Annotated in this window: 53 protein-coding genes, 2 tRNA genes and 1 other RNA gene (1 of these 56 running past the window's edge); 29 read left to right on the forward strand and 27 right to left on the reverse strand. The window is 56.1% G+C overall.

Annotated features, from left to right (window positions below; all coding sequences use genetic code 11):
• From FHC48_RS10450 to rnt, 4 genes are all read left to right on the forward strand, one after another.
• On the forward strand, positions 1-42 hold the 3' end of the coding sequence (locus FHC48_RS10450; RefSeq protein ID WP_021241130.1) for a TetR/AcrR family transcriptional regulator. 558 nt of this gene lie to the left of the window's left edge; the window shows 42 of its 600 coding nt (coding positions 559-600); its start codon lies off the left edge, out of view; its stop codon occupies positions 40-42.
• A gap of 54 nt (positions 43-96) precedes the next feature.
• Complete coding sequence (locus tag FHC48_RS10455; RefSeq protein WP_008500590.1) at positions 97-1,194, forward strand: alkene reductase; 1,098 nt, start codon at positions 97-99, stop codon at positions 1,192-1,194.
• A gap of 100 nt (positions 1,195-1,294) precedes the next feature.
• Positions 1,295-1,702, forward strand: coding sequence for a lactoylglutathione lyase (gene gloA, locus FHC48_RS10460; protein ID WP_008500591.1), 408 nt, complete (start codon positions 1,295-1,297; stop codon positions 1,700-1,702).
• Positions 1,703-1,797: 95 nt separating this feature from the next.
• Positions 1,798-2,457 (forward strand): ribonuclease T, encoded by a 660-nt coding sequence (rnt, locus tag FHC48_RS10465; RefSeq protein WP_008500592.1) that lies wholly within the window; start codon positions 1,798-1,800, stop codon positions 2,455-2,457.
• Between the two features lie 75 nt (positions 2,458-2,532).
• Here the strand turns inward: rnt and grxD are convergent, their stop codons facing one another.
• Positions 2,533-2,880, reverse strand: a complete 348-nt coding sequence (gene grxD / locus FHC48_RS10470; protein ID WP_003832760.1) for a monothiol glutaredoxin 4 — start codon at positions 2,878-2,880, stop codon at positions 2,533-2,535.
• A gap of 338 nt (positions 2,881-3,218) precedes the next feature.
• Between grxD and FHC48_RS10475 the strand changes: the two genes are divergently transcribed.
• Both FHC48_RS10475 and sodB read left to right on the forward strand, forming a co-directional pair.
• Entirely contained in the window at positions 3,219-3,992 is a 774-nt protein-coding gene (locus tag FHC48_RS10475; protein WP_023343969.1) for a C40 family peptidase, read from the forward strand.
• Between the two features lie 122 nt (positions 3,993-4,114).
• Complete coding sequence (gene sodB / locus FHC48_RS10480) at positions 4,115-4,696, forward strand: superoxide dismutase [Fe] (protein ID WP_023292633.1); 582 nt, start codon at positions 4,115-4,117, stop codon at positions 4,694-4,696.
• A 38-nt stretch (positions 4,697-4,734) separates the two neighbouring features.
• On the opposite strand, the gene FHC48_RS10485 is transcribed toward sodB, so the two are convergent.
• Together FHC48_RS10485 and FHC48_RS10490 are read right to left on the reverse strand one after the other, a co-directional pair.
• Positions 4,735-5,901 (reverse strand): MFS transporter, encoded by a 1,167-nt coding sequence (locus FHC48_RS10485; protein WP_021241126.1) that lies wholly within the window; start codon positions 5,899-5,901, stop codon positions 4,735-4,737.
• A 163-nt stretch (positions 5,902-6,064) separates the two neighbouring features.
• Positions 6,065-6,154, reverse strand: coding sequence for a YnhF family membrane protein (locus FHC48_RS10490; protein WP_008500596.1), 90 nt, complete (start codon positions 6,152-6,154; stop codon positions 6,065-6,067).
• A gap of 297 nt (positions 6,155-6,451) precedes the next feature.
• Between FHC48_RS10490 and purR the strand changes: the two genes are divergently transcribed.
• Positions 6,452-7,477: an HTH-type transcriptional repressor PurR gene (gene purR, locus FHC48_RS10495; protein WP_014883552.1), complete on the forward strand. Its 1,026-nt coding sequence runs from the start codon at positions 6,452-6,454 to the stop codon at positions 7,475-7,477.
• A 17-nt stretch (positions 7,478-7,494) separates the two neighbouring features.
• Here purR and punR read toward each other — a convergent pair whose 3' ends face one another.
• Positions 7,495-8,406, reverse strand: coding sequence for a DNA-binding transcriptional activator PunR (gene punR / locus FHC48_RS10500; protein ID WP_008500598.1), 912 nt, complete (start codon positions 8,404-8,406; stop codon positions 7,495-7,497).
• Positions 8,407-8,520: 114 nt separating this feature from the next.
• Between punR and punC the strand changes: the two genes are divergently transcribed.
• Complete coding sequence (punC, locus tag FHC48_RS10505; RefSeq protein ID WP_059365201.1) at positions 8,521-9,720, forward strand: purine nucleoside transporter PunC; 1,200 nt, start codon at positions 8,521-8,523, stop codon at positions 9,718-9,720.
• A 298-nt stretch (positions 9,721-10,018) separates the two neighbouring features.
• A complete protein-coding gene (gene cfa, locus FHC48_RS10510; RefSeq protein ID WP_008500601.1) occupies positions 10,019-11,167 on the forward strand; it encodes a cyclopropane fatty acyl phospholipid synthase in 1,149 nt (382 codons plus the stop codon).
• A 31-nt stretch (positions 11,168-11,198) separates the two neighbouring features.
• On the opposite strand, the gene FHC48_RS10515 is transcribed toward cfa, so the two are convergent.
• The gene (locus tag FHC48_RS10515) at positions 11,199-11,840 is read right to left on the reverse strand and encodes a riboflavin synthase (RefSeq protein WP_059365202.1); all 642 of its coding nucleotides are present in this window, start codon (positions 11,838-11,840) and stop codon (positions 11,199-11,201) included.
• Between the two features lie 225 nt (positions 11,841-12,065).
• Here FHC48_RS10515 and mdtK point away from each other — a divergent pair, with 225 nt between their 5' ends.
• The 4 genes from mdtK (at position 12,066) to FHC48_RS10535 (ending at position 15,465) form a co-directional block, all read left to right on the forward strand.
• Positions 12,066-13,439 carry an MdtK family multidrug efflux MATE transporter gene (gene mdtK / locus FHC48_RS10520; protein ID WP_021241123.1) on the forward strand — a complete coding sequence of 458 codons (1,374 nt, stop codon included), beginning with the start codon at positions 12,066-12,068 and terminating at the stop codon, positions 13,437-13,439.
• Between the two features lie 153 nt (positions 13,440-13,592).
• Positions 13,593-13,669 (forward strand) — tRNA-Val (locus FHC48_RS10525).
• A 4-nt stretch (positions 13,670-13,673) separates the two neighbouring features.
• A tRNA-Val gene (locus FHC48_RS10530) sits at positions 13,674-13,750 on the forward strand.
• A gap of 119 nt (positions 13,751-13,869) precedes the next feature.
• Complete coding sequence (locus FHC48_RS10535; protein ID WP_045353766.1) at positions 13,870-15,465, forward strand: FAD-NAD(P)-binding protein; 1,596 nt, start codon at positions 13,870-13,872, stop codon at positions 15,463-15,465.
• A 28-nt stretch (positions 15,466-15,493) separates the two neighbouring features.
• Here the strand turns inward: FHC48_RS10535 and FHC48_RS10540 are convergent, their stop codons facing one another.
• Together FHC48_RS10540 and FHC48_RS10545 are read right to left on the reverse strand one after the other, a co-directional pair.
• Entirely contained in the window at positions 15,494-16,129 is a 636-nt protein-coding gene (locus FHC48_RS10540) for a carbonic anhydrase (protein WP_023292639.1), read from the reverse strand.
• 72 nt (positions 16,130-16,201) lie between these two features.
• A complete protein-coding gene (locus FHC48_RS10545) occupies positions 16,202-16,984 on the reverse strand; it encodes an MBL fold metallo-hydrolase (protein ID WP_032674620.1) in 783 nt (260 codons plus the stop codon).
• 125 nt (positions 16,985-17,109) lie between these two features.
• Between FHC48_RS10545 and FHC48_RS10550 the strand changes: the two genes are divergently transcribed.
• Positions 17,110-17,250, forward strand: a complete 141-nt coding sequence (locus FHC48_RS10550) for a hypothetical protein (protein ID WP_008500607.1) — start codon at positions 17,110-17,112, stop codon at positions 17,248-17,250.
• A gap of 45 nt (positions 17,251-17,295) precedes the next feature.
• On the opposite strand, the gene FHC48_RS10555 is transcribed toward FHC48_RS10550, so the two are convergent.
• Both FHC48_RS10555 and FHC48_RS10560 read right to left on the reverse strand, forming a co-directional pair.
• Entirely contained in the window at positions 17,296-18,702 is a 1,407-nt protein-coding gene (locus FHC48_RS10555; RefSeq protein WP_059365203.1) for a DUF1996 domain-containing protein, read from the reverse strand.
• Between the two features lie 144 nt (positions 18,703-18,846).
• Complete coding sequence (locus FHC48_RS10560; RefSeq protein WP_008500610.1) at positions 18,847-19,014, reverse strand: hypothetical protein; 168 nt, start codon at positions 19,012-19,014, stop codon at positions 18,847-18,849.
• 245 nt (positions 19,015-19,259) lie between these two features.
• On the opposite strand from FHC48_RS10560, the gene FHC48_RS10565 reads away from it, so the two are divergent.
• From FHC48_RS10565 to FHC48_RS10580, 4 genes are read left to right on the forward strand one after another with little or no spacing between them, the layout of a single operon-like run.
• Positions 19,260-20,090, forward strand: a complete 831-nt coding sequence (locus tag FHC48_RS10565; protein ID WP_072253951.1) for an ABC transporter substrate-binding protein — start codon at positions 19,260-19,262, stop codon at positions 20,088-20,090.
• Position 20,091: 1 nt separating this feature from the next.
• Positions 20,092-20,907, forward strand: coding sequence for an amino acid ABC transporter ATP-binding protein (locus FHC48_RS10570; protein ID WP_021241118.1), 816 nt, complete (start codon positions 20,092-20,094; stop codon positions 20,905-20,907).
• Complete coding sequence (locus FHC48_RS10575; RefSeq protein ID WP_059365204.1) at positions 20,907-21,683, forward strand: amino acid ABC transporter permease; 777 nt, start codon at positions 20,907-20,909, stop codon at positions 21,681-21,683. Before FHC48_RS10570 ends, FHC48_RS10575 begins: the two co-directional genes overlap by 1 nt.
• A complete protein-coding gene (locus tag FHC48_RS10580; protein ID WP_025911612.1) occupies positions 21,667-22,353 on the forward strand; it encodes an amino acid ABC transporter permease in 687 nt (228 codons plus the stop codon). Before FHC48_RS10575 ends, FHC48_RS10580 begins: the two co-directional genes overlap by 17 nt.
• Here FHC48_RS10580 and fumD read toward each other — a convergent pair.
• From fumD to FHC48_RS10600, 4 genes are all read right to left on the reverse strand, one after another.
• A complete protein-coding gene (fumD, locus tag FHC48_RS10585; RefSeq protein WP_023343959.1) occupies positions 22,334-22,543 on the reverse strand; it encodes a fumarate hydratase FumD in 210 nt (69 codons plus the stop codon). The genes FHC48_RS10580 and fumD overlap by 20 nt on opposite strands.
• Before the next feature lie 110 nt (positions 22,544-22,653).
• Positions 22,654-23,466, reverse strand: a complete 813-nt coding sequence (locus FHC48_RS10590) for a MetQ/NlpA family ABC transporter substrate-binding protein (RefSeq protein ID WP_008500616.1) — start codon at positions 23,464-23,466, stop codon at positions 22,654-22,656.
• A 148-nt stretch (positions 23,467-23,614) separates the two neighbouring features.
• Positions 23,615-24,283: a methionine ABC transporter permease gene (locus FHC48_RS10595; protein WP_008500617.1), complete on the reverse strand. Its 669-nt coding sequence runs from the start codon at positions 24,281-24,283 to the stop codon at positions 23,615-23,617.
• Positions 24,276-25,298, reverse strand: coding sequence for a methionine ABC transporter ATP-binding protein (locus FHC48_RS10600; RefSeq protein WP_008500618.1), 1,023 nt, complete (start codon positions 25,296-25,298; stop codon positions 24,276-24,278). Before FHC48_RS10600 ends, FHC48_RS10595 begins: the two co-directional genes overlap by 8 nt.
• Before the next feature lie 400 nt (positions 25,299-25,698).
• On the opposite strand from FHC48_RS10600, the gene FHC48_RS10605 reads away from it, so the two are divergent.
• The 4 genes from FHC48_RS10605 (at position 25,699) to lpp (ending at position 30,562) form a co-directional block, all read left to right on the forward strand.
• Positions 25,699-27,069: a cystathionine beta-synthase gene (locus tag FHC48_RS10605; RefSeq protein WP_059364973.1), complete on the forward strand. Its 1,371-nt coding sequence runs from the start codon at positions 25,699-25,701 to the stop codon at positions 27,067-27,069.
• 11 nt (positions 27,070-27,080) lie between these two features.
• The gene (locus FHC48_RS10610) at positions 27,081-28,226 is read left to right on the forward strand and encodes a PLP-dependent aspartate aminotransferase family protein (protein ID WP_021241113.1); all 1,146 of its coding nucleotides are present in this window, start codon (positions 27,081-27,083) and stop codon (positions 28,224-28,226) included.
• A 377-nt stretch (positions 28,227-28,603) separates the two neighbouring features.
• A complete protein-coding gene (pykF, locus tag FHC48_RS10615; protein WP_045284943.1) occupies positions 28,604-30,016 on the forward strand; it encodes a pyruvate kinase PykF in 1,413 nt (470 codons plus the stop codon).
• A gap of 309 nt (positions 30,017-30,325) precedes the next feature.
• On the forward strand, positions 30,326-30,562 hold the full coding sequence (gene lpp / locus FHC48_RS10620) for a murein lipoprotein Lpp (RefSeq protein ID WP_001082307.1): 237 nt from the start codon (positions 30,326-30,328) through the stop codon (positions 30,560-30,562).
• Positions 30,563-30,622: 60 nt separating this feature from the next.
• Here the strand turns inward: lpp and FHC48_RS10625 are convergent, their stop codons facing one another.
• The 9 genes from FHC48_RS10625 to FHC48_RS10665 all read right to left on the reverse strand — a co-directional run bounded on the left by FHC48_RS10625 (position 30,623) and on the right by FHC48_RS10665 (position 39,702).
• A complete protein-coding gene (locus tag FHC48_RS10625; RefSeq protein WP_045336088.1) occupies positions 30,623-31,636 on the reverse strand; it encodes a L,D-transpeptidase family protein in 1,014 nt (337 codons plus the stop codon).
• A 97-nt stretch (positions 31,637-31,733) separates the two neighbouring features.
• A complete protein-coding gene (sufE, locus tag FHC48_RS10630; RefSeq protein ID WP_008500626.1) occupies positions 31,734-32,150 on the reverse strand; it encodes a cysteine desulfuration protein SufE in 417 nt (138 codons plus the stop codon).
• A gap of 14 nt (positions 32,151-32,164) precedes the next feature.
• The gene (gene sufS, locus FHC48_RS10635; RefSeq protein ID WP_059364975.1) at positions 32,165-33,385 is read right to left on the reverse strand and encodes a cysteine desulfurase SufS; all 1,221 of its coding nucleotides are present in this window, start codon (positions 33,383-33,385) and stop codon (positions 32,165-32,167) included.
• On the reverse strand, positions 33,382-34,653 hold the full coding sequence (gene sufD, locus FHC48_RS10640; RefSeq protein WP_220418904.1) for a Fe-S cluster assembly protein SufD: 1,272 nt from the start codon (positions 34,651-34,653) through the stop codon (positions 33,382-33,384). The genes sufS and sufD overlap by 4 nt, the downstream gene beginning before the upstream one ends.
• Positions 34,628-35,374: a Fe-S cluster assembly ATPase SufC gene (gene sufC, locus FHC48_RS10645; RefSeq protein ID WP_008500629.1), complete on the reverse strand. Its 747-nt coding sequence runs from the start codon at positions 35,372-35,374 to the stop codon at positions 34,628-34,630. The genes sufD and sufC overlap by 26 nt, the downstream gene beginning before the upstream one ends.
• 9 nt (positions 35,375-35,383) lie before the next feature.
• Positions 35,384-36,874, reverse strand: a complete 1,491-nt coding sequence (gene sufB / locus FHC48_RS10650) for a Fe-S cluster assembly protein SufB (protein WP_021241107.1) — start codon at positions 36,872-36,874, stop codon at positions 35,384-35,386.
• An 8-nt stretch (positions 36,875-36,882) separates the two neighbouring features.
• A complete protein-coding gene (gene sufA, locus FHC48_RS10655; RefSeq protein WP_008500631.1) occupies positions 36,883-37,251 on the reverse strand; it encodes a Fe-S cluster assembly scaffold SufA in 369 nt (122 codons plus the stop codon).
• 313 nt (positions 37,252-37,564) lie between these two features.
• Positions 37,565-38,293 carry a MerR family transcriptional regulator gene (locus FHC48_RS10660; RefSeq protein WP_008500632.1) on the reverse strand — a complete coding sequence of 243 codons (729 nt, stop codon included), beginning with the start codon at positions 38,291-38,293 and terminating at the stop codon, positions 37,565-37,567.
• A gap of 188 nt (positions 38,294-38,481) precedes the next feature.
• Positions 38,482-39,702 carry a diguanylate phosphodiesterase gene (locus tag FHC48_RS10665; RefSeq protein WP_023327186.1) on the reverse strand — a complete coding sequence of 407 codons (1,221 nt, stop codon included), beginning with the start codon at positions 39,700-39,702 and terminating at the stop codon, positions 38,482-38,484.
• Between the two features lie 340 nt (positions 39,703-40,042).
• On the opposite strand from FHC48_RS10665, the gene ycgZ reads away from it, so the two are divergent.
• The 5 genes from ycgZ (at position 40,043) to FHC48_RS10690 (ending at position 44,016) form a co-directional block, all read left to right on the forward strand.
• A complete protein-coding gene (ycgZ, locus tag FHC48_RS10670) occupies positions 40,043-40,282 on the forward strand; it encodes a regulatory protein YcgZ (RefSeq protein ID WP_008500634.1) in 240 nt (79 codons plus the stop codon).
• Positions 40,283-40,286: 4 nt separating this feature from the next.
• Positions 40,287-40,607, forward strand: coding sequence for a hypothetical protein (locus tag FHC48_RS10675; RefSeq protein WP_045372917.1), 321 nt, complete (start codon positions 40,287-40,289; stop codon positions 40,605-40,607).
• Between the two features lie 29 nt (positions 40,608-40,636).
• A complete protein-coding gene (locus tag FHC48_RS10680; RefSeq protein WP_008500635.1) occupies positions 40,637-40,915 on the forward strand; it encodes a biofilm/acid-resistance regulator YmgB/AriR in 279 nt (92 codons plus the stop codon).
• Between the two features lie 189 nt (positions 40,916-41,104).
• On the forward strand, positions 41,105-43,255 hold the full coding sequence (gene fdhF, locus FHC48_RS10685) for a formate dehydrogenase subunit alpha (protein WP_059364980.1): 2,151 nt from the start codon (positions 41,105-41,107) through the stop codon (positions 43,253-43,255).
• Positions 43,256-43,386: 131 nt separating this feature from the next.
• Positions 43,387-44,016 carry a helix-turn-helix domain-containing protein gene (locus FHC48_RS10690; RefSeq protein ID WP_059364982.1) on the forward strand — a complete coding sequence of 210 codons (630 nt, stop codon included), beginning with the start codon at positions 43,387-43,389 and terminating at the stop codon, positions 44,014-44,016.
• A 50-nt stretch (positions 44,017-44,066) separates the two neighbouring features.
• Here FHC48_RS10690 and FHC48_RS10695 read toward each other — a convergent pair whose 3' ends face one another.
• From FHC48_RS10695 to FHC48_RS10705, 3 genes are all read right to left on the reverse strand, one after another.
• Positions 44,067-44,261 carry a YdiH family protein gene (locus FHC48_RS10695; protein WP_003857766.1) on the reverse strand — a complete coding sequence of 65 codons (195 nt, stop codon included), beginning with the start codon at positions 44,259-44,261 and terminating at the stop codon, positions 44,067-44,069.
• Positions 44,262-44,346: 85 nt separating this feature from the next.
• Entirely contained in the window at positions 44,347-44,757 is a 411-nt protein-coding gene (gene menI / locus FHC48_RS10700; RefSeq protein WP_039023835.1) for a 1,4-dihydroxy-2-naphthoyl-CoA hydrolase, read from the reverse strand.
• The gene (locus tag FHC48_RS10705; protein WP_039266175.1) at positions 44,754-47,810 is read right to left on the reverse strand and encodes an FAD-binding and (Fe-S)-binding domain-containing protein; all 3,057 of its coding nucleotides are present in this window, start codon (positions 47,808-47,810) and stop codon (positions 44,754-44,756) included. Before FHC48_RS10705 ends, menI begins: the two co-directional genes overlap by 4 nt.
• A gap of 200 nt (positions 47,811-48,010) precedes the next feature.
• Here FHC48_RS10705 and ydiK point away from each other — a divergent pair, with 200 nt between their 5' ends.
• Complete coding sequence (ydiK, locus tag FHC48_RS10710; RefSeq protein WP_021241100.1) at positions 48,011-49,126, forward strand: AI-2E family transporter YdiK; 1,116 nt, start codon at positions 48,011-48,013, stop codon at positions 49,124-49,126.
• Positions 49,127-49,333: 207 nt separating this feature from the next.
• Positions 49,334-49,441: antisense sRNA RprA (gene rprA / locus FHC48_RS10715), an RNA gene on the forward strand.
• Positions 49,442-49,617: 176 nt separating this feature from the next.
• On the opposite strand, the gene FHC48_RS10720 is transcribed toward rprA, so the two are convergent.
• Entirely contained in the window at positions 49,618-49,950 is a 333-nt protein-coding gene (locus tag FHC48_RS10720) for a hypothetical protein (RefSeq protein ID WP_059364984.1), read from the reverse strand.
• 35 nt (positions 49,951-49,985) lie between these two features.
• On the reverse strand, positions 49,986-50,085 hold a 100-nt coding region (locus FHC48_RS10725; protein ID WP_000641146.1), incomplete at its 5' end, for an IS1 family transposase.

Here is a 50,085-nt window from a genome sequence, read left to right on the forward strand (position 1 = left end):
CTGGCACATGTGAAAAACAGCATTACTGCGCCTGGCGTATAACGGGCGCTTTTTATTTACTTTATTACTAGTCGACTGGTCTACTCAGGAGTCTTTATGTCAGCTGAAAAACTGTTTACCCCATTGAAAGTGGGTGCCGTCACGGCGCCAAACCGCGTGTTCATGGCTCCGCTGACCCGTCTGCGCAGCATTGAGCCGGGTGACATCCCAACTCCGCTGATGGGCGAATACTACCGTCAACGCGCAAGCTCTGGCCTGATCATCACGGAAGCCACGCAGATCTCTGCTCAGGCGAAGGGTTACGCCGGTGCGCCGGGCCTCCATAGCCCGGAGCAGATCGCGGCATGGCAGAAAATCACCGCGGGCGTTCACGCTGAAGAGGGCCGCATTGCGGTTCAGCTGTGGCACACCGGTCGTATCTCTCACAGCAGCATCCAGCCTGGCGGTCAGGCACCGGTCTCCGCGTCGGCCCTGAGCGCCAATACCCGTACGTCCCTGCGCGATGAAAACGGTAACGCGATCCGCGTGGATACCTCTATGCCGCGCGCGCTGGAGCTGGACGAAATCCCGGGGATTGTTAACGACTTCCGACAGGCCGTGGCCAACGCCCGTGAAGCCGGCTTTGACCTGATTGAGCTGCACTCCGCGCATGGCTATCTGCTGCACCAGTTCCTGTCACCGTCGTCAAACCATCGCACCGATCAGTACGGCGGCAGCGTCGAAAACCGCGCCCGTCTGGTGCTGGAAGTGGTGGATGCGGTATGCAAGGAGTGGAGCCCGGACCGTATCGGGATCCGCGTCTCCCCAATTGGGTCTTTCCAGAACGTCGACAACGGCCCGAACGAGGAAGCGGACGCGCTTTATCTGATTGAAGAGCTGGCCAAGCGCGGTATTGCCTATCTGCACATGTCCGAGCCTGACTGGGCTGGCGGTAAGCCTTACACTGAAGCCTTCCGCCAGAAAGTGCGCGAGCGCTTCCACGGCGTGATCATCGGTGCAGGCGCCTATACCCCAGAGAAAGCCGAAGACCTGATCGGCAAAGGGCTGATTGATGCCGTCGCGTTTGGCCGCGACTACATCGCCAACCCGGATCTGGTTGCCCGTCTGCAGAAAAAAGCGGCGCTGAACCCGCAGCGTCCGGAAAGCTTCTACGGCGGCGGCGCGGAAGGCTACACCGACTACCCTTCTCTGTAATCTCGCCATTGTTCATTGATAGCGGCGACACTTCGCCGCTATACTAAAACATCGTTTCTGTTCAAAAAGCTTTTTTATTCCATTGGTTAATGAGGAAATTATGCGCCTACTTCACACCATGCTGCGCGTTGGCGACCTGCAACGTTCAATCGATTTCTACACTAACGTCCTGGGCATGAAGCTGCTGCGCACCAGCGAAAACCCGGAATACAAATACTCGCTGGCGTTCGTGGGTTACGGCCCGGAAACGGATGAAGCGGTGATCGAGCTGACCTACAACTGGGGCGTTGACAGCTATGAGCTGGGCACGGCCTACGGCCATATCGCGCTGGAAGTAGACAACGCGGCCGACGCGTGCGAACGCATTCGCAAAAATGGCGGTAACGTTACGCGCGAAGCGGGCCCGGTAAAAGGCGGCACCACCGTAATTGCGTTTGTGGAAGATCCGGACGGTTACAAAATCGAGCTGATTGAAGCCAAAGACGCCGGTCGCGGTCTGGGCAACTGATCCCTCAGGGCGCAACGTGCGCCCGTAGTTTTACTGCATCACCCCGCAAAATTTGCCATAATGCGCTCTGCTTTTTCCCCATGTAAGAGACCCTGATGTCCGATAACGCTCAATTTAGCGGTCTGTGCGACCGTTTTCGTGGTTTTTATCCCGTTGTCATTGATGTAGAAACAGCCGGATTTAACGCTAAAACCGATGCGCTGCTCGAAATTGCCGCCATCACGCTGAAGATGGATGAACAGGGCTGGCTTACACCGGACACCACGCTGCATTTCCACGTTGAACCTTTCGAAGGGGCAAACTTACAGCCGGAAGCGCTGGCGTTTAACGGTATCGATCCGCATAACCCGCTGCGCGGTGCCGTCAGTGAATATGATGCGCTGCACGCCATTTTTAAAATGGTGCGCAAAGGCATGAAGGAGAGCAACTGCAGCCGCGCCATTATGGTGGCTCATAACGCCACCTTCGATCACAGCTTTACCATGGCCGCCGCCGAGCGGGCCGCGCTCAAGCGCAACCCCTTCCACCCGTTTGTGACCTTCGATACCGCCGCGCTGAGCGGCCTGGCGCTGGGACAAACGGTGTTATCAAAGGCCTGTATTACGGCTGGCATTCCGTTCGATGGCACGCAGGCGCACTCCGCGCTGTATGACACGGAGCGTACCGCAGAGCTGTTCTGTGAGATCGTCAACCGCTGGAAGCGTCTGGGTGGCTGGCCGCTGCCGATGGATGATGAGGCCGAGCGCCAATCGTAGGTCGGGTAAGCGCAGCGCCACCCGACAAAAAAAAAGCGACCACATAGCAGGTCGCTTTTTTATTTTCGCAGAAAGTTACTCTGCGTCCGGCTCTTCCGTTTTGTACTTCGCCGCGGTTTCTTTGATCAGCTGCTGCAGTTCGCCGCGCTGATACATTTCAATCAGGATATCGCAGCCGCCAACCAGTTCACCGTCTACCCACAGCTGTGGGAAGGTCGGCCAGTTCGCGTACTTAGGCAGCTCAGCGCGGATGTCCGGGTTCTGCAGGATATCAACGTAAGCAAAACGCTCACCACAGGCAGACAGCGCCTGAACCGCTTGCGCGGAGAAGCCGCAGCTTGGCAGCTTTGGAGAACCTTTCATATACAGCAGAATCGGGTTTTCAGCGATCTGGCGCTGGATTTTTTCAATAGTGGTGCTCATGTCTTGCTTCCTTTAACTTCTGTTACGGCATTCGTCTGACATTGTAGCGGTTCAGACTGGCATCGGAAAATAACATTTTTGTCACGTATAGACATTCTACTCCGAGTGATGAAAAGTTGCATTGCAAATGGTGTTTACCCCTGCGTCAGTCAGGGTTTTGCTTAGGGAATGGGCAAATGTACGACAGAACGATGAATTTTTTTGCACTTGCTAACGAAACAGGATCGTAGATTGAAAAATGCTATTAACTTTCTGGCTTTTTATGGATTAGAATCGACGGGCTTTGTAAATCACACGCGGGTATTATTGATGACCTGCATTTATCAGGGGACTGCCCAGTGGCGCGGATAACTAAAATCTCGATCACGCTCTGTGCTTTACTGTTTACTTCACTCACCTTCACGCCAGTGGCAAACGCCTCTCAGCAGGCGCGGCATTCTGCTGTACAAAAAAACCATCTGGTGAAAGCCACAGAACGTAAGAAAAAAACCACCGCTAAGAACGACAAGAAAAAGACAACCACACAGACTAAAAAAACCGCTTCCAGCAAGACGAAAACCACCTCTTCCCGCACTGCCCACACCGCCAAAAGTAAAGCTTCGCAAACCGCCGCTAACCTCGTGACTGAAAAATGCATCGCGCGTAAAGGCCATAAGGCGAAATGCACCAAGGTCACAAAAATAGCGGAAGTGCATAAAGTGCGCGTCCAGAAAGCGCAAAAAACCGCAATGAACAAGCTGATGGGACAGATTGGCAAACCGTATCACTGGGGCGGGACTTCGCCACGTACCGGTTTTGACTGCAGCGGCCTCGTCTATTACGCCTATAAAGATCTGGTCAAGTTCCGCATTCCGCGTACCGCCAACGAGATGTACCACCTGCGCGATGCTTCCCCGGTCAACCGTGGAGAGTTGGAGAACGGCGATCTGGTCTTCTTCCGCACGCAGGGCCGCGGGACGGCTGACCACGTTGGCGTCTATGTCGGCAACGGAAAATTCATCCAGTCACCGCGTAGCGGCCAGGATATTCAGATCACCTCGCTCAGTGAAGACTACTGGGTGCGTCATTACGTCGGCGCGCGTCGCGTGATGACGCCGAAAACCATTCGCTAACCCCTACCCTGCCACACCCGTGGCAGGGTAAGTTCCTCTTTTGCATACCCTTTCAATTTGCTATCCTGTCCTTGTTGTCTGTGTGGTTATTGGCAACACAAAATACAATAAGGAGAGAAGCAATGTCGTTCGAATTACCTGCACTACCGTATGCAAAAGACGCCCTGGCCCCGCACATTTCTGCGGAAACCCTGGAATATCACTACGGCAAGCATCACCAGACGTACGTCACCAACCTGAACAACCTGATCAAGGGCACCGATTTTGAAGGCAAAACGCTGGAAGAGATCGTGCGCAGTTCTGAGGGTGGCGTATTCAACAACGCCGCTCAGGTGTGGAACCACACCTTCTACTGGCACTGCCTGGCGCCAAACGCCGGTGGCGAACCTGTCGGTGAACTGGCTACCGCCATCAACGCCGCCTTTGGCAGCTTCGCGGAATTCAAAGCGAAGTTCACCGATGCCGCCATCAAGAACTTCGGTTCAGGCTGGACGTGGCTGGTCAAAGAGGCGGATGGCAAACTGGCTATCGTGTCTACCTCTAACGCGGGCACCCCGCTGACCACCAGCGCGAAGCCGCTGATGACCGTGGACGTATGGGAACACGCTTACTACATTGATTACCGCAACGCGCGCCCTAACTACCTGGAGCACTTCTGGGCACTGGTTAACTGGGACTTTGTGGCGAAGAACTTCGCCGCGTAAGAGACACGCAGAAGGGCTCGCCCTTCTGCGTTTTTGGTTTATTCCGCAGCGCAGGCTGCTTCTGGCTGTTTACGACCCGACATCATCACCAGCAGCAGACCGAGCGCGGCAATAATCGCCCCCATCACCGGCACAAAACTGTACCCCAGCCCACCGGAAATCACGGCCCCACCGGCCGCCGCACCGAGCGCATTGCCCAGGTTAAAGGCGCCAATATTAACCGAGGATGAGAGGCCCGGCGCTTCATGCGCGACACGCATCACGCGCATCTGCAGCGGTGGCACCACCGCGAACGTTGCAGCCCCCCAGACGACCATTGCGATCGCGGCACCAAACTCGTTGCGCGCCAGCCACGGAATGGCGATCATGATAACAATCAGCAGGGTTAAGAAGCCCTTCAGCGTTCCGCTCACGGAACGGTCGGCAAATTTCCCGCCGAGATAGTTGCCAATCGAGAAGCCCACGCCAATCAGCACCAGCATCGCGGTCACAAAGAGAGGCGTTGCGTGGGTGATGTCATGCAGCACAGGTGAAATATAGGTGTAGAGGGTAAACATCGCCCCTGCCCCCAGCACGGTGGTCAGCAGCGCGGAGAGCACCTGCGGGCGCATCAGCACCGCCAGCTCCTTACGCACTTCCGGACGTTCTCCGGCACTGCCCTTTGGCAGGGAGAAGAACAAGGCCACCATCGCGACCACGCCCAGTCCGGCCGTCGCCAGGAAGGACATCCGCCAGCCAATGACCTCGCCCAGCCAGGTTGCCGCAGGAACGCCGCCGATGTTAGCGATGGTCAGGCCCATAAACATGGTGGCTACGGCGCTGGCCTGCTTGTGTTTCGGCACCACGCTTGCCGCCACAACCGACCCCAGCCCAAAGAACGCGCCGTGGTTAAGGCTGGTCAGAATACGCGACAGCATCAACGTGGTGTAGTCCGGCGAAATGGCCGAAAGCACGTTGCCGAGGGTGAAAATCGCCATCAGGAAAATCAGCGCATTGCGGCGCGCGCGGTGTGAAAGAAGAAGCGTCATCAGCGGCGCCCCCACCATCACACCAATGGCGTAGGCGCTGATTAACATGCCGGCCGCAGGGATCGAGACGTCCACGCCGCGGGCGATAACGGGCAGTAACCCCATCGGGGAAAATTCAGTGGTGCCAATCCCAAAAGCGCCAATCGCCAGGGCCAGCAGGGGAAAATTGATTTTCATGCGTCAACTCCGGATGCCGTGTCATGTGGTGACACAGAACAAAGAAGCGGAAAGCATGACATCAATCACAAAAAATGAGAAGTTAACAAAATGGCAAAAGATTTTTGCCTTAGGAGTAACAATCGGGGGGAGCGGGAGGGAGAAGGCTCTCCCTCCGCGTAAATCAGTGCAGCGCGGCCGTCAGACCCGCCGCGACAATCAGAGCCAGCACAACCACGGTGGTGAACAGCGAAAACTTCAGATCGGAACTCATCAATTTTTCTCCTTTTAATCCCCCCACGAAAAGTGAGCCTGCTCATTTTTGCATAATTTACGTCAAAAATCTTCCTGGATTTAGGCTGATAAACACTTTACCTCTTCCCCTTTTCATCAAGATAGGACAAAATTCCACGCTAAATTTATTAGCGTACCGGCCATTGACCCCCTCCTGACGTCCCGTGTCGTTTTCCCGGCGTGCCGCAATTCAAGATTGCGTGATAAGGGTGAGAGAAGGCAAACGTTTACCTTCAAGTTTTTCAGGAGTTTAGGATATGGTCTGGAGTGACATTTAATGGCAACAATTAAAGACGTAGCAAAACGCGCAAACGTTTCCACTACAACCGTATCACATGTAATTAACAAAACCCGCTTTGTGGCGGAAGAGACGCGCAACGCCGTCTGGGCTGCGATCAAAGAGCTGCACTATTCGCCAAGTGCGGTTGCGCGCAGCCTCAAGGTTAATCACACCAAATCCATTGGATTGCTGGCGACCAGCAGTGAAGCGGCCTATTTTGCCGAGATCATTGAAGCGGTAGAGAAGAACTGCTTCCAGAAAGGCTATACCCTGATTCTGGGCAACGCGTGGAACAGCATAGAAAAACAGCGCGCCTACCTGTCGATGATGGCGCAAAAGCGCGTCGATGGCCTGCTGGTCATGTGTTCCGAGTACCCGGAATCCGTGCTGTCGATGCTGGAAGAGTATCGCCATATCCCCATGGTGGTCATGGACTGGGGTGAAGCGCGCGCGGACTTCACCGACTCCGTTATCGACAACGCCTTCGAAGGCGGTTACATGGCGGGTCGTTACCTGATCGAACGCGGTCACCGCGAGATTGGCGTGATCCCCGGTCCGCTGGAGCGTAACACCGGCGCGGGCCGTCTGGCCGGTTTTATGAAAGCGATGGAAGAAGCGCTGATCACCGTGCCGGAAAACTGGATCGTGCAGGGCGACTTTGAGCCGGAATCAGGCTACCGCGCGATGCAGCAGATCGTTTCCCAGCAGCACCGCCCGACCGCCGTTTTCTGCGGCGGTGACATCATGGCCATGGGCGCGCTCTGCGCCGCCGATGAGCTGGGTCTGCGCGTACCGCAGGATATTTCCGTGATCGGGTATGACAACGTGCGTAACGCGCGCTTCTTCACCCCGGCGCTGACAACCATTCACCAGCCAAAAGATTCGCTGGGCGAAACGGCCTTCAATATGCTGTTGGACAGGATCGTCAACAAACGCGAAGAGTCGCAGTCCATAGAAGTTCACCCGCGCCTGATTGAACGCCGTTCCGTTGCGGACGGTCCGTTCCGCGACTACCGTCGTTAATCCCTTGACGGGGCCAGCTACGCTGGCTCCCGTAACCATTCCCGGTTTAGGGTTTCGCTGTCTCCCAGATAATCCAGCAGCCAGGCCATGGCGGGCGAGACATCATTTTGTTGCCAGGTCAGGCAGCAGGCCGCGTCCGGGAACGGATTCTCCAGCGTCAGTTCAACCCATTCTCCGGTATCGATGCGTGGACGCGCAAAATGAGCGGGCACCATCGCGACGCACAGCCCGGCGCTGAGGCACGTCGCCGATGATTCCCAATCAGGAGCCACCACCCGCCGCTGGTTATCCAGAAGCCAGGTGATACGCTTGGGCAATGAACGGGACGTATCCTCCAGCACCAGCGAGGGCCAGTTACGCAGCGTATCGTCGCTCAGCGGACCTTCCATCGCTGCCAGAGGATGATCGCTGGCCACCACGCATTTCCAGCTCAGCATACCCATGTCGCGAAAGGCGTAACGTCCCCCGACCGGGATCGCCTGCGTCGCGCCAATCGCCATCTCCGCCCTGCCGTCCGCCAGCGCATCCCAGACGCCGTTGAACACCTCCTGCGAGACCCGTAGCTCGACGTCAGAGAAATGACGATAGAAATCCACGATCATTTGTCGGGTGCGTTCCGGCTTCACGATGTTATCTACCGCGATGGCGAGATGCCCCCGCCAGCCGTTGGCGATCTGCTGACACTGTTCGCGGGTGATCTGCATTTTTTTGATAACAGAACGCCCTTCTTTCAAAAACCATGCTCCGGCGGGCGTTAATTCCACGTCGCGATGCCGCCGTTCAAACAGCGGAACCGCCAGCCACTCCTCAAGCTGACGCACCGTGTAGCTGATGGCCGAAGGGACGCGGTGCAGCTCCTGCGCTGCACCGCTAAAGCTGCCGTTACGCGCAACAGCATCGACCACTTCAAGAGAATAATCTGACCACATTTTCTGCCTGCAAAAAATTTGAATGCACCCGCCAAATATTAGCGTTTCACAAGCCGCTTTGCACTCCCTACACTCTGCGCCAACGTACACCTGCCTCCTCAGGAGAATAAAAGAATGCAACCCAGGAAAGGATTTTTAGTCTGGCTCGGCGGCTTAAGCGTGCTGGGCTTTTTGGCCACCGACATGTACCTGCCCGCGTTTGCCGCGATGCAGGAAGACCTGCAAACCCCTGCCGCGGCCATCAGCGCCAGCCTGAGCCTGTTCCTTGCCGGTTTTGCTTTCGCGCAGCTGCTCTGGGGACCGCTCTCGGATCGCTTCGGCCGTAAACCGGTGCTGCTGCTGGGTCTGGCCATTTTTGCCGTGGGCTGCCTGGGGATGCTGTGGGTGCGCGATGCTACCTTGCTGCTGGTGCTGCGCTTCGTTCAGGCCGTGGGCGTCTGTGCTGCGGCGGTGACCTGGCAGGCGCTGGTGACCGACTACTACCCGGCTAACCGCACAAACCGTATTTTCGCCACCATTATGCCGCTGGTGGGCCTCTCCCCTGCCCTGGCTCCGCTGCTGGGCAGCTGGATCCTCGCGCACTTTGACTGGCAGGCCATTTTTGCCACGCTGTTTGCCATCACGCTGGTGCTGATGCTGCCGGCGTTTGCCCTTAAACCCGCGCATAAAAAAGAGGCGCATGCCGACGCGACGCCGATTACCTTCACCTCCCTGCTGAGCGCCAAGGCGTATCGCGGGAATGTCCTGATTTATGCCGCCTGTTCGGCCAGCTTCTTCGCGTGGCTCACCGGCTCGCCGTTTATTCTGCACGATATGGGCTACAGCCCGGCGGCCATCGGTCTGAGCTATGTTCCGCAGACCATCGCGTTCCTGGTGGGCGGGTACGGCTGCCGCGCGGCGCTGCAAAAATGGGAAGGTCAGCAGATGCTGCCATGGCTGCTGGTGCTCTATGCGCTGAGCGTCATCGGTACCTGGGCCGTCGGGTTTATTCCGGGCGCGGGCCTGGCTGAAATTTTGATTCCCTTCTGCGTGATGGCCGTGGCGAACGGGGCGATTTACCCGATCGTGGTGGCACAGGCGTTACGTCCGTTCCCGCAGGCGACAGGCCGCGCCGCCGCGCTGCAAAATACCCTGCAGCTGGGTCTGTGCTTCCTCGCAAGTCTGGTGGTCTCGGCGCTGATTGCCACGCCGCTGTTGACCACCACCAGCGTGATGCTGTTCACCGTAGCGCTGGCGGTATTGGGTTTTCGCATGCAGGCGTCCGCGCAGCGCGAGCAGGATAACGGCGCGCAGGTGGAAACTTCGCATGCCTGATTGCGCCAGAAATCATGTTACATTTCAGTGATTAGGTTGCTAACAATTTTCTATTGAATCACCAAATTTTGAGGCCTATACTAAATTTGGTTCGATTAAATACGATAAATATTAAGTGTTAACGGGAGCCGGAGTGCTCCCGTTTTACCATGGAAGGCATTTCGGCAAGGGTTATCTCCCTTCCTCTGTTCTACGTCGGATACTAGCCTCGCGGTATTTACCGTGAGATTTCTCACAAACCAAAAAAAGCGTCTACGCTGTTTGAAGGTTCTGATCACATCAGGGTGATGGAGAAGCTATGAGTTCATCGTGTATAGAAGAAGTCAGCGTTCCGGACGACAACTGGTCCCGGATCGTCAGTGAACTGTTAGGTCGAGCAGGCATCACTATCAACGGATCTTCGCCATCCGATCCCCAGGTAAAACATCCCGACTTTTTTAAACGCGTGTTGCGGGAAGGATCGTTAGGCCTGGGAGAAAGTTATATGGACGGCTGGTGGGAGTGCGAACGTCTGGATATCTTTTTTGCCAGCGTGTTGCGCGCCGGTCTGGAAAATCAACTCCCCCGCAATCTGAAAGACACCCTGCGTGTCGCCTCTGCCCGACTGTTTAACTTGCAAAGTAAAAAACGCGCCTGGATCGTCGGCAAAGAACATTACGATCTCGGCAACGACCTGTTCAGCCGCATGCTGGACCCTTTCATGCAATACTCCTGCGCCTACTGGAAAGACGCGTCGACGCTTGAGGAAGCACAGCAGGCCAAGCTGCGCCTGATCAGCGAGAAGCTGCAGCTACAGCCCGGCATGCGCGTGCTGGATATCGGCTGCGGCTGGGGCGGGCTGGCGTATTTTATGGCGAAGCACTACGGCGTCAGCGTGGTCGGCGTGACGATCTCAGCGGAACAGCAAAAAATGGCGCGGGAGCGCTGTCAGGGTCTTGACGTGGATATCCGGCTGCAGGACTACCGTGACCTGAACGAGCAGTTCGACCGGATCGTTTCCGTCGGCATGTTCGAGCACGTGGGGCCAAAAAACTACGACACCTACTTTGAGGTGGTGGATCGTAATTTGAAACCGGACGGCCTCTTCCTGCTGCACACCATCGGCTCTAAGCGGACCGACAACAACGTTGACCCGTGGATCAATAAATACATCTTTCCGAATGGTTGTTTACCGTCCGTTCGCCAGATTGCCAACGCCAGTGAATCCCATTTCGTGATGGAAGACTGGCATAACTTTGGCGCGGACTACGACACCACCTTAATGGCGTGGCATGAACGTTTCCAGAAAGCCTGGCCCGAGATTGCGGACAACTATTCAGAACGATTTAAACGGATGTTTAGCTATTATCTGAATGCCTGCGCGGGGGCGTTTCGCGCACGGGATATTCAGCTCTGGCAGGTGGTATTCAGCCGGGGGATTGAACACGGGCTGCGTGTCGCACGCTAAAAAAATAACCCCGGATAGCCGGGGTTATTTTTTATTCTTCTTCTGCGGTCTTTATTATTGCGGCTTCTTTTGCTGCCAGCAAGCGCTCCACCGTATCAACCACCGCCTGGGTTTGCGGATCGATTTCGATATTCACGCGATGCCCCAATTTTTTCGCGCCCAGCGTGGTGCGCTGCAGCGTTTCAGGAATTAAATGCACGCAAAAACGCGTTGGCGTCACCTCTCCCACCGTCAGGCTAATCCCGTCAATGCCAATAAATCCTTTATAGAGGATGTATTTCATTAATGACGGGTCCTGCATTTTAAACCAGATTTGACGGTTATTTTCCGAGGTCACGATTTTCGCCACTTCGGCAGTGGTCATGATGTGCCCGGACATCAAATGGCCGCCAATCTCATCGCTGAACTTCGCCGCGCGCTCAACGTTGACGGTATCGCCTACCACCAGCTCGCCCAGGTTAGTGATCCGCAGCGTCTCTTTCATTAAATCAAAGCTAATCTGGTTGCCGTTAATTTCGGTCACGGTCAGGCAGCAGCCGTTATGGGCAATCGAGGCGCCGGTTTCGATGCCCTCAAGCATATATTCCGGCAGCTCAACAACATGAGTACGGAAATTAGGTTTTTCATCAATGGACACCACTTTGGCAGTGCCCTGCACAATACCAGTAAACATGCTTACAACTCCTGTTTTTTCCGAACGGTGATGACACCGTTTAATCCCTCCACAATAACAGTTGGAAAAACAGGTTGCCAGCGGAGCGCATTTTCTGGCGATTTTTTCACTAGATAAATAGCTAAAGCCCGCTACAATAGCTGGCACCCCCCTGCATTTTCTTCTTGCTGCCCGTTTCGGCGGCTTTTTTAGTCTCTCATATAACTACAAAATAAAGGTGTTCACGTGCAGAAGTACATGAATGAAGCGCGCCAGTTATTGGCACTGGCTATACCCGTGATCGTCGCGCAGGTGGCCCAGACCGCAATGGGATTTGTGGATACGGTAATGGCAGGTGGCTACAGCGCCACCGACATGGCGGCCGTTGCTATCGGCACGTCAATCTGGCTTCCGGCCATCCTGTTCGGCCACGGTCTGCTGCTCGCGCTCACGCCTGTTATCGCTCAGCTCAATGGCTCGGGGCGCCGCGAGCGCATTGCCCATCAGGTCCGCCAGGGTTTCTGGCTGGCCGGGTTTGTCTCTGTGCTGATCATGGTCGTGCTCTGGAACGCGGGCCATATCATTCGCGCTATGCATAACATTGACCCGGCCCTGGCGGACAAAGCCGTGGGCTATCTGCGCGCCCTGCTCTGGGGGGCGCCTGGATATCTCTTCTTCCAGGTGGCGCGTAACCAGTGTGAAGGGCTGGCGAAAACCAAGCCCGGCATGGTGATGGGCTTTATCGGGTTGCTGGTCAACATTCCCGTTAACTATGTTTTTATTTACGGTCATTTCGGGATGCCGGAGCTGGGCGGCGTCGGCTGCGGCGTGGCGACGGCCGCCGTTTACTGGGTCATGTTCTTCTCAATGCTGACCTTCGTGAAGCGCGCCCGCTCCATGCGCGATATTCGTAACGAGAACAGATTCAGCACGCCGGACTGGAACATCATGACGCGCCTGGTGCAGTTAGGGTTGCCGATTGCCCTTGCGCTGTTCTTTGAGGTGACCCTGTTTGCCGTGGTCGCCCTGCTGGTCTCCCCGCTGGGCATTGTGAACGTCGCCGGGCATCAGATTGCGCTCAACTTCAGCTCCCTGATGTTTGTCCTGCCGATGTCGCTGGCCGCAGCAGTGACGATTCGCGTGGGCTTCCGCCTGGGGCAAGGCTCGACGCTCGATGCGCAAACCGCCGCGCGCACCGGACTGGGCGTCGGCGTCTGCATGGCCATTTGCACGGCGCTTTTTACCGTGGCGCTGCGCGAGCAGATTGCCCTGCTCTACAACGACAATCCGGAAGTCGTCGCGCTGGCCTCGCACCTGATGCTGCTGGCCGCGATTTACCAGATTTCGGACTCCATCCAGGTGATTGGCAGCGGGGTGCTGCGCGGCTATAAAGACACGCGTTCCATTTTCTTTATCACCTTCATCGCCTACTGGGTGCTGGGTCTGCCGTGTGGGTATATTCTGGCCCTGACCGACCTGGTGGTTGACCGCATGGGACCGGCGGGGTTCTGGATGGGCTTTATCATCGGCCTGACGTCGGCGGCAATTATGATGATGTTGCGCATGCGCTTCCTGCAGCGCCAGCCATCAACGATCATTTTGCAACGCGCTGCACGTTAAATACGCAGTAGCCGCCGCCCGGCGGCTACTTTCTCTTCACTTTGCGCGGTAATACAGCAATCGCGTGAAATCAGAGAGAAAATTGCATTTTCCCTCTTGCCACCTCGGTGCTGTGCCGCTAATATTCGTCCCCGTTGTCACCGACAACACGTTGCGTTCATAGCTCAGTTGGTTAGAGCACCACCTTGACATGGTGGGGGTCGTTGGTTCGAGTCCAATTGAACGCACCATTCTGCGTCCGTAGCTCAGTTGGTTAGAGCACCACCTTGACATGGTGGGGGTCGGTGGTTCGAGTCCACTCGGACGCACCATTTCAGTCCTGAAATGGTGCAAATTCTCCTCAGTTACCCTGAATTTTCTTAATCCCTTATTTTCATCATTATTCTCCTGCTACGCTTTTCCTATGGAAAAAAACACAGGAAGCGTGTTGATGAAGAAGATCGCGATTATCGGCTCCGGCCCCACGGGAATTTACACCTTTTATCATCTGCTTAATAACAATACCCCACTCTCCGTTTCCGTCTTTGAACAGGCCGATGAAGCTGGCGTGGGCATGCCCTATAACGATGACGATAATTCCCGGCTGATGCTGGCGAACATTGCGAGCATTGAAATCCCGCCCATTTTTATGACCTACCTCGACTGGCTTAAGGAGCAAAGCGACGACCATCTGGCGCGCTTTAAAGTTGATAAAGCCAGCCTGCACGATCGGCAGTTCCTGCCCAGGCTCCTGTTGGGAGAGTATTTTCGCGACAGCTTTCGTTCAATCGTAAAAGAGGCGAAAAAGCTGGGGTTCCAGGTTGAGGTCCATGAATCTGCGAAGGTCACCGACATCATCCCTTCGACAACCGGCGTGACGATTTCGGTCAATGACCGCACATTAGCGGATAAATTCGACCTGGCGGTTATTGCCACCGGCCACGTCTGGCCAGAGGAGGATGAAGCCACGCGCACGTTCTTCCCAAGCCCGTGGTCCGGCCTGATGGACGCCCGCATTCCCCCTTGCCGCGTGGGCATTATGGGCACCTCATTGAGTGGCCTGGACGCGGCTATGGCGGTGGTGATGCAGCACGGCGAGTTTCGTGACGGTAAATTCATCCTCGACAGCGGCAGCGAAGGGTTACACATTACGCTGATGTCCCGGACGGGCATTCTGCCGGAAGCCGATTTTTACTGCCCCATCCCTTATGAACCGCTGTCGGTATTGACCGAATTCGTAGTGGAAAGCGAGATAGCCAAAGGACCGGATGGCCTGCTTGACCGAGTCTTTGCCCTGATAGCGAAAGAGCTTGAACTCGCCGACCCGGCGTGGTGCGAGAAAATGTCTCTGCATACGCTGAATGCGGACACCATTCGTGAGGCCTGGTTTGAGGATCGTAAGCGCCACGGGCCCTTTACCTGGGCGGAAGAGAATCTCAACGAGGTTGAACGCAATAAACGCGAACGGCGCACCGTGGCCTGGCGCTATACCGTCCTTCGACTGCATGAGGTGGTTCAGGAGATTGTGCCCCACCTCAACGAAGAGGACAGAGAGCGCTTTAAGCAGGGCCTCGCCCGCGTGTTTATCGACAACTATGCCGCCATCCCGCCGCAGTCTATCCGCAGGCTGCTTGCGCTTCGCGAGGCCGGCATCATTAGCGTGGCGGCGCTCGGTGATGATTACACGCTTGATGCCGGCAGCGATCGGACAGTCATCACCACACAAGAGACCGTTTATCGTTTCGACGTCTTTATTGATGCGCGCGGGCAAAAGCCGCTTAAAACAAACGATCTGCCTTTCCCATCGCTGCGCGGACAGCTTGAGGAGACGGGCGATGAGATCCCCGACATCGGCGAGGATTATACGTTAAAAGCGCCAGAAACGGTTCGTGGGCGCATCGCCTTCGGCGCTATACCGTGGCTGATGCACGATCGTCCCTTCGTTCAGGGGCTGGCAGAGTGTGCGGAGATTGCAGAAGCGATGGCGAAGGCGGCTGAAAAACCGGCCTCAGGTATACGGCGTCGGTTACCGTACGTGGAGAACTGACAGGGCTTCCATGCCCTGCAACGCGAGATTATTCGAAGAACACTTCCGGGTTTTCCGACAGCGAGACGAAGGTTTTCGTCGCTTTATCCAGGGCGAGAATTTTGCCGCTTTCAATGTCGTATACCCAGCCGTGCAGGCGAAGCGAGTTATTACGCAGGCCCACCGCGACGGACGGGTGGGTCTTGATGTTGCTGAGCTGCGCAAAGACGTTTTCCTGCACCATCGCATTCACTTTATCGATCGGCTTATCCCAGCTTTTTTTCTCTACCACGGCTTTTGCCGCGTCGGAATAGCGCAGCCAGTGCGATACAGCAGGCATCGGCTCCAGGTTCGCGTTATCGGCAATCGCCTTCATCGCGCCGCAGTTGGAGTGGCCGCAGATCACGATGTCGGTCACGCCCAGCGCCACTACCGCGTACTCGATAGTGGCAGAGACGCCGCCTGGCTCCGGCCCGAACGGTGGAACAATGTTGCCAGCATTACGAATAACAAAGAGTTGTCCCGGCTCTTGCTGGGTGACCAGTTCAGGGACCAGACGGCTGTCGGAGCAGGAGATAAACAGCGCTTTGGGATTCTGGCTGGACGCTAAACTGCGGAAGAGTTCTTTACGTTGCGGGAAAATCTCTTTTTGAAAGCTGAGAAAACCTTCAATGATATGTTGCATAGCAATTTCTCTTTTATCTGTTTTCGTTTAGGCATGATCGAGATCACACTCGCAAAGTTTACCCACCGTGCTTCACTTGAGACAAGCAATATATTTCTGGCCCGACCGCTGCACGATATCATCGGCGTTTGCCGGAATGTTCTGCCCTTCGAACGCGCCGTAAAGACGGGCGAACGATTTTCCCGCCAGGCGCCGGGTAACGTCCTCAACCGTACGGGCAGGCAGCGGAAGCATATTCGGGTAGCTCCACATGAACGACACGGCCTCTTTCCCTGGGGTCACCTGCAAAATATCTCCCGCCAGTAAAACGCCCTCGCCCTCCTGCCAGTGCAGTACCGTTCCGCCCGCAAAATGCCCGCCGAGACGCAGCAGCGTAACCGACGGTACTATCTCCAGCGCATCGCCATCCCAGAAATGAATCGCCGGGCTGTCGCGCATCACCCATTCGCTATCGCTCACGTGCAGATAGACCGGCGCGTCGAAAGCCGCGGCCCACTCCTGCATCGTGGTGTAATAGTGCGGATGCGAAATCGCAATCGCGCGAAGGCCGCCGAGTGCGGCGATGAGCGTTTGGGTTGCAGGATCAAGGTTGGCGATGCAGTCCCAGAGAATGTTACCGTGGGGGGTACGCAGGAGGAGTGCCCGCTGGTTAATGGCAAAAGCGGGTACTGTCTTGATACTGAATAACTGCGGCTCCAGCTGCTGCCATTTGTTGGCGTGTGTCGCCGTTACCGTCGCGTACTCGATCCACGCCTGGCCGCTGGCCGGAACATACTGACGTTCATCCTCGCAAATGGCACATCTCTCCGGCGTTCCCTCATAAGAAGTACCGCAGGTTCTACAGAGTGTAATCATGAGCGCTCCTCAGTGATAAAGCACTGAGTATGGCAGGGATTATCCTTATGTGCTGCGAGGTACATTGCTGGCGTTTTTTACCCTATACTGTGCCAGTATCAAAAACCGAACAGAGCAGGTGCAACATGGAAATTGATCTCGATAACTTAGTTTTTAACGGTCTGGATGAAGCGGAAGAGCGTAACGCAGAACGTCTGGACGATGCGGATAAAAAAGCGCAGGCGATTATTGCCGACGACGACTGCGGCGACGCCTGCAAGATCTGATAAAAAAGCACCGGAAAACCGGTGCTTTTTTCATTGCGGGGAAGATTACAGCTCAGGCGTCTTTTTAAACCCCGTTAGCATCAGAACCAGGCTTTCTGATGAAGACGCCGGTTCGAACTGGTAATGATTCCCCTGGCGGTCACCGCCGATATACCACGAGATTTCGGTTTTTCCTTCCGCCAGCGCCTTGCGCACGGCTTTGTCCACGTTCACCATCCGGTATTCACGAGAATGGTTCAGATAGAGCACTGCGTCGGAGCGATAGTTACAGGCCGGACGCGAGGCCCATCTTACGGTAGCAGGATCCCAGTCATTGCTGGCCGGATAGAAGAAGATCTGATCGGCACCGTTAGTTTCCACTTTGCCGCCATAAATCCGCACGCGGTATGTAAACTGCGAAGGATCCTGCCCGGCAGGCAGAGGGGGAATGTGGAACTTCACCAGCGACAGCGTTTCGCTGTTTTTCGTGCGTCCCCCGTTCTGCCAGTTATCCTGCACCAGTAAAACCTGCGGTTCGGGCTGGGAGAGGTCTGGCTCCAGGCTGCTGAGCCAGACGTTGGCCTTCGCTCTGGAATAACCATACGGGACGGTGGTGCCACAATCTAACCCGCGGTTCATGCACAGGTCAGTCATAAAGCGCGCGGCGTCTTCCGTCCAGCCGTTCATAAAATCTGCATGCGCCGTATACAGGCTACCCCACCGCTCTTCTCGCTCATCGCCGTGCATGATGGGGTCCATGGAGAGCTGCACTTTGCTGGTATCAAGCGAGCTAATCGTCGGGAGTACGTAAGCAATGTTCATGTTCACGGTGGGAATTTTCACCGGGAAGGTGGACGGGCACTGCCCCTTGACGTCGTAGGTGGCGTTAATCAGACCATGGGCAGGCTTCAGGTTCACTCCATCCCAGCAGTTAGGAAACTGAATGCCGATATTAAACTGCACGGCATCGTTCGCCTTGCGCAAGCCGCAGACCTCACCGGTTTTGGTGGTGTAACCCTTGCCGTTGGCACATAAAAAGGTGATATGTGGATTCGGCGCACTACCGTGATGGTCGCCCGCCAGCAGCGACAGCCCCGCCGGGAAAGGGTGTAGCGGCCAGGCGTCCACGTTCGATGCCTGATAATAGGTTTTTTGATACGCCGGTTTGACGACCGTGCCGTCAGGCAGGCGAAGCGAAGGTGCCCAGTAGGCAGAGCTGTCGGCTTTGTTATCGCAGGTGGTCTTTTCATCCCGGCGCAGGGATTCACGGCTGGAGTCAGCATCCGTTTGCAGGTTGCCGAAGAAGTCGTGCAGCATGGCCTCGTTGGGCATGCCGTACATCATAATGGCGTCATCGCCAAGGGTATGGGAATAGCCGCAAACGACATGCGCCTGCGGTGCGGCGTGTGCCGCATGAATTGTGAAAAGTAGCGCAGGGACAGAAAGCGCGCGTGTTAACGTGGTCCGTTTCATCATTTTCTCCATGACTGAAAGGACACATTGGTAACAAAAGCGGGCTAATTAACCGAATGATTCAGAGCGTACTTTTCCGTCTTTTGAGGCTTTACAGACGTCACGCACACCTCATTCCAGTACGTTTCGCGCGTGCGGCGCAGTTCAGCGTGGCGTTTTATCATGGAACCACTCCGGGTCAATGTTGGCAACGTCTACGCCATACAGGCTGGCGACAGGCAGTATCGACTCAAGAACACGTTGCGCGCTGTTCTCCGCATTCGCTGGCCGGGTCGCAAAAAACCGCCGTAACGTGCTGATCCATTTTTTCATCGTCTTACCCTCTCTCGCCGTATCTGCCTTCAGTTAAGCACCCCAATCCCGTGCAGGGGAAATACCAAAATCCACTGTCGATGTGCAGGATCTGCAAATAGCGCCCCGTCCTTTTCACGCTTCATTAACACCTTGTTCACTAATGCTTTTTTGCTCATAGCAAAGAACGATTTCTTATTTGGCGATAGCTTTCCCTTATGGGAGCGTAACGGGGTAAAACAAAAACAACGGGATGGCGTATGACTATGGCAGCAAAAATGAAAGGGTTTAAAAAACGGACGCTGGTTCTGGGCGTAGTGGCAGCCTGGGGCCTGTTTTCAGCGCAGGCGCAGGCCGATCAGCTGGCGGATATCAAGGCAGCAGGGGTGGTGAAAGTCGCCACGTTTGATGCCAACCCGCCGTTTGGCTCGATTGATGCCAAAACGCATGAGATCGTGGGTTACGACGTGGACTTCGCCAAAGCGCTGGCAACATCGCTCGGCGTGAAGCTTGAACTGGTTGCCACCAATCCGGCCAACCGCATTCCGCTGCTGCAGTCCGGCAAAGCCGACCTGATCGTGGCGGATATTACTATCACCCCAGAACGCGCACAGGTCATTGATTTCTCGACGCCTTACTTCGTCACTGGCCAGCAGTTCCTCGTTCCGGCGAAATCCCCGGATAAGCTCGATGACTACAGCCGGGCGCGCATTGGCGCGGTCAAAGGCACGACGGGCGAGCAGGCGCTGCACCAGCGCTTCCCGCAGTCCCGCGTCCTCTCTTATGACGATATTCCGCTGGCGCTGACCGCGCTGCGCAACGGCAACGTACAGGCCATCACTCAGGACAGCACCATTCTGGCCGGTCTGCTGGCGCAGGCGCCGGATAAAGCCAACTTCAAAATCCTGCCCGACCTGCTGAGCAAAGAAGAGATTGGCGTCGGGGTGAAAAAAGGTGAAACGGCGCTGCTGAAAGCCGTCAACGATGAGCTGGTCAATCTCGAGAAGACCGGTCAGGCGGCAAAAATCTACGACGTCTGGTTTGGTCCAGGCACCCCAGCCCCACAGCCTCGCGCCTTTAAAATAGAAGCTAAGTAATATGCTCTCAGGTTTATTTTCACACTCCGCGGCCGGTGCCGCGGATTTTTCACATCTGGAACAGGCCAGCGTCGAGTTTCGTCATGTGGACAAACGCTACGGTGACCATCAGGTTTTAAACGACATTAACCTCACCATCACGCCCGGTGAAGTGGTTGCCATCCTCGGCCCGTCGGGTTCCGGTAAATCCACCCTGATTCGTCTTATCAACCAGCTTGAACCCCTGAGCGGCGGAGAGATCCTGGTCGACAACAAGCCTACCGGCAGGCTCTCCGGTAGCGGGCTGCGCCAGCTGCGAAGCCGCGTGGGGTTTGTGTTTCAGCAGTTCAATCTTTATGCCCACCTCACCGCCAGCCAGAACATCACCCTGGCGCTTGAGCACGTCCACGGCTGGAAGCCGCTGCCCGCTCAGGAGCGCGCGCTGGCCCTGCTGGAGAAAGTCGGGATGCTGGAAAAAGCCCACCATTACCCGGCTGAGCTTTCCGGTGGACAGCAGCAGCGGGTGGCGATTGCCCGCGCCCTGGCCTCGTCACCGCAAATCATTCTCTTTGACGAGCCGACGTCGGCACTCGATCCCGAGATGATTGGTGAGGTGCTGTTTGTGATGAAAGCCCTCGCCCACAGCGGGATCACGATGATCGTGGTGACCCACGAGATGCAGTTTGCCCGGGAAATCGCCGACCGGATTGTCTTTATCGACGGCGGGCACATTCTGGAAACCGCGCCGCCGGCACAGTTTTTCAGCCAACCAGCGCATCCGCGCGCGCAGCGGTTCCTGCAAAAGGTGCTGGACCCGCTGCATCAGGAGCATCTGTAATGCCCGCGCTCGACTGGCAGGGAGTACTGACCGGACAGCCTCTGCAGTGGATACTTTCCGGATTTCTTACCACCCTGTGGGTGACGCTGGCGGGGATCGCGCTGGCCAGCCTGCTCGCACTGCTCTTTATGCTCCTGCGCCTGTCCGGTGGACGCGTCGGGAAAGCGATCGTCAGCGGCTGGGTATCGCTGTTTCGCAATACGCCGCTGCTGGTGCAGCTGCTGTTCTGGTATTTTGCCGCCTGGAACGGGCTGCCGCAGGCGTTTCGCGACGCAGTCAACGCCGATCACAGCTGGTCCATTCTGCCCGGCGACGTCTGGTGGTTTACGCCCGAATTTTTATGTTCTGCCTGGGGGCTGGGCGTATTTACCTCGGCGTTTTTAATCGAAGAAGTGGAAGCCGGGTTGCGTTCTGTGCCAGCCGGGCAACGGGAGGCGGCGCTCGCCCAGGGATTCTCAGCATGGCGATTGTTTCGCTACATTCTGCTGCCGCAGGGGCTGGCTAACGCCTGGCAGCCCGTCGTGGGTCAGTATCTCAACCTGATGAAGCTCTCCTCGCTCGCCAGCGGGATTGGCTTCGCCGAGCTCACCTACCAGGTCAGGCAGATCGAAAGCTATAACGCGCACGCGCTGGAGGCATTTACCCTCGGTACCGCACTCTATCTCCTGACCGGTCTGGTCATGGGAATGGTGCTGGTTCGCCTTGGGCCGCAGGCGAAACGTAAACGTCCGATCGTCGCTACCGCAGGGAGTGAAAAACATGATTGCCGGACTTAATGTCATCACCGATAACCTCGATTATCTGCTGTGGGGACGCGCGGCAGCCGGTGAACCGGGGGGCGTGTTGCTCTCGCTGATGATGGCGACTGGAGCAGCCGTTATCGCCCTGCCCGCGGGGATTGCGCTCGCGTGCCTGGCCTGGCGCTTTACCGGGCTCGTGCGCAAAGCCCTCTTTTTATGGGCAGAGCTGATTCGCGGGATCCCGCTCATCTTCGTGATTTTCTGGATGTGGTATCTCCTGCCGCTCATGACCGGGGGCGATCTGCCGGGAGCGCTGACCGTCACGCTGGCGCTGGCCTGGTTTACGGCGGCCACCGTAATGCACTCGGTCCTGGCCGGGCTGAGCGCGCTGCCGACCGGGCAGTTCGAAGCCGCGCTGTCACAGGGATTCAGCACGCAGCAAACCCTGTGGCGCGTGCTGCTGCCGCAGGCGCTGGGGAATATTCTGCCGTCGCTGGTGGGGATTTTTATCAGCCTGCTGAAGGATACGTCGCTGGCGTTTATCGTGAACGTCCCGGAGCTGACCACGGTGGCGGGACAGGTCAACAACCGGGTGCAAATCTACCCGGCGGCCATTTTTATCTTTACGGGCGTGGTCTATTACCTGCTCTGCTGCTCGCTTGAGCAGCTTGCGAAGCGCTGGCGCCTTATCCGGCCAGCGCTTTAACCACCGTTTCCATCGCTTCGGTTGTCAATGCACTGCGTTTCACGCGCTGGTTCGCCAGCGCGGTACGCAGAACACCGGCAATGACAATATGCTTTGGCTCCTGCCCTAAATCACGCATCTCAAGCACCACCTTTCCGACCACCCGGCACATCTCCTGGTACAGCGCTTCATCTTTGGTCACGTTACCCATCGTCATCACTCCATTGCCTGTTAAACGTTGAGCTTAAATGATTCTCCTGCCGGATACAAAAAAGAAGCCCGGCGAGAGACTCACCGGGCTTCATCTGTAAAATCAGTCAATTAGTTGTTTACTGGAATGACCGCGCCTTTGTACTTGGTGCGGATCCAGTCCTGAATCTCTTTCGAGTGCAGCACGTTCACCAGCGCGACGATGTCTTTCTTCTTCTCGTCACCGCGATGCACGGTAATGATGTTAGCGTACGGGTTGTTTTCACCGCTCTCAACCGCAATCGGGTCGTGAACCGGATCCAGACCCGCGTCAATCGCGTAGTTGGCGTTAATCACCACCGCGTCGCCTTCGTTATTGTTGTACATCTGCGGCAGCAGAGACGCTTCCACGTTAGGCGTAAACTTCAGCTTTTTCGGGTTCTCGACGATGTCGCTGATGCGCGCGGTGACTTTATCGATGCCCGGCTTCAGCTTGATCACGCCCTCTTTCTCGAAGATGGAGAGAATACGCCCCTCTTCAGAAACCGCGTCACGCATGATGATTTTGCCGCCTTCCGGCAGGTCTTTCAGCGACTTGTATTTTTTGGAGTAGATACCGATTGGCTCAATGTGGATCGCGCCCGCACTGACAAAATCATAGTCTTTATCGCCCGCATGATCTTTCAGCACGCTGTTCAGGTAAGGAATGTGCTGGAAATAGTTCGCGTCGATGTCATGACCCGCCAGCGCGGTGTTCGGCAGAATGTAGTCCTGGAACGGTTTAATCTCCAGGTCGATCCCCTGCTTCGCCAGAATCGGCTTTGCCTGCTCCAGAATTTCCGCATGCGGCGTGTTGGACGCGCCCACGGTCAGGGTGTCGGCCCAGGAGGCAAAGCTCAGGGCGCTCAGGGTTGCAGCGGCGATCAGTGTCAGTGTCTTTTTCATGATGTGGTTCCTGTATGTTGTTGTTACCCTAAATAGTTCGAGTCACAGGAAGGCGGCAAGTGAGTGAATCCCCAGGAGCTTACATACAGTAAGTGACTGGGGTGAACGAATGCAGCCAACGCGCCTGAGGCTCGAAATATGACGGGTATTAGCGTTTATCTAACAGTGAAGTAATGACATCGCCGCAGAACTGGATAATGAAAACGATGATCAGAATGGTCACCGTTGCCACCAGCGTGACGTCACCATGGTTGCGCTGGAATCCTTCCAGATAAGCCAGATTTCCCAAACCACCGGCGCCAATCACCCCCGCCATCGCGCTGTAGCTCACCAGCGCAATCAGCGTCACCGTAATACCCGAGACCAGTGCGGGTGATGATTCCGGCAGTAAAACCCGAAACACGAGCGTGCTCAGTCGTGCGCCCATCGAGCGTGTGGCTTCGATGACGCCTTTATCCACTTCACGCAGGGCGATCTCCACCAGGCGTGCGTAGAACGGTGCGGCACCCACAATCAGGGCCGGCAGCGCCGCGTTGGCGCCAAGAATGGTGCCGACAACGGTCTTGGTGAACGGGATCAGCAGCACAATCAAAATGATGAACGGAATCGAGCGGAACACGTTCACCACAATCGAAATGACGCTATATACCGTGCGGTTGTGGAACAGTCCGCCGCGCGCGGTTAAAAACAGCGCCAGACCCAGCACGATGCCCAGAACGAAAGTTGCCACGCCGGACAGCGCAGTCATGTACAGCGTCTCCAGCGTCGCCGCCCAGAGCTGATCCCACTTGAGATGCGGAAAGAGATTCTCAGCCATGTTTAATCACCTCGCCTTCAATATCGCTGTGCTGCAGGTCGGCGAGGATATTGTTCAGTTGTTCATCAGATGCCACGACGTGCACCCAGAGCTGACCAAACACGCCGTGAGCGGTTTGGGTCATTTTTCCGTGCAGAATGTTAAACGGCAGGCCGTAGCGCAGCGTCAGTTCGCCCACAATCGGTTTATGCGTGCTGTGCCCGGTAAAGGTCAGCCTGATGACCGTCCCTTCCAGTTCGTTTGCCAGTTCGGGATTGAAGGTTTCTTCTTCAGCGTACTGGCTCACCTGACGGACAAACTGCTGCGTAATCGGCTGCTGCGGATGGGTAAAGACGCTCAGCACGTCTCCCTCTTCCACCACTTTACCGTTCTCCATCACCGCCACGCGGTCGCAGATTTTGCGCACCACGTGCATCTCGTGCGTGATCAGCACGATGGTCAGCCTGAAACGACGGTTAATATCCAGCAGCAGATCGAGGATCTGATCGGTGGTCTGCGGGTCAAGCGCGGAGGTGGCTTCATCGCAGAGCAGCACATCCGGGCGATTAGCCAGCGCACGCGCAATGCCCACGCGCTGCTTTTGCCCACCGCTCAGCTGTGATGGATAGGCATGCTCGCGACCTTTCAGGCCAACGAGTTCAATAAGCTCGGCCACGCGGGCCTTAATGTCGGCTTTCGGTACGCCGGCAATTTGCATCGAGAACGCAATATTCTCGCTGACCGTGCGCGACCACAGCAGGTTGAAGTGCTGAAACACCATGCTGATCTTCAGACGCGCCTGGCGCAGGGCTTCACCTTTTGCGGCAGAAATGTTCTGCCCGTTGATGGTTACGCTGCCGCTGCTCGGTTTTTCCAGACCATTCAGCAAGCGAATAAGCGTACTTTTACCTGCGCCGCTGTAACCGATGATCCCGTATATCTGTCCCTGTGCTATCGTCAAATTGACATTATCAACGGCCGTGAGCGCCACCTTTCCGTTGTCAAAAACCTTCGAAATATTGCTGAGAACTATCATTCTTATTCGTTATCCGTGCCGCCCGCGGCGGTTTAGCAGTATGGATGTCCAAACGATAGTAAACAGGCGTTATCAGCTTTTAAATGAACAAAAAAGAATGTGTTATAACTTTGGGGAATAAATAGCGGATTTACCGGGTGGGAAGCATTTAGATGAATTTCAGCAATGATTATCTGCCTGATGTATATCTGCTGGCTGACACCCTGCAAAAACGCTCATTTTTGCAGCATTTTATGCGGATATAGCCATCCTCACATCCAGACAACTTTACGTCTTGCTGTCCTGACATCCAAAAACATCATTTATATTCCTTTTTGTTCTAAAAAGCAGTGAATGGTTCTTTCTTGAGAAAATTTCACCGCCCTATCATCCCGTCATGACATCCAGAAAGGAAAACATCATGACGATTTATCACTCCGTCACCGAACTGATTGGTCGTACCCCGCTGATCCAGCTGCATAAGCTTGATACCGGTCCCTGCTCGCTCTTTCTGAAGCTGGAAAACCAAAATCCGGGCGGGTCGATTAAGGATCGCGTTGCGCTGTCGATGATTAACGAAGCGGAACGTACCGGCCAGCTGCAGCCTGGCGGCACGATAATTGAAGCCACGGCGGGCAATACCGGTCTCGGCCTGGCCCTGATTGCCGCCCAGAAAGGCTACTCGCTAATCCTGGTGGTGCCGGACAAAATGAGCCGCGAGAAGATTTTCCACCTGCGCGCGCTGGGTGCCCAGGTGGTGCTGACCCGCTCCGACGTCAACAAAGGCCATCCTGCCTATTACCAGGATTACGCCCAGCGTCTGGCGAACGAACTGCCGGGCGCGTTTTACATCGACCAGTTCAACAACGAAGCCAACCCGCTGGCGCACCGCACCACCACGGCGCCTGAGCTGTATGAACAGCTTGACGGCAGGATCGACGCCATCGTCGTGGGTGTCGGCTCAGGCGGCACGCTGGGCGGCCTGCAGGCGTGGTTCGCCGAGCACTCTCCGCACACGGAATTTGTCCTGGCTGACCCGGCCGGATCCGTTCTCGCCGACCAGGTGGAAACCGGACGCTACCACGACGCGGGCTCCTGGCTGGTTGAGGGAATTGGCGAAGACTTTATTCCTCCGCTGGCCCACATTGAAGGGGTGAATCGCGCCTGGCGCATCACCGACCGCGAAGCGTTCACCACCGCGCGCGAGCTGCTGAAAACGGAAGGCATTCTGGCGGGCTCCTCCAGCGGCACGCTGCTGGCGGCCGCGCTGAAGTATTGCCAGGCGCAGAGCACACCGAAGCGCGTGGTGACCTTCGCCTGCGACAGCGGCAATAAATATCTCTCGAAGATGTTCAACGACGACTGGATGCGACAGCAGGGGCTGATCACGCGTCCTCAGGCCGGCGATCTCTCCGACTACATCGCCCTGCGCCACGACGAAGGTGCCACCGTCACCGCGGCCCCGGACGACACGCTTTCCACCGTCCTGGCGCGCATGCGTCTGTATGACATCTCCCAGCTGCCGGTGCTGGAGGACGGCAAGGTGGTGGGCATTATCGACGAGTGGGATCTCCTGCGGCATATCGGCGGCGACGGCGATCGCTTCGCGCTGCCGGTGACGGCAGCCATGACGCGTCAGGTCGAGTTCCTTGACAAGCACGCGCCGGAAAGCGCCCTGCACGCCATCTTCGACCGCGGCCTTGTGGCCGTCATTAATGACAACGACCATTTTCTCGGTCTGATTACGCGCAGCGACGTTCTGACCGCCTGGCGCAACCGTCTACAGCAATAAAGGAATCAATGATGAAAAATCTGGCCACCCTCAGCGTCCACAGCGGCGAATTTAACGACCAGCACGGCGCCGTCATGCCGCCGATTTACGCCACCTCGACGTTTGCGCAACCCGCGCCCGGGGAGCATACCGGCTACGAGTACTCCCGCAGCGGCAACCCTACCCGCCATGCGCTGGAAACGGCGATTGCCGAACTGGAAGGCGGCACGCGCGGCTACGCTTTTGCCTCCGGTCTGGCGGCCATCTCCACGGTGCTCGAACTGCTGGATAAAGACAGCCATATTGTCGCCATTGATGACGTTTACGGCGGGACGTACCGCCTGATTGAAAACGTGCGCAAGCGCAGCACCGGGCTGCAGGTCAGCTGGGTCAAACCGGACGACCTGGCCGGGCTCGAGGCCGCCATTCGCCCGGAAACGCGTATGGTCTGGGTCGAAACGCCAACCAACCCGCTGCTGAAGCTGGCCGATCTGGCGGCCATCGCGGCGATCGCCCGTCGTCATAACGTCATCAGCGTGGCGGATAACACCTTCGCGTCGCCGGTGATCCACCGTCCGCTGGAGTCCGGGTTCGATATCGTGGTGCACTCGGCCACTAAATACCTTAACGGCCACTCTGACGTCGTCGCCGGGCTGGCGGTGGTGGGCGATAACAAGGCGCTGGCGGACAAGCTCGGCTATCTGCAGAACGCGGTGGGCGGCGTTCTGGATCCGTTCAGCAGCTTCCTGACGCTGCGCGGTATTCGCACGCTCGCGCTGAGGGTCGAAAAGCACAGCACCAACGCGCTGGCGATTGCGCAATGGCTGGAGCAGCATCCGCTGGTCGAAAACGTGTACTATCCAGGACTGGAATCGCATCCGCAGTACCAGCTTGCCCGCACGCAGATGGCGCTGCCCGGTGGCATGATTTCCGTCGTGGTAAAAGGCGATGCGCAACGCGCCACCGAGGTGATTCGCAACCTGAAGTTGTTCACCCTTGCGGAAAGCCTGGGCGGCGTGGAAAGTCTGGTGAGCCAGCCTTACAGCATGACCCACGCCTCAATTCCGCTTGAGCAACGTCTGGCGAACGGCATTGTGCCGCAGCTGATCCGCCTGTCGGTGGGGATTGAAGATCCAAAAGACCTGATTGCCGACCTCAGCCAGGCGCTGCAAAAATAAGCAAAGTGCGGCAGGTCCCTCACCTGCCGCGATAAGTTGTCATCATGGCTTAACGCCTTGATAACAATATTATGTGAAACAGCACAGATTATTTCTGAAACACCGTTTCCATTTTCCTTTTATCTTAAAATCAGCGTATAATGCGCGCCTAATCCCTGGTGAATGGTTTCAGCGCTTGGAATACAAAAAACAACGTACAACTTCTCCTCTCCTTCGTTGGGCTGTCACTCAGGCACACTTTCTTCTGCACGCTCATTTGATGTCTCCTATCCTTAGTGCGTGTCATATACTCTTTTGCAACACAGGTTTGACTCCGCGGCGGTGCGCCCCCGGAGCGAGATTTCCATATCCTTCCCAACTTAAAGACTAAGACTGTCATGAAAAAGACGAAAATTGTTTGTACTATCGGCCCGAAAACCGAATCTGAAGAGATGCTGAGCAAAATGCTGGACGCCGGCATGAACGTGATGCGTCTGAACTTCTCCCACGGTGACTACGCAGAGCACGGCCAGCGCATCCAGAACTTGCGCAACGTGATGAGCAAGACCGGTAAAAAAGCGGCCATCCTGCTGGATACCAAAGGTCCAGAAATCCGTACCATCAAGCTGGAAGGCGGTAACGACGTCTCTCTGAAAGCGGGCCAGACCTTCACCTTCACCACCGACAAATCCGTCGTCGGCAACAGCGAAATCGTTGCAGTGACCTACGAAGGCTTCACCAGCGATCTGTCCGTCGGTAACACCGTGCTGGTCGACGATGGCCTGATCGGTATGGAAGTCACCGCTATCGAAGGCAACAAAGTTATCTGTAAAGTGCTGAACAACGGCGACCTGGGCGAAAACAAAGGCGTTAACCTGCCGGGCGTCTCCATCGCGCTGCCAGCCCTGGCTGAAAAAGACAAACAGGACCTGATCTTCGGCTGCGAGCAAGGCGTTGACTTCGTCGCGGCCTCCTTCATCCGTAAGCGTTCCGACGTGGTTGAAATCCGTGAGCACCTGAAAGCACACGGCGGCGAGAAGATCCAGATCATCTCCAAAATCGAAAACCAGGAAGGCCTGAACAACTTCGACGAAATCCTCGAAGCGTCTGACGGCATCATGGTTGCACGTGGTGACCTGGGCGTTGAAATCCCGGTTGAAGAAGTGATCTTCGCGCAGAAGATGATGATCGAGAAGTGTGTGCGCGCGCGTAAAGTGGTTATCACCGCCACGCAGATGCTGGACTCCATGATCAAAAACCCACGCCCAACCCGCGCTGAAGCAGGCGACGTGGCAAACGCCATTCTCGACGGTACTGACGCAGTAATGCTGTCCGGTGAATCCGCGAAAGGTAAATACCCGCTGGAAGCGGTCGGCATCATGGCGACCATCTGTGAACGTACTGACCGCGTGATGACCAGCCGTCTGGACTTCAACAACGACAGCCGCAAGCTGCGTATCACCGAAGCAGTATGCCGCGGTGCGGTAGAAACTGCTGAGAAACTGGAAGCACCACTGATTGTGGTTGCTACTCAGGGCGGTAAATCTGCGCGCGCCGTGCGTAAATACTTCCCGGATGCGACCATCCTGGCCCTGACCACCAACGAAACCACCGCTCGTCAGCTGGTGCTGAGCAAAGGCGTCGTTGCGCACCTGGTTAAAGAGATCGCCTCTACTGACGATTTCTACATTCAGGGTAAAGCACTGGCTCTGGAAAGCGGTCTGGCACAGAAAGGCGACGTTGTGGTCATGGTTTCTGGCGCCCTGGTACCAAGCGGCACCACCAATACCGCATCTGTTCACGTGCTGTAATAATTCCCGAACGAATTAATTTGGATAAAAAGCGCCCATTGGGCGCTTTTTTTATTCCCGGCATTAGCCAAACGCATTCAAAATGCAAATCGGGTTTTTCTATTTAATTGCGAATTATCTAAGATGAATCCGATGATAAATGCCTTTTTTTCCTTAGATTTTTGCCCGAAACCGGCTGATTCGGTGCTTCTTTGAGCGAACGATCAAAAATAGGTGTATTCCCATCAAAAAAATATTCTCAACCCAAAAAACTTTGTGTAATACTTGTAACGCTACATGGAGATTAACTCAATCTAGAGGGTATTAATAATGAATCGTACTAAACTGGTACTGGGCGCGGTAATCCTGGGTTCTACTCTGCTGGCTGGTTGCTCCAGCAACGCTAAAATCGATCAGCTGTCTTCTGACGTTCAGACTCTGAACGCTAAAGTTGACCAGCTGAGCAACGACGTGAACGCAATGCGTTCCGACGTTCAGGCTGCTAAAGACGACGCAGCTCGCGCTAACCAGCGTCTGGACAACCAGGCTACTAAATACCGTAAGTAATAGTACCTGTTAATAAAATGGCGCACATTGTGCGCCATTTTTTTTGCCTGCGTCAAACGCCTACTGCGTCACCCTCTCCCCTTCATCTTCCGCTACCGCAGCAGACACCCGGCTGTTCTGCACCGACAACACGCTATTGCTGGCTGACGGGCCGCTACCGGACGACACAATAACCGGGATCCCTGCACGACGTGACAGCGCTTTATCAATCAGCGCCTTATCGCTTCCTGCCTGAGAAACAAAGGCCGCAAAGTCGGCGGAATGGGTAATTGGCGAGACCTGCGGATTTTCCCCTTCTACCTGCGCCAGCGGACGGTGGACCTCAATATAGCGTTTACCATCCGGCTCCACGGAGAACTTCACGGGTTCATTGATAATCTGCACCCGCGTGCCCACCCGCACCTGTTCGAACAGCGCCTTAATGTCCGGGGCGTTCATCCGCATACAGCCAGAGCTGACACGCAGGCCAACGCTGTCCGGCGCGCTGGTGCCATGAATGAGATATTCCCCATTCCCCACGCCTAAACGCAGCGCGAAGCGTCCCAGGGGGTTATTTGGCCCGGCAGGGACCACCGGAGGCAGTTTAATGCCCTGCTCCAGAGAACGTGCTCGTATGCCCGGCGTGGGTGTCCAGGTGGGATTCGGGATCTTCTGGCTCACCCGCGTGGTCGTCACCGGCGTTTCCAGACCCAGCTGACCAATACCCAGAGGATAAACCTGAACAATATTTTGCCCCGGCGGGAAGTAGTAGAGCCGAAGCTCAGCAAGATTCACCACAATCCCCTCGCGGGGCGTATCCGGCAACAGCATTTGCGACGGAATGGTTATCACGGTTCCCGGCGCAGGGTTTACCGGCGCAATGGTATTGTTGGTTTCCAGGAGCACCTGCGCCGCCGTATTAAACCGGCGGGCGATGGTCTGCAGCTTATTATCCCCTTCCTGTATCGTGTAGGTTTGATTTTGCCCAATCAGACGACTGCCTGCGGGCGGCAACGGATAGTCCATCGCGCGGGCCGAATGAAGGGCGCCGAGCGAACTGAGGAGTAATAGAGTAATGAGAGACGCGCGCTTCATGCTGAGATTCCTTATTCACTGACAGAACGCCAGAAAGCTGAAAAACCAGCGAGGCGGGAACCACCTCGCGAAACAGAATGAATGCTGTTCTGTAAGTCTAGCTAAGGATTGCAGCTTTGGCGCGGATGGCGCGAATCATCGCTTCCAGTCCCTGAGAGCGGGACGGGGTGAGGTGTTGGGTTAAGGCCATTTTTTCAAACCACGGACGAACATCGAACGCGACGATATCCTGCGCAGACATCTGCTGGTAAAGGCTAAAGACGACCGCAATAAGCCCTTTTACAATGGCGGCATCGCTGTCGCCGCGCAATTCGATCGTGCCGTCATCCGACTGCGCCATCACAATCCACACCTGGCTCTGGCAGCCCTGAATACTGTTCTCCGGGCTGTGCGCCTCTTCACCGAGCGGCGGCAAACGCTGTCCCAGCTCGATGATATAGAGATACTTCTCTTCCCAGTTTGCGCAACGCGAGAAGTTGCGCAGTAATTTATCTTTGTCCGGCAGCTCTGCCATCTTTCGCCTCTCCGTTAGCCCAGCAGCTGATGAATGCGCTTAAGCCCCGCCACCAGCCTGTCGACCTCTTCCGTCGTGTTGTACATCACCAGCGATGCGCGGCACATTGCCGGTACCTGGTAAAACGCCATCAGCGGCATGGCGCAGTGGTGCCCGGTGCGGACCGCCACGCCGTAGTTATCGAGGAAACTGCCCACGTCATAGGCGTGGTGTTTCCCAAGATTAAACGCGATTACCCCTTGCCGGTTGGCAGGCCCGTAGAGGGTCAAATCCGGCACGCTGGCAAGCTCTGCAAGCGCGTAGTGCATCAGCAGCTGTTCATACTCCTGAATGGCATCAAGACCGATGGCAGAGACGTAAGAGACCGCCGCCCCCAGCCCGATAATGCCCCCGGTGTTGGGCGTGCCCGCCTCAAAACGCCACGGGGCGCGCGCGTAGGTCGTGCCTTCCGTCAGGCTGACGGTGGCGATCATCGACCCGCCCCCTTCCCACGGCGGCATCGCCTGCAGGATCTCTTCTTTCACATACAGCACGCCAATCCCGGTCGGCCCGTAGAGCTTGTGGCCTGAAAAGACGTAGAAATCACACTCCAGCGCCTGGACGTCAACCGCGTGGTGCATCACCGCCTGCGCGCCGTCAATCAGGACCTTTGCGCCCGCCTGATGGGCCTTCTCGACGATCTCTGCCACCGGGTTTTCTGTCCCCAGCACGTTGGAGACCTGGGTAACCGCCACCAGCCGCGTGCGGTCGTCCAGCAAGAGGTCAAGCTGCTCAAGCTGAAGCGTCCCGTCAGCGTTTAGCGGGATCACCCGCAGCTGGGCGCCCACGCGCTCGCAGAGCATCTGCCACGGCACGATATTGGCGTGGTGCTCCATCTGGGTGATGATGATGTTATCCCCCGCGTGGACCTGCGCGTTGCCCCAGCTGTTAGCGACAAGGTTGATCCCTTCGGTGGTCCCGCGAACAAAGACCAGTTCTTCCGGCGAGCGGGCGTTAAGAAAAGCGGCAAGCTGCGTGCGCACGTTTTCCATCCGCTGGGTCGCCTCGGCGCTCAGGGTATGGATACCGCGATGCACGGCGGCATAGCCGTGGCGATAGAACTCGGCTTCGGCATCCACCACCTGATTCGGCTTCTGCGCGCTAGCCGCGCTGTCCAGATAGGCCAGCGGCAGACCGTTTACTTCACGGGTCAGAACCGGGAAATCTGCCCGTACTTTTTCGACGGGAAAACTCATGCTTCGCCTCCAGGCAGGCGCTGACCGATCCGATCCAGCACCTGCAGTTTTAACTGACCATCGTGCAGCGCTTCCGTCAGTTCGGCGGCAAACGCGTAGATAATCATTTTCTGCGCCGCCTGCTGGTCGATGCCGCGCGAGCGCAGGTAGAACATCTGCTCGTCGTCGATTCGCCCGACCGTCGCACCGTGGCTGCATTTCACGTCGTCGGCGTAGATCTCCAGCTGCGGCTTGGTGTCCACCTCCGCCAGGCGTCCTAACAGCAGATTGTTGTTGGTCATCTGCCCGTCGGTTTTAATGGCGTGCTGCGCCACGTTAATCAGGCCGTTAAACACCGCACGCCCTTTATCACTCACGATGGTTTTATGCAGCTGGCGGCTGTTGCAGTAGCCTTTGTTGTGCTCCAGCCAGGTGCGCGTGTCACACACTTCTGATTTAACCGGCATCGCCAGGCTGTTGATGCGCAGCGTGGTGTTTTCACCGTTAAGCTGCGTGCTGGTGTTGTGGCGCAGCACCGCCCCGCCGAGCAGGAAGCTGTGGCTGTACGCGGCGGCATCCTGTCCCAGGACAATGTCGTTATGGGCAAAGTGGTGGCTCTGCGCATTCTCAAACGCCAGCTTGATGTGGTGTAGCTGGGCATTCGCCGCCACGTTCATCGTCAGTCGCGACCCGGTAAAGTGACGTGTCTCATTGAGGCTGACGTAGTGTTCGATGACCGTGGCCTCCGCCCCCTCCGCCAGCTCAAGATGGTGGCGATAGTGCGCGGTATTGATTTCGGCGCCGTCCAGACCCTGCGTGATGTGCATCAGCAGCAGCGGCTTTGACGGACGCTGGTTACGCTTCACGGCGATATGCGTCACCCTGCGGGCCAGGCTTTCGGTCAGGTGCAGAAAGACCTCAGGCTGAACCGGGGCGCTCAGGCGCTGGCGATCGTCGTTTATCTCAATCTCAAAGCCGCTCTCCTGGAGCGTGTCGCTCAGCTCAGGGCGGAACTGACCGTCGACAAACACCAGGCGCACGGCATCCACGCCCACTGCCAGCGCGTCACGCTGCGCAGGCGTGAGATCCGCCAGACGGGTCACAAACTCGGCGTTCAGCAGGCCATCGAGCGGGGTGTATTTCCAGTTCTCATGCTTGCGCGTCGGCAGGCCAAGACGCAGCATCTGCTGCAGATGCTGCTGCGCCTGCGCCGAACGCGTGCCGCCCTGGGCTTCAAACAGCCGGTGCCACTGCTGGAGCGCATTACTGCTGTTCGGTAAGCCAGCCATAACCCTGCTCCTCCAGTTGTTTAACCAGCGTGAAATCACCGGATTTCACAATGCGTCCCTGGTAAAGCACGTGGACGTAATCCGGCTTGATGTAGTCCAGAATGCGCTGGTAGTGGGTGACGATAATAAACGAGCGCTTGCCGTCGCGCAGGGCGTTCACCCCGTCGGCGACAATCTTCAGGGCGTCAATATCCAGACCGGAGTCGGTCTCATCCAGAATGCACAGCTCGGGCTCCAGCACCGCCATCTGCAGAATGTCGTTACGCTTTTTCTCGCCGCCGGAAAAACCGACGTTCACCGAGCGGGTGAGCAAATCTTCCGGCATTTTCAGCAGCTTGATTTTCTCTTCCATTAAATCCTGGAAGTCGAAGCGGTCGAGCGCCTCCAGCCCCCGGTATTTCCGCACCGCGTTGAGCGCGGTTTGCAGGAAGAACTGGTTGCTGACGCCGGGGATTTCTACCGGATACTGGAAGGCCATAAAGATGCCCTCGCCCGCGCGGTCTTCCGGCGACATCTCCAGCAGATCTTTGCCGTTAAATTCGACCGAGCCGTGGGTCACCTCATAATCTTCGCGTCCCGCCAGCGTCGCAGAAAGCGTACTTTTCCCGGAACCGTTCGGCCCCATGATGGCGTGGACTTCGCCCGGCTTGACGTCAAAATTGAGGCCACGCAGGATGGCTTTATCTTCTACGCTGACCTGTAAATCTTTAATGCTTAACATGTGCTTTCCTTAACCGACGCTGTGTTCAAGACTGATGGCGAGGAGTTTCTGGGCTTCAACGGCAAATTCCAGCGGTAGTTCAGAGAACACGTCCTTACAGAAGCCGTTTACGATCATCGAGATGGCATCCTCTTCGCTGATCCCGCGCTGCAGGCAGTAGAAGAGCTGATCTTCCCCAATCCGTGACGTGGTCGCCTCGTGCTCCAGCTGGGCCGTGTTATTACGGCATTCGACGTATGGGAAGGTATGCGCCCCGCAGTCAGCGCCAATCAGCATCGAGTCACACTGGGTGAAGTTTCGCGCATTGGTCGCCGTCGGCATGATTTTCACCAGCCCGCGATAGCTGTTCTGGCTGTGTCCGGCGGAGATACCTTTCGAGATAATGGTCGATTTGGTGTTTTTACCGATGTGGATCATCTTGGTGCCGGTATCCGCCTGCTGATGACCGCTGGTGAGCGCCACCGAGTAAAACTCGCCGATGGAGTTATCCCCGCGCAGGATGCAGCTCGGGTATTTCCAGGTGATGGCCGAGCCGGTTTCGGACTGGGTCCACGACATCTTGCTGTTTTCGCCTTCGCACAGCGCACGCTTGGTCACGAAGTTCAGGATGCCGCCGGTATTGCCGTCGCCCGGGAACCAGTTTTGCACCGTCGAGTATTTCACCTCGGCGTCTTTATGGATGATGACCTCCACCACCGCCGCGTGCAGCTGATAGCTGTCGCGCACAGGAGCGGAACACCCTTCGATGTAGCTGACGTAGCTGCCTTCATCCGCGACCAGAATGGTACGTTCGAACTGGCCGGTTTTTTCGGCATTAATGCGGAAATAGGTGGAAAGCTCCATCGGACAGCGCACGCCTTTCGGCACGTAAATAAAGGTACCGTCCGAGGCCACCGCCGCGTTAAGCGCCGCAAAGAAGTTGTCGTTAGAGGGCACCACGGTTCCGATGTACTTTTTCACCAGTTCAGGATGATCGTGAATCGCTTCGCCGAAGGAGCAGAAAATGATCCCCTGCTCTGCCAGCTTCTCGCGGTAGGTGGTGGCCACCGAGACCGAGTCAAAGATAGCGTCCACCGCCACCTCTTTCCCTTCGCGCACCGGTACGCCCAGTTGGTTAAAGGCTTCTTCCACCTCTTTGCTGAGGAAACTGTTCTCCGCGCCGGTTTGCTGCACCGCGCCGGGCTGCGAGGCGCAGGTGTCATCGCAGCTGCCGCAGGAGGGCGCGGAGTAGTAGCTGTAGTCCTGATAATTAAGCTTATCGTAGTGGGCTTTCAGCCAGTGCGGCTCTTCCATCTCCAGCCAGGCGCGGTAGGCGCTCAGGCGAAACTCCAGCATCCACTCGGGCTCGTTACGTTTCGCCGAGATCGCCCGCACGACATCCTCGTTGATGCCTTTTGCCAGCTCATCGGTCTGCAGCTGGGTGAAGAACCCCTCTTTATAGTTGAGGTGCCCGCCGCTCCAGGTATTTACTTCACTCGTTGCTTCAGTATTACGAGACATAGTTCCGCCTATACCCCAAAGCTTTCGCCGCAGCCGCATTCGTTCTGGGCTTTCGGGTTATGAAATTTGAATAACTGGTTTAAGCCTTCGCGGACGTAGTCCACTTCGGTGCCGTCGATAAAGGGCATGGCCTGCAGCGCGACGTACAGTTTTGCGCCGTCGGTCTCGAACACCAGGTCATCTTTCTCGGGTTCGGTGACGGTATCAAGCACGTAACCGAAACCTGCGCAGCCGGTCTGTTTGACACCTAAACGCACGCCGAGGATCTCGGGCTTTTTCGCCACCAGCTCGTGAATATGTGCCGCCGCCGCTGGCGTGAGCGTTAACCCGCGCCAGGCGAAATCGGCAGGATTAAAGGTTTCTGAATGCAGTTCCATAGGTCCACCTCATCTGATAAGCCATCAGGGCATAACACCATGTTAGTGATAACGATTATCACTTCAACCCTCTGTCAGCAGGGGCATTCGGCTAAACCGCCCTTTTTGCCTACTTTTATTAAGCATAGACCCTGTGGCAGGATGCAGGCAGGATGGATTTAATTGTTCAATACATTGATTAATAATGCATTTCGTTGTGGCATTTGGGCAGGAGAGGAGAAACGTAAAATATGCATTGGAAATGCCTATTTTTGAGATAGCTTTTGCATGGAAAGTGACAAAAATAAAAAAAGGCCCTCAAGGCCTCTTACACTTAATGATGAAATGAGACAGCAAACCCCTGTTCACGCCAGTGGTCGAGCTGTTCCTGCTGTCGAGGCGTTGGCGATTTCCCCGTCCAGACGAAGATTTTTTGCCCCGGGAACAGTTCAGGACGCGGCGAATCAATCGGTTCTGCCAGGACGTCAATGTGCCAGCCCTTCTGCGCTAAGCGCGCGGCTTCGAGCCACAGATGGGTGCGGTCATCGCACTCCCAGCCGATCAGGAGAGCGTCTTTACCGGCTTTCTTACGGGACTCCGCCAGGCTTGCAATCGCGAATTCAATCAGGACTCCGTCTAACAGGCTCGCCATGTGACGCACGGTATTTTGGTCCTGGTTCATCCGCTGACGGACGGGAGAAATGATATTGTCAATCAGGGAATCTATCGGGTGATCGCGGCGGAACTCGCCAATTTTGGCGCGCAGCTTTGCCGGGCTGGCGTAGCGCAGAACGGTCATCATCTCTTCCTGGAACGAGACCCAGTTGCCCTGAGTCAACACTTCCTTGTTTTCCAGCAAGGCTTTTACTTTTCCGACCGAAACGCCGCTCTTCATCAGGCGTTTGATCTCTTCTATACGCAGGATATCTTCATCGTCAAACTGACGATGGCCCCCTTCGCTGCGCTGCGGCTTCAACAATCCATAACGGCGCTGCCAGGCACGCAGCGTAACGGGGTTGATACCGCATCGTTCGGCCACTTCGCCGATACTGTAATAGGCCATTAACTCCCTCACGCTCAGAACTTCCATACCTAACTGCACCAACCTTATCAGATTGTACAAACCATTTGTATAACTAAGACCGTATTTTGAACGGGTGAATGGCTTACCACCCCATCCACCTGTTAATACATTGTTGTATAAAATTTACCGTTCGTACAGTAACGTCTGCCAGATTGTGTACAGCTTTATCACAATTCGAACTTTTTCTCCGGCCAGGCAATGGCTGGAATCCCGCCGTGCCGGGGGCTGGCAAAAAGATGCCCCTGGAACTGGGAAATTCCCGCAGATTCCAGCCACATCCACTCTTCTGCCTTCTCTACCCCCACCGCGCAGAACTGGATTTCAAGCGAGGAACAGCATTTGATGATCGCCTGAATGATGGCCTGTCGGGGGCCACTTTTATGCACGTTCGCGACCAGATCGCGATTAATCTTAATTCTGTCAGGCTGGAAGTGGGCCAGCAGCTGCAGCCCGGCAAAACCGGCACCAAAGTGATCGATCGTCACGCTGATACCCGCGCTTTTTAACTGCCTGACCGAATCCGTGAATTCATCAAAACGGGAAATGGCTTCGCTCTCGGTGAACTCCACCACGATTTGCTCAGGTACAAACCCGTTTGCTTCAATCGCGGTGAGCAGAAAATCCACGGCGTTGGGAATGTTAACCAGCGTCATAGGCAGCAGGTTCAGGGATAACGTCTGGTCCTGTAACCCCAGCGCGCTGGCCATAGAGAGCGCCACCTGCTTGCTTTGCAGATCAGACGCGTACACTTCCTCATGCGGAAGGCTGGCGAAATAAGCCCCCGGCGAGTCGCCGGACGGGGTGCGGAGAAGCGCCTCCCAGGAGACAACCTGCTGCATAAATGGATCGACTATCGGCTGGAACGCGAAGCTGCAATCCGCCCCTTTCGCGACCACCTCAGGCTGCGCGGACAAGCGCGTTTCTTCGCGAACGAATTCCCATGAGTCCGCAGGCGGCAGTTCAAAATAGTTCGCTTTTTCCGTGGCCTCGACAAAGGTGCGGAAAAACTGCAGAGGGCGGTCGTTATACGTCAGCTGGTAGCGTGTCGTCCCCTTATCGAGCACCTGCTGCAGTACCTCGTCCCTGTCGAAGTGGCGCAAATCAAAAAGCTCCATACCCACGTTGCCAAAACGCCGGACAGGGCCGTGATCGCGCATCAACTCGACTACGTTATGGTGGCGCGGGTCGTTACAGATCTGCTCATAGATAGCCGAAACGTGCTCCACCGGCCCTTCCAGCAGTTGAAAAAAATGTGTGCCGTTAAACAGCAGGATCCCCGTGACATTGGATTGCCGATTTTTACGATTTGCAGCAGCGACCATTGCTTCCAGCGCTTTCACTGGAACGTCCTCGCAGATATGACTGCGGTAAATGATGGTTGTGAGCATGCTATTCCTGGGAGGTTAGGGTTTTGGCCACAAAAGACGTGGGGAATGTTCATTTATAGCACATTAATTGCCTGACAAATAATTTACATCTCAACCATTTACGGCAGTTAATGAGACCGTTTGACTCGGCTGTACAACTTACCAGCACCTGCGCTTTTTGTACAATATATCCTGCACTCACCCCCCATCACAACGCCAACCCAACGTAATGAAAAATAAATGATTTATAAAATATATCGTAAAAAATCTAAAAATCTGTACATTTTAGATGTACAGATTTGGAAATTGTGTATACCTTAAATGTAACGTTACTGATTACAAAATTTTACAGGAGCGAAACATGCAGCAGAAAGGTTACGTCGCAGATTCCGCAGCAGCAATCGCACAGTACTTCGAAAAAGCCGCGCTTCCGACCCAACAGGAAACGCTGGGCCAGGTGGTTGTTGAAATTCTCAGCGACGGGCGAAACCTTAATCGCAAATCGCTTTGTACAAAATTGCTCAGCCGCCTCGAAAAGGCCGATGGGCCGGAAGAGGAAGAGCATTACCACATGCTGCTTGGTCTGCTCTTCGAACGGTAAGGATATGAATCGCAGTAACGCAGACCGATTGATAGACCAGCTTATCGGTGAAGCCGTTCTCTCTCTTCTGAAAGAGCGGGGGCCGGTGACAACAGAAGGCTTGCTACAGCGTCTGCGGGTCATGAAAGAACATGAAAAGGATCCCCAGCGGCGGGAGACACTTGCGATGGTGATTGCCGAGATCGGCTCAAACAGCATCGCCTTTACACGTCGCAGAACCGCGCAAGGACGATCAAAAAGAGAGGGATCTCTCAACGATAACCGAGACAATGTAGTGCCGTTATTTGGAAGTGGAAAACCGTCCGATCCCAAAAAAATACATTGACTGCAATTTAACAGCTACGGTGAGAACAAATGAGACAAAATATTCAGCTTCAACCCGAATATCACTCTGCTTTTTTAGACAGTGCGCTGGCGGAGTATTTCCGCCATGCAGGCGATCGTTTTGCTGAAGAGTCCGCTATTTTTTCTACTGCAGTACGCTGTGTTCTGGCCTCCGAAGGTCATCTTTCCAATAAAGCGATCATCCTCTGGCTCATTCAGACGCTGGAATCCACCAACGACGTGGTTCAGGCGGATGTGATTCGTAAGACGCTGGAAATCGTGGTGGGTTACACCATGGACGATCTCTGAGTTCCTGCTCGCCGCGCCCCCTAACGTGTCATCGTCAAAACTGACGATCGGCCTGACGATGACACGCGCCCTCCCCCATAACACCCTGTAATACACGCAAAGCCAACCTGGCACGCTTCCTGCTTATCTCCGCATACGGGACTGGTTTTCCAGTCAACTTTGCTTCATTTCTTAACAGGTCTGTTATTGATGAAAAAGATCGCCAGCGTCTGCCCGTACTGCGGTGCAGGCTGTAAATTGAACCTTGTCGTTGAAAATAACCGTATCATCCGTGCCGAAGCGGCAGAGGGGGTCACAAACCAGGGCACCTTATGTCTGAAAGGGTTTTACGGCTGGGACTTCCTCAACGACACCCGTCTTCTCACCCCCCGCCTTACCCAGCCCATGATCCGCTACCGCAAAGGCGAAGCCTTCACCCCCGTTACCTGGGAAGAGGCGATCCGCTACACCGCCCACAGGCTCAGCAGCATTAAAGCGCAGCACGGGCCGCGGTCGATCATGACCACCGGCTCCTCTCGCGGCACCGGCAATGAAACCAACTACGTGATGCAAAAGTTTGCCCGCGCGGTGCTGAACACCAACAACGTGGACTGCTGCGCGCGCGTCTGTCATGGCCCGTCCGTGGCGGGTTTACAGGAAACGCTCGGCAACGGCGCGATGAGCAACGCCATTAACGATATTGAAAACTCAAAATGCCTGCTGGTGTTTGGCTATAACTGCGCGGACTCCCATCCTATCGTTGCCCGCCGCGTGCTGAAAGCGCGTGAAAACGGCGCAAAAATTATCGTCTGCGATCCGCGCCGTATTGAAACGGCGCGTATTGCCGACCAACATCTTCAGCTGAAAAACGGCAGCAACATGGCGCTGGTGAACGCCTTTGGCTATGTGCTGCTGGAAGAGGAGCTGTACGACAAAAGCTACGTGGCGCGCTTTACGGAAGGGCTTGAGGCCTACCGGCAAACGGTAAAAGACTATGCGCCTGAGAAGGTCGAACATCTTACCGGCATCCCCGCCCGTGATGTCCGCCAGGCGATGCGCACCTTTGCGGCGGCTCCTTCCGCTACCGTGATGTGGGGAATGGGCGTGACCCAGTTTGGTCAGGCCGTTGATGTGGTCAAAGGGCTGTCCAGCCTGGCGCTGCTGACCGGGAATCTCGGTCGCCCCGCCGTCGGCGTCGGGCCGGTGCGCGGTCAGAACAACGTCCAGGGTGCCTGCGATATGGGCGTCCTGCCGAATATGTTCCCCGGCTATCAGGATGTGACCGACCCGGCGGTCCGGCAGAAGTTCGCCGATGCCTGGGGAATTGATGTCAATAAAATGGACGATCGCGTCGGGACGCGCATTACCGAAGTGCCGCATCTTGCGCTGGAAGGCAAGGTCAAAGCCTATTACATCATGGGAGAAGATCCGCTCCAGACGGAAGCCGATCTCGGCCTGGTGCGCAGCGGTTTTGAAGCGCTCGAGTTTGTCGTGGTTCAGGACATCTTTATGACCAAAACGGCAGAGGTGGCGGACGTTCTGCTTCCGGCTACCTCATGGGGTGAACACGGCGGCGTCTTTACCTGTGCCGATCGCGGCTTCCAGCGTTTTGGCAAAGCCATTGAAGCCAGCGGCAACGTGAAGCGCGACTGGGAGATCATCAGCCTGCTCGCCACCGAGATGGGCTACCCGATGCATTATGACTCCAACCAGCAAATCTGGGACGAGATGCGCGAGCTGTGCCCGCTCTTCTACGGCGTGACGTATGAAAAAATGGGCGAGATGGGTCACGTTCAATGGCCGTGCCCGACGCTGGATCATCCCGGTACGCCGTACCTGTACAAAGATAATCAGTTCGATACCCCAACCGGTAAAGGGCAGCTCTTTGCCGCACCGTGGCGCGCGCCAGCGGAAACCCCGGATGCGGATTTCCCGCTGGTGCTCTGTACGGTCCGCGAGGTGGGCCACTACTCCTGCCGCTCCATGACCGGGAACTGCGCCGCGCTGCAAAGCCTGGCCGACGAGCCGGGCCGGGTGCAAATGAACCCTGCCGATGCGGACAAGCTGGGCATTACCGACGGACAGCTGGTCTGGGTGCGCTCCCGCCGGGGGAAAGTAATTTCCCGCGCCAGCATCAGCGAGCGCATCAACGCCGGGGCCGTTTATATGACCTATCAGTGGTGGATTGGTGCCTGCAACGAGCTAACCCAGGATAACCTCGATCCCATCTCCAAAACCCCGGAAACGAAGTACTGCGCGGTGCAGCTGGAGGCGATTGAGGACCAGCGCTGGGCAGAGGACTATGCCGCATCGGCGTATCAGTCCATGAAGTCGCGGCTGATAAGTGCGGCGAACGTCTGAGGAAAATGCCGGGTGCCGTAACCGCCACCCGGCAATCGCGTACGGAATCATGCAATAACAAGCAACTCGCTTACCCGTCCCAAAGAGAAGCGCTATAATTAGCCAGGTTTTTTTTAAGGCTGTCGGCAACCATGTCCCTTCCAGAAAAGTCTCAACGGGGTTCTCCCCACGCGCAAGCGCTTATTTCACACCTGTTACCTGATTGCACAACGCGACATACCGCCCGCGGCGAGCGGCTGGACCTGCAGGTCAATGGTCAGGGCATGTGCTATTTAATTCTTGAAGGAACCATCGCCGTCTACAGAAGAAGCGATAACATGATGCTATCTACGGCCCGTAGCCCTGCTGTTTTCGGCCTCGCTAACCTCACTGATATCTATTTTAGTGATTATCTTAAGACCGTCAGCCCGTGCCTGATCGGGACGATCACCACAGAAAGGGTGAATGCCATTATTAAAGAGAAGGCGCTTTGGGGACTGCTCTCTCAACAGCTCATGTATGTGTATAGCCGTCTCTATAACAACGTGATGCCGCAGGGCGCGCCGACGGCGTATGAGATGATTCGCCAGCAGTTAATAAAGCTGACGGAGGAAGAGGAAGATTATCGGCTCAGCGTGACGGCGGAAAAGTATATCAGGGATAAAACCCACCTCTCCCGCAGCGGCGTGATGCGCATTCTGGCGGATTTGAAAACCGGCGGATTTATCGAAATGGAAGAAGGCAGGCTTATCAAAATCAACAAGCTCCCCGCTAAATACTGAATCTCAGACACAAAAAAGGCCGCAGTTGCGGCCTTTTCAACATTACTCTCTCAATGGACGTGAACGCCCAACCGCCAGGCAAAGTAGATCTCTTCTTTCAGCTCATTCGAAGAGAGCGCCAGCAAATCTGTAAATTCCAGCTCAAGCTGTTTCAGCTTTTTCAGGTACTGCGCCGGGGACAGATTGCTCTTATCGCGACGTAAATATTCAATTGCCAGCTGTGTTGGGGTTATTTCAGTATCCATGATGTCCTCGCTTATGTACAAAACCTGACCAGTATATCACAACCCACTGGCTAGTTTTTGACCAAAGGCAAAACATCTGAAAACTTTACACAACCGCTGTCGTCAACCTTGAAGAGCAGCACAGGCGATCCTGCTCGTCGAGAATGTCAATCTGCCATACCTGGTGGCGACTACCGGCGTGCAGCGCGCGGCACACGCCGCGCACGCGCCCGCTGCGTACCGAGCGGATATGATTAGCATTCACCTCGAGTCCGACCACCTTCTGCTCCCCTTCGGTACAGAGATATCCCGCCACCGAGCCCAGGGTTTCGGCCAGCACGACGGACGCCCCGCCGTGCAATAAACCAAACGGCTGATGGGTGCGATGATCGACAGGCATGGTGGCCTCAATGTCATCGTCGCCAATGTGGGTGAACTGGATATCCAGCAGCCCCACCATATTCCCCTCGCCCATGGCGTTCAGCGCCTGCAGCGTCACGGCACGTTTCCAGATCATCCAATTATCTCCAGTAAAGCCTGCAATGGGTGGCGTACGCCGTTACCCTCTACCCGTTTCACCTGGCTGCGGCAGGAGTATCCCGTCGCCAGACAGCGGTTTCGCGGCAAGCGCTGCATCGCCTGATGCCAGGACAGCTCATAAATGCCGAGCGAGTTGGCGTGGTTTTTCACTTCGTGTCCGTACGTGCCGGCCATGCCGCAGCAGCCCACGCTAACGCTCTCCAGCTTCGCGCCGAAGCGGGCAAAGACGGACGCCCACTGCGCGGGGGCACCAGGCAGCGCGGTGACTTCCGTGCAGTGTCCGAACAGATACCACGGCTCACCGCTGACGTCCTGAACCGCTTTGTCTTCCAGGGCCGTCGGCAGCCACTCGTGCACCAGCATGACGTGGAAATCACCGCGCTTATCGCCCAGCGTCTGCCTGTATTCATCGCGGTAGCACAGCACCAGCGCCGGGTCGACGCCGACCATCGGTATCCCGAGTTGCGCCACGCGGTTTAAGAAGTCAGATGTTTTCTGCGCGGTCTTCGCAAAGCGCGTCAGGAAGCCTTTAATGTGCTGCGCCTTGCCGTTGGGCGAGAACGGCAGCACAACCGGCTGATAGCCCAGCTTTTCCGACAGGCGGATGAAGTCCGCAACCACCTGGGCATCGTAGTAGCTGGTAAACGGATCCTGCACCACCAGCACCACCTTCGCTTTTTGCTCAGGCGTGAGCGCCTCCAGCTGCTCCAGGGTCATGTTTGCCGAACGATGCCCGACGAGCTGGCGCTGCAGAGACGGCACCGACAGCAGCGGCAGATCGACCATGCCGATATGCTTTTCGGAAAGCTTGCGCACCAGCGGCTGATTGATAAAGAAGTTGAAGGTCTTCGGCGCGCGCGCCATCAGCGGCGCATAGCTCTCTACCGTCGCCACCAGATGGTCGCGCACCGGACGCAGATAGCGCGTGTGGTAAAGCTGCAGGAAGCGCGAGCGGAATTCCGGGACGTCGATTTTAATCGGGCACTGGGTCGAGCAGGCTTTACAGGCCAGACAGCCGGACATCGCCTCTTTCACCTCATGGGAGAAATCATACTCGCCCTTGTTGGCATGCCAGCTGTTGCGGGTGCGCTCAATCAGCGAGCGCAGGCTGGCCCGTTTTTCCGGCAGCTCCTGCTCCAGCCTGAGGGGATCGACGCCACGGTCCGCCAGCAGACGCAGCCACTCGCGCACCAGCGTCGCCCTCCCTTTCGGCGAATGAATGCGGTTGCTGGTGATTTTCATCGACGGGCACATCGGGCTTTTCACGTCAAAGTTAAAACACAGGCCGTTGCCGTTGCACTCCATCGCGCCGCGCCAGGAGGAGCGCACCGCAATCGGGATCTGTCTGTCGTAGGTGCCGCGCTTGACGGCATCCACCTGCAGCATGGGGGCGTCCACGCCTTCTGGCGGGCAGATTTTACCCGGGTTGAGGCGGTTATGCGGGTCGAAAGCCGCTTTCACCTTGCGCAGCTCCGCATAGAGCTGTTCGCCGAAGAACGCCGGGCTGTATTCTGCGCGGAACCCTTTCCCGTGCTCGCCCCACAGCAGACCGCCGTATTTGGCGGTTAAGGCCACCACGTCGTCGGAGATCTGCTTCATCAGGATCTCCTGCTGCGGGTCGCACATATCCAGCGCCGGACGCACGTGCAGCACCCCGGCATCGACGTGGCCAAACATGCCGTAGCTCAGGCCGTGGCTGTCCAGCAGGGCGCGAAACTCGACGATATAATCCGCCAGATGCTCAGGCGGCACGCAGGTATCTTCGGCAAAAGGAATGGGCTTCGCGGCCCCTTTCGCATTGCCGAGCAGACCCACGGCTTTTTTACGCATCGCATAGATACGCTCAATCCCGGCCAGATCGTTACAGAGTTGCCAGCCGATCACGCCGCCTTCGCCCTGCGAAATCAGCTCATCCAGTCGCTGGCAGAGCGTGGTGACCTGGCTCTCAATCAGCGCCGCATCGTCGCCGGCAAATTCCACGATATTGAGGCCGAGCATCTCTTTATCCGGCACGTCGGTAATGAGATCGCTGACGGAGTGCCAGACAATATCTTCCCGGGCCAGGTTAAGCACTTTGGAGTCAACCGTTTCCACCGACAGCGCTTTCGCTTCCACCATAAACGGCGCATTGCGCAGCGCGGAATCGAAGGAGTCATATTTGACGTTCACCAGACGACGCACCTTCGGCAGGCGGGTGATATCCAGCCGCGCCTCGGTGATAAACGCCAGCGTCCCTTCAGAGCCGGTGAGCACGCGGGTTAAATCAAACTGGGTCAGGTCGTCGTTAAAGACGTGACGCAGGTCGTACCCGGTCAGGAAGCGGTTCAGTTTGGGGAATTTGTCGAGAATAAGCTGGCGGTTGTCGCGGCAGCGCTCCAGCACGGTACGGTAGATGCGTCCGCTGGCGGTGTTATCTTTACCCAGCGTTTCCGCCAGTTCGACCGGCATCGGCTGCGTATCGAGAATATCGCCGCCCAGCAGAACGGCACGCACGCCCAGCACGTGATCGGAGGTTTTGCCGTAGACCAGCGAGCCCTGACCGGAAGCATCCGTGTTGATCATCCCGCCGAGGGTCGCGCGGTTACTGGTGGAAAGCTCCGGGGCAAAAAAGTAACCGTAAGGCTTGAGGTACTGGTTAAGCTGATCTTTGATAACGCCCGCTTCGACCCGCACCCACCCCTCTTCCGGGTTGATCTCAATGATGCGGTTCATATAGCGCGACATATCAACAATGATGCCCTGGTTCAGCGCCTGACCGTTGGTCCCGGTGCCGCCGCCGCGCGGCGTAAAGACCAGCGAGGCAAAGCGCTCCTGCGTGGCGAGTCGGGCAATCAGCGCCACGTCGGCCGTAGAACGAGGGAAAACGACGGCATCGGGAAGAAGCTGGTAAATACTGTTATCGGTTGCCATCGTCAGCCTGTCGGCATAGTTCGTGGCGGTATCACCTGTAAAACCCTGTTGCTCCAGTGCCTGCAAAAAATTAAGCACCAGCTGAACGACGCCGGGTGCCTGGGAAATCTGTGGGATCATGACTGTCGACCCTAATTAGAGTAATGTGAAATCGTTTGCGTTGTGTCCGGAAAGTTTTATCACATTTTTTTCTTATGTGCTTCGTAGAATTACGGGCAAAATCCGCCTGTCAAAAACCGCTGAGATCATTAATGATTAAAGAGATGCGGTTTTCCGTTCCCGCCAGCCGCGCTGGCGTTCTTTTAAGGAAAGTTTCATTTATGGTCAATCTTCGCCAGCCCAGGGATGTTGCGCAAATTTTGCTGTCGGTGCTGTTCCTGGCCCTCATGATCATTGCGTGTCTGTGGATTGTTCAACCCTTTATTCTTGGCTTCGCCTGGGCCGCGACCGTTGTCGTTGCCACGTGGCCTCTGCTGCTGCGCTTGCAGAAGCTGCTGTTCGGCCGCCGCGGGTTAGCGGTGCTGGTCATGACGCTGCTGCTGTTCCTGCTGTTTATTATTCCCATTGCGCTGCTGGTAAACAGTCTCGTCGACTCCAGCGGCCCGGTGATCCGCGCCGTGACCAGCGGCGATCTCACGCTGCCGGATCTCGCATGGCTGAACAGCATTCCGGTCGTGGGCGCCAAGCTCTACAGCGGCTGGCACAGCCTGCTGGAGATGGGCGGCAGCGCGCTGATGGCAAAAGTGCGCCCGTATATTGGCACCACCACCACCTGGTTTGTGGGTCAGGCGGCGCATATTGGCCGCTTTATGATGCACTGTACCCTGATGCTGCTCTTCAGCGCCCTGCTTTACTGGCGCGGTGAGCAGGTGGCTTTGGGCGTTCGTCACTTTGCCACCCGCCTGGCGGGCAAACGCGGTGACGCTGCGGTACTGCTGGCGGCGCAGGCCGTACGCGCGGTGGCGCTGGGCGTGGTGGTCACCGCGCTGGTGCAGGCGGTGCTGGGCGGTATTGGTCTGGCGATTTCCGGCGTACCGTATGCCACGATATTCACCGTTGTCATGCTGATGACCTGTCTTGCACAACTGGGGCCGCTGCTGGTGCTGGTGCCCTGCATTATCTGGCTCTACTGGACGGGAGATACCACATGGGGAACGGTGCTGCTGGTCTGGAGCTGCGTGGTCGGCACCATGGATAACGTCATTCGCCCGATTCTCATCCGTATGGGCGCCGACCTGCCGCTGATCCTGATCCTCTCCGGGGTGATTGGCGGCTTGATTGCCTTCGGCATGATTGGCCTGTTTATCGGCCCGGTGCTGCTCGCCGTTACCTGGCGCCTGTTCTCCGCCTGGGTGCATGAAATTCCGCCGCCGGGAACGGATCCGGACGTGATTTTGAGCGAGCTGGAAGAGCTGGAAGAGAAGAACACGCATTAAGTTTTTGCCGGGTGGCGCTAACGCTTACCCGGCCTACATTCCCCCACCCAATACTTTAACGCTGCTAAAGTATTTATTCGTTGCACACTGGTCAGACCCGCAATTTCTGCACTCAATCTGCTCATAACCTCAAGAAATCTTTATATCTCTTTAACTATTGAGACGAATCCGATCGACGCTAAAAGCGGACATGCCTACTATTAGCACACGGTTATAAATCAACACCTTGATTTATAAGCATGGAAATCCCCTGAGTGAAACAACGAATTGCTGTGTGTAGTCTTTGCCCATCTCCCACGATGGGCTTTTTTTTGCTTATAAATCAATGCTCACCCGTGTACTGCTGAGTGCATATCGTAAGACAGTTGTATGAATGTCGTATGAACATAAAATGCTGAGACGCGCTAACTCATTGATAGTTAGGCTTGTATGAAGTGTTTCAGAAGGTTGTAGGAAGTACGTAAAAACCCCAATGATGGGGGTTCTGATTGTCATTCTAGGCCTGGCTTCTTCCTTCGGTTCCTGCCTAACCAGCTTTTACTAGATGGCATCTTCTCAGGCTGATGGAAGGTGAATGTAGACAGTTCACCAGAGGTGATCTTAGCTGCTGTCTCTGCTCTGACTTTCTCCTTCTGAGCTTCATGCTGCTTGAACTTGTGAATCAGTTCCTGTGCCTTTGCATGTTCATCAATAGCCCTCTGTGCTAGTTCTTCATCAGTCCAAGGCTTATTAGGCTTAAAGACAGGATTATATTTATTTTCATCACCACCGAAAATATTATATAGCTGCATATGCCTTTCATACTGCTGTTCATTAAAATTCATTTTATTCCCCTTATCTAATAGGTAATGACTCCAACTTATTGATAGTGTTTTATGTTCAGATAATGCCCGATGACTTTGTCATGCAACTCCACCGATTTTGAGAACGACAGCGACTTCCGTCCCAGCCGTGCCAGG

The sequence above is a fragment of the Enterobacter sp. EC_50 genome, assembly GCF_019584525.1.
GTDB lineage: Bacteria > Pseudomonadota > Gammaproteobacteria > Enterobacterales > Enterobacteriaceae > Enterobacter > Enterobacter roggenkampii.

Excerpts from the sequence above, each read along its gene's own strand:
- FHC48_RS10455 (WP_008500590.1), top strand. The coding sequence starts at position 97 with ATGTCAGCTGAAAAACTGTTTACCCCATTGAAAGTGGGTGCCGTCACG.
- gloA (WP_008500591.1), top strand. The coding sequence starts at position 1,295 with ATGCGCCTACTTCACACCATGCTGCGCGTTGGCGACCTGCAACGTTCA.
- rnt (WP_008500592.1), top strand. The coding sequence starts at position 1,798 with ATGTCCGATAACGCTCAATTTAGCGGTCTGTGCGACCGTTTTCGTGGT.
- grxD (WP_003832760.1), bottom strand. The coding sequence starts at position 2,880 with ATGAGCACCACTATTGAAAAAATCCAGCGCCAGATCGCTGAAAACCCG.
- sodB (WP_023292633.1), top strand. The coding sequence starts at position 4,115 with ATGTCGTTCGAATTACCTGCACTACCGTATGCAAAAGACGCCCTGGCC.
- FHC48_RS10485 (WP_021241126.1), bottom strand. The coding sequence starts at position 5,901 with ATGAAAATCAATTTTCCCCTGCTGGCCCTGGCGATTGGCGCTTTTGGG.
- FHC48_RS10490 (WP_008500596.1), bottom strand. The coding sequence starts at position 6,154 with ATGAGTTCCGATCTGAAGTTTTCGCTGTTCACCACCGTGGTTGTGCTG.
- purR (WP_014883552.1), top strand. The coding sequence starts at position 6,452 with ATGGCAACAATTAAAGACGTAGCAAAACGCGCAAACGTTTCCACTACA.
- punR (WP_008500598.1), bottom strand. The coding sequence starts at position 8,406 with ATGTGGTCAGATTATTCTCTTGAAGTGGTCGATGCTGTTGCGCGTAAC.
- punC (WP_059365201.1), top strand. The coding sequence starts at position 8,521 with ATGCAACCCAGGAAAGGATTTTTAGTCTGGCTCGGCGGCTTAAGCGTG.
- cfa (WP_008500601.1), top strand. The coding sequence starts at position 10,019 with ATGAGTTCATCGTGTATAGAAGAAGTCAGCGTTCCGGACGACAACTGG.
- FHC48_RS10515 (WP_059365202.1), bottom strand. The coding sequence starts at position 11,840 with ATGTTTACTGGTATTGTGCAGGGCACTGCCAAAGTGGTGTCCATTGAT.
- FHC48_RS10535 (WP_045353766.1), top strand. The coding sequence starts at position 13,870 with ATGAAGAAGATCGCGATTATCGGCTCCGGCCCCACGGGAATTTACACC.
- FHC48_RS10540 (WP_023292639.1), bottom strand. The coding sequence starts at position 16,129 with ATGCAACATATCATTGAAGGTTTTCTCAGCTTTCAAAAAGAGATTTTC.
- FHC48_RS10545 (WP_032674620.1), bottom strand. The coding sequence starts at position 16,984 with ATGATTACACTCTGTAGAACCTGCGGTACTTCTTATGAGGGAACGCCG.
- FHC48_RS10550 (WP_008500607.1), top strand. The coding sequence starts at position 17,110 with ATGGAAATTGATCTCGATAACTTAGTTTTTAACGGTCTGGATGAAGCG.
- FHC48_RS10555 (WP_059365203.1), bottom strand. The coding sequence starts at position 18,702 with ATGAAACGGACCACGTTAACACGCGCGCTTTCTGTCCCTGCGCTACTT.
- FHC48_RS10560 (WP_008500610.1), bottom strand. The coding sequence starts at position 19,014 with ATGAAAAAATGGATCAGCACGTTACGGCGGTTTTTTGCGACCCGGCCA.
- FHC48_RS10565 (WP_072253951.1), top strand. The coding sequence starts at position 19,260 with ATGGCAGCAAAAATGAAAGGGTTTAAAAAACGGACGCTGGTTCTGGGC.
- FHC48_RS10570 (WP_021241118.1), top strand. The coding sequence starts at position 20,092 with ATGCTCTCAGGTTTATTTTCACACTCCGCGGCCGGTGCCGCGGATTTT.
- FHC48_RS10575 (WP_059365204.1), top strand. The coding sequence starts at position 20,907 with ATGCCCGCGCTCGACTGGCAGGGAGTACTGACCGGACAGCCTCTGCAG.
- FHC48_RS10580 (WP_025911612.1), top strand. The coding sequence starts at position 21,667 with ATGATTGCCGGACTTAATGTCATCACCGATAACCTCGATTATCTGCTG.
- fumD (WP_023343959.1), bottom strand. The coding sequence starts at position 22,543 with ATGGGTAACGTGACCAAAGATGAAGCGCTGTACCAGGAGATGTGCCGG.
- FHC48_RS10590 (WP_008500616.1), bottom strand. The coding sequence starts at position 23,466 with ATGAAAAAGACACTGACACTGATCGCCGCTGCAACCCTGAGCGCCCTG.
- FHC48_RS10595 (WP_008500617.1), bottom strand. The coding sequence starts at position 24,283 with ATGGCTGAGAATCTCTTTCCGCATCTCAAGTGGGATCAGCTCTGGGCG.
- FHC48_RS10600 (WP_008500618.1), bottom strand. The coding sequence starts at position 25,298 with ATGATAGTTCTCAGCAATATTTCGAAGGTTTTTGACAACGGAAAGGTG.
- FHC48_RS10605 (WP_059364973.1), top strand. The coding sequence starts at position 25,699 with ATGACGATTTATCACTCCGTCACCGAACTGATTGGTCGTACCCCGCTG.
- FHC48_RS10610 (WP_021241113.1), top strand. The coding sequence starts at position 27,081 with ATGAAAAATCTGGCCACCCTCAGCGTCCACAGCGGCGAATTTAACGAC.
- pykF (WP_045284943.1), top strand. The coding sequence starts at position 28,604 with ATGAAAAAGACGAAAATTGTTTGTACTATCGGCCCGAAAACCGAATCT.
- lpp (WP_001082307.1), top strand. The coding sequence starts at position 30,326 with ATGAATCGTACTAAACTGGTACTGGGCGCGGTAATCCTGGGTTCTACT.
- FHC48_RS10625 (WP_045336088.1), bottom strand. The coding sequence starts at position 31,636 with ATGAAGCGCGCGTCTCTCATTACTCTATTACTCCTCAGTTCGCTCGGC.
- sufE (WP_008500626.1), bottom strand. The coding sequence starts at position 32,150 with ATGGCAGAGCTGCCGGACAAAGATAAATTACTGCGCAACTTCTCGCGT.
- sufS (WP_059364975.1), bottom strand. The coding sequence starts at position 33,385 with ATGAGTTTTCCCGTCGAAAAAGTACGGGCAGATTTCCCGGTTCTGACC.
- sufD (WP_220418904.1), bottom strand. The coding sequence starts at position 34,653 with ATGGCTGGCTTACCGAACAGCAGTAATGCGCTCCAGCAGTGGCACCGG.
- sufC (WP_008500629.1), bottom strand. The coding sequence starts at position 35,374 with ATGTTAAGCATTAAAGATTTACAGGTCAGCGTAGAAGATAAAGCCATC.
- sufB (WP_021241107.1), bottom strand. The coding sequence starts at position 36,874 with ATGTCTCGTAATACTGAAGCAACGAGTGAAGTAAATACCTGGAGCGGC.
- sufA (WP_008500631.1), bottom strand. The coding sequence starts at position 37,251 with ATGGAACTGCATTCAGAAACCTTTAATCCTGCCGATTTCGCCTGGCGC.
- FHC48_RS10660 (WP_008500632.1), bottom strand. The coding sequence starts at position 38,293 with ATGGCCTATTACAGTATCGGCGAAGTGGCCGAACGATGCGGTATCAAC.
- FHC48_RS10665 (WP_023327186.1), bottom strand. The coding sequence starts at position 39,702 with ATGCTCACAACCATCATTTACCGCAGTCATATCTGCGAGGACGTTCCA.
- ycgZ (WP_008500634.1), top strand. The coding sequence starts at position 40,043 with ATGCAGCAGAAAGGTTACGTCGCAGATTCCGCAGCAGCAATCGCACAG.
- FHC48_RS10675 (WP_045372917.1), top strand. The coding sequence starts at position 40,287 with ATGAATCGCAGTAACGCAGACCGATTGATAGACCAGCTTATCGGTGAA.
- FHC48_RS10680 (WP_008500635.1), top strand. The coding sequence starts at position 40,637 with ATGAGACAAAATATTCAGCTTCAACCCGAATATCACTCTGCTTTTTTA.
- fdhF (WP_059364980.1), top strand. The coding sequence starts at position 41,105 with ATGAAAAAGATCGCCAGCGTCTGCCCGTACTGCGGTGCAGGCTGTAAA.
- FHC48_RS10690 (WP_059364982.1), top strand. The coding sequence starts at position 43,387 with ATGTCCCTTCCAGAAAAGTCTCAACGGGGTTCTCCCCACGCGCAAGCG.
- FHC48_RS10695 (WP_003857766.1), bottom strand. The coding sequence starts at position 44,261 with ATGGATACTGAAATAACCCCAACACAGCTGGCAATTGAATATTTACGT.
- menI (WP_039023835.1), bottom strand. The coding sequence starts at position 44,757 with ATGATCTGGAAACGTGCCGTGACGCTGCAGGCGCTGAACGCCATGGGC.
- FHC48_RS10705 (WP_039266175.1), bottom strand. The coding sequence starts at position 47,810 with ATGATCCCACAGATTTCCCAGGCACCCGGCGTCGTTCAGCTGGTGCTT.
- ydiK (WP_021241100.1), top strand. The coding sequence starts at position 48,011 with ATGGTCAATCTTCGCCAGCCCAGGGATGTTGCGCAAATTTTGCTGTCG.
- FHC48_RS10720 (WP_059364984.1), bottom strand. The coding sequence starts at position 49,950 with ATGAATTTTAATGAACAGCAGTATGAAAGGCATATGCAGCTATATAAT.